This window comes from Lysinibacillus sp. NPDC056185 (assembly GCF_047737915.1).
In the GTDB taxonomy this organism is placed as follows: domain Bacteria; phylum Bacillota; class Bacilli; order Bacillales_A; family Planococcaceae; genus Lysinibacillus.
This window is the reverse complement of sequence record NZ_JBLLLQ010000022.1, coordinates 1-57,671: the sequence shown is the minus strand read 5'-3', so window position 1 is coordinate 57,671 and position 57,671 is coordinate 1. Positions and strand designations below refer to the sequence as shown.

Below are 57,671 nucleotides of genomic sequence, written 5' to 3'. Positions count from 1 at the left end.
TTGCTAGATCGCTTGTACAGAAAAAAACAGGCATTATTACTTTGATATCAGGGCCTTTACATAATCCTTTTTTTGTCGATACAACAACTGCAATCGTTAATTATGTTAATGCTCGGGGCTATAAAGTAAATGTTTATTTTGGTACGGAAGATAATTTAGATTCTATTTATAATTCTGTTTTGGAAACCAGGGCTGATGCGATAATTTTATCGTCTATGTTATATGAAGATGACTTATTTTTTAAGCTTGAAAAACGAGGCATACCTTTTATCATGTATAATCGCAAGCATCAAGAAAACAGGTATTTTGTAGAAATTGATAATGTGGAAGCTGGCTATATAGCGACGAATCATATTTTAACTTTAGGTCATCATGACATATGCTGGATTGGCGGTCCACATGAAATAAGTACTTTTTATGAAAGGTACAATGGCTTTAAAAATGCATTAAAGGACAGCGGAATAGGTATAAATACAGTGCCAGCATTTTTTACAAATACTAAAAAAGACGATATTGAACGAATATTTGAAGAAATACTTAGGCTTCCTACGAGACCTACTGCTATTTGTGCCGCAACAGATGCAATTGCTATTGAAATTTTAAACCTTTGCTTAGAGAGGGGCTTTCATGTTCCTAAAGATTTTAATGTTATTGGCATTGATAATGTTGAGCTCAGTAAGCACCATTCAATTGCTTTAACAACAGTAGGTTTAGCATCCGAAAAAAACCTCGGATTTATTGCTATTGAAAAATTATTTGAGGTAATGGAGAAAAAAAGTACTTGCATCCAACAAACAGAATCTGTTAAGCTTTTCCCGAGAAATACAACATGTAAAAAAATAAACTGATGACCTCAGTTTATTTTTTAAAACTTAAAATGGTTACGTATTCATTTTTGTATTTTCAGAAATGAATACGTAACCATTCCGAAAGAGGAGTGAGTCAGGTCTTGAAAAAAAGCTTATTTATTAATGGACAATGGCAAATGACAGATGAATTTATGGAGGTTCAATCCCCCTACTCAAAAGAGGTCATTGCTCAATTTGCGATGGCAACTGAAGATGATGTACAGCGCGCAATTGAAAGTGCTCATTTAGCAGAGTCTGAAATGGCAGCTTTAACGGCATTCCAAAGAGCAGAAATTTTAGAACAATTATCTGAACTATTTGCAGTAAATAGAGATGAGGCAGCTAATATTATCTCATTAGAATCAGCAAAGCCGTTGAAGTATGCGTATGCTGAGATTGATCGAACGATTGAAACTTACAAATTTGCAGCAGAAGAAGCGAAGCGACTATCTGGTGAAATGATTCCGATGGATGCATCTAAAAGTGGAGAGGGTAGATTTGGTTATACAATCCGCGAACCATTAGGCGTTATTGCGGCCATTACACCTTTTAATTTTCCACAAAATTTAGTAGCCCATAAAGTTGGACCAGCATTAGCAGCTGGAAATACGATTGTTTTGAAACCTGCAACACAAACAGCTTTATCTGCTCATTTTCTAGCAAAACTATTGGCACAAACAAACTTACCAGCAGGTGCATTTAACTTAGTAACTGGGCAAGGAAAACTAGTAGGGGATGTATTTTTAGCACATCAAAAAGTAAAAATGATTACATTTACGGGAAGTCCTGCTGTAGGCATTTCTCTTCGTAATCGCGCAGGATTAAAGAAAGTTACATTAGAACTTGGTTCGAATGCTGGTGTTATTGTTGATGAAGGGATTCAACTCGATAAAATCATGGACCGAATTGTTATGGGAGCTTTTTCAAATCAAGGTCAAGTGTGCATCTCCCTACAGCGTATATATGTAAAAGAAAATATAATAGATGTATTTTTAGAAAAACTAAAAGCAAAAATAGAACAGCTAACAATAGGGGACCCACTAGATGTAACAACAGATTTAGCGATGATGATTTCAGAAACTGAGCAACAGCGTGCTGTCACATGGATAGAAGAAGCGGTTGCAGAAGGTGCCGAAGTACTGACGGGTGGTCGTATTGAAAATAATATTTTACTTCCAACAGTATTATTTAATGTATCCTCTCATAGCCGTGTATCTTGTGAGGAAATATTTGCACCTGTTGTAATTGTCAATACTGTTTCTTCAATAGAAGAAGCCATTGATGCTGTCAATGATTCAAATTATGGCTTACAGGCAGGAATATTTACACCTTCAATCGAGATGGCCTTTAAAGCTTCAAAGAAATTACAAGTAGGGGGTGTCATTATAAATGACGTTCCGACATACCGTGTTGACCATATGCCATATGGCGGCATTAAAGAAAGCGGAACCGGTCGAGAAGGAATCAAATATGCAGTTGAGGAAATGACAGAAATGAAGCTAGTGATTTGGAATAACAATTAACTTCTTCAGCAACTGTTTTATGTAGTGAAAGCAAAGCGTCAGCTACAAATGTTTTATGTAGCGAAAGCAAAGCGTCAGCTACAATTACGCCGAGGCACAAATGATTCAGAAATGGAGATGGTTGTAAATGAACATAATCAAACAGCACCCGAAATTGTATGTTATGGATAATGGAACAATGCGAATGGATAAAAACTATATGATTGCCATGCATAACCCTGCAACGATCGATCATCCAAACCAGCCAAATAAATTTGTAGAATTTCCAGTTTATACAGTATTAATTGATCATCCAGAAGGAAAAATATTGTTTGATACAGCTTGTAACCCAAACTCAATGGGACCTGAAGGACGCTGGGGTGAATTTACGCAAAAAGCATTCCCAATTAATATGCCAGAAGAATGCTATTTACATCATCGTTTGGAAGAGTTAAATGTGCGTCCAGAAGATATTAAATATGTTGTTGCTTCACATTTACACTTAGATCATGCAGGCTGTTTAGAACTTTTTACGAATGCAACAATAATTGTGCAGGAAGATGAATTCAATGGAACTTTACAAACATATGCAAGAAATGTAAAAGAAGGTGCATATATTTGGGGTGACATTGATATGTGGATAAAGAACAACTTACAATGGCGCTTAATTAAGCGTGGTGAGGATAATGTGAAGCTTGCAGAAGGAATCCAAGTTTTGAATTTTGGTAGCGGTCATGCTTGGGGAATGCTAGGTTTGCATATTAATATGCCAGAAACGGGTGGAATTATTTTAGCTTCAGATACCATTTACACTGCTGAAAGCTTTGGGCCACCTGTCAAGCCACCTGGAATACTATATGATTCTGTTGGTTATAATTCTACGGTTGAACGAATTAGAAGATTAGCAAATGAAACAAATTCACAAGTTTGGTTTGGTCATGATTCTGCCCAATTTAAGTCTTTTAGAAAATCGACAGAAGGTTATTATGAATAGATAGGAGCATAACAATTATGCATAAATTAACTTTTACTCCTGCAAGTTATACAGGCTGGGGTTGTTTGAACCAGTTATTACCAGAAGTAGAAAAATTAAAGGTGAAAAATATTTTAATTATTACTGATCCATTTTTAAAAGAGTTAGGTTTAACAGATAATGTTGAAAAGCCTTTACAAGACAATGGGTACTCTACAACCATTTATACCGATATTGCTCCTGAGCCACCGCTCGCAATTGGTGAAAAACTAGTTGATTTTACAAGAAAGTATCATTTTGATTTAGTCATTGGTCTAGGGGGAGGAAGTGCATTAGACTTAGCAAAGCTTGCCGCTGTTTTAGCAACACATGATGGAAAAGTGGCAGATTACTTAAATTTAACGGGAACAAAAACTCTTGAAAATAAAGGGTTACCTAAGATATTAATTCCAACTACATCTGGAACAGGTTCAGAAGTGACAAATATATCCGTACTATCACTTGAAACAACTAAGGATGTTGTTACACATGATTACTTATTAGCAGATGTCTCCATTGTAGATCCTGCGTTAACGATTTCCTTACCACCAAAAGTGACCGCTGCTACAGGCGTAGATGCTTTAACACATGCAATAGAGGCTTATGTTTCTGTAAATGCCAATGAAGTAACTGATGCACTTGCACTACAAGCCATTAAATTAATTAGTGGCTCTATTCGAACTGCAGTGCATGACGGTCAGAATAAACAGGCTCGTTCGGATATGAGTTATGGCAGTTATTTGGCAGGCTTAGCCTTTTTTAATGCTGGTGTTGCAGGAGTACATGCTTTAGCTTATCCACTTGGTGGCCAGTTCCATATTGCTCATGGAGATTCCAACGCAGTGCTATTACCATATGTAATGGGCTATATTCGTCAAAGTTGCGAAAAACGTATGAAAGATATTTTAGATGCAATGGGTATTTCATCTGCGTATTTATCGCAAGAAGAGGCTTCCTATAAATGTGTAGATGCATTAAAGCAACTTGTTCACGATGTTAATATTCCGTCAACATTAAAAGGATTCAATATACCAGAATTAGCACTGGAACAACTAACTGATGATGCGACAAAGCAAACAAGAATCTTAGCACGTAGTCCGATGCCGCTTAAGCGAGAAGATATCTATACTATTTATCGAGCTGCATTTGATGGAGAAGTTCGAGAACCTCATCTACTATAATGAATAAAAGAGAAACGTTGATTGCGGGCGTTTCTCTTTTTTTAGACTGTTTTCTCAAAGATTGTTTGGATATTTCTTGAATCGAAAATTTAACTAAAGTCCCTGTTAGTGAAATGACTATATACTTTCAGGTAAATAATGTTTATACATTTCCAATGCATCAGTATGCTCTTTTAATACAGCAATGGTTTTATGGTTTGGTTTTGCAAAAATAATAGAATAATCCTCTTCGTTAAGTTCCTTGTTAATTGAAAAAGCTAATTTTTCTTCATCTAATGAAAATTGAGCATTAACACCCGTTTTGTTTCCGCGAGCATCTAATCGTATCCACTTATTGTGGGACTTTAAATAAATAGCATTCAAGGCGTGAATCGAATAGCCTTTTTCTGGAGTATCAAACAACATTAAACGCTGATAACAAAAACCTGTTGGAATTCCTTGCGAGCGTAATAGTGCTGCCAAAAGATTTGATTTTGCATAGCAAATACCTTGTTTATACTTCAATACATCTGATGCGTGACAAGTAACTTTTTTCCCTTGAATATCCCAAGAATGTGATATTTCATCACGAACAAATTCAAAAGCAATTTTTGTTTTTTCAATTTCTGTTTGAGTTGACTGAAAAAGCTCCTCAATTTTTTCTTTAATAATTGAATTAGAGTAATCAACCACATCTAATTCAATTAAATAATCACCTGAATTTTTAGATTCAAATACAAAACCCATAAACCACCAACCCTTTCTGTTGTATTTTTATTTGTGGTTAAGTATTAATATACAATGAAGATAGGTGGTTAGTATATATTTTTTCAACTAACGAAGCAGGTTAGTGAAAGAAACTAGCAAAAAGTTATATAAATGCTAAAATACCTGCGACAGGTAGTATTCATCGAATTTCATCAGGAAAACAATATATAAAGCAGTAAACAAAACTTGAGGAGGTATTGTAGTGAACCAACACAAAATGATTATTACTCAGTATAATCCCAAATACGCTGAACAAACAGTGGATATGTGGCGAGGTAGTAAGGAACAGGCTATTGGTCAGAAAGAAATTCACAGCTATGAAAGTCACGTTTATTTTTTAAACCATATATTATCTGAAAAGTTTCAAATAGATTTAGCGTTAATTGATGAAAAAGTAGTTGGAATGATTGCCTATAATGAAAAGGAAATAAGCCAACTATATATTCATATAGATTATCAAGGAATCGGTATAGGTCATACATTACTAGATAAAGTAAAAGCACAATCAAGTGGGAGGTTAACATTATATACATTTGAAGTAAATGAAAATGCACAACGATTTTATGAAAAACAAGGATTTGAAATCATAGGTAGAGGACACGTAAATGAAGAAAATTTAGCTGATATTCAATATGAATGGATATCCAAATATCTGCCTTCCTCAATTAATTGATTTATTCTATCCCTTGATTCTTTGCATTTCGGAAGTTTTTCTAATAAATTTCATCACCATAGAGAATTTCTGCAACTTGGAACAGAGAATGCAACGACTGTTAGGATAACCCTTGGTATTTGAATAATATATCTCCATCTATAACAAAATTTGACGCTGTTTCAAAAAAGATATATTATACGAGTAAGACAATTGACTTAAATGAAAGGGGTGAGTAAATATGAAAAAATTGCCTGAAGCAGAATTTGAGATTATGAGGATAGTTTGGGAAAGTAATCCTCCAATTACTACAGGTATAATAATGAGAGAAATAGGAAATGAGAAAGGTTGGAAGATCCAAACCGTAGTATCCCTTATGCAAAGATTAACTGAACGTGGATTTCTTCGCAGTGAGAAAAAAGGTAAGGAGAGATTTTATTACCCTATAGTAGAAAAAGATGCCTATCTAAGTTTTGAAACAGAGCATTTTATGAAGCTCTACCATAAAAATTCCTTTATGAATTTAGTGGGTACACTCTATAAATCCGATACTATTTCTAATGAAGATTTAGCTTCATTAATTAAATGGGTGGAAGAAAAGAGGGATTAATATGCACAGTATCATGGTAGGTTTATTCTTTAAATCAGTAGTTATGTCCTTTATTGGACTACTCTTTATAGCTGTAACGCCTTCCCTTTTAAAACGGTACAGTGCTAGATGGCTTTATTATGGCTGGCTCGCTATCCTTGCAGGTTTTATTTTACCATTTTCAATCAATAATATATCGACCCCAGTTTTCAATCTATCAGAATCGGTGCAAGTACCATCTAAAGAACCTGTTCCAACTAACAGTAGTCAGATAACGCTTGTGTCCTCATCTGTAGATACAGTGACAGCACTTTCTGTTTGGCAGATGGTGATGATAATTTGGATTTTAGGAATCGTTGTATTTTTGGCAGTTCATCTTGTAAGACATTATCGTTTTATGTACATGGTGAAAAGATGGGGGCAAACGATAACTGAACCGAAAACCCTTCATTTACTTGAAAAAGTTAAAAGTGAAATGAATATCACTAAGGAAATCGCATTGAAAGAATGTAGCTTTATCCATTCCCCCATGTTAGTGGGATTTACTAAAAATACTATCTGGCTACCTAATAATGCTTATCGAGAAGAAGAACTAAACATGATATTGAAGCATGAGTTAGTTCATTTAAAACGAAAGGATTTATGGTATAAAGCTTTTGTATTGCTGATTAGTAGTATTCATTGGTTCAATCCATTGTTCTATCTATTCGCTAAAGAACTGGACAACCTTTGTGAACACGCTTGTGATGAAGAAGTAGTAAAAAATACTGACATCCAACTTAGAAAAACGTATAGTCAGACGATACTACATGCTGAGAAATTAAAAAGAGGAAAAGGTGTTTTATCTACAAATTTTCTAGGAAGTACACAAATTCTAAAAAAGAGAATACTCTCCATTATGGATATGAGTAAGAAGAAATCCGGAATCGTTGTGATGGCACTATTAATTTTACTTTCAACAGGTGGAATGGCCGTCAGTTCAGCATTTGCTATTTCCAGTAAGCCGTTGAACTATTTAGACGAAACATTTATGAAAGAATCCATTTTAAATGGTGCATCAAGAGGCAACTTTGCATCAGACAAATTTATTATTTACCCAAAGAATATGGGGGATAGAAAAATTGTGCCACCTGAGCCTACTATAAACAAAGAGCTCTATCGTGATGTGTTTTCAGCGGGTGTCATTGGAACTGAAGCAAGATACCGATACCCGATTGAAATTGTGCATAAACAGAATGGACAAAAATATACAACGGTAATTCATATTGAATATGATTATGAGCTACTAGCACCTGTTGAATATGATGAGCTCAATACCCTTATCGAAGCCTATTTGTTGCCTTTTAATGAGTTAAAGTCTATACCATATGCAGATTTCATCACACCAAATTACCTAGAAAATAGATTGAAAGACTATATGCGAGATATTGATACACAGAATACAGACGCACGAGTGGAATTCACATTTCGTTTTGGTGGCTGGGTAACGAACAATGATCATCTGCCTTTCTCAAGTCAGAATCCTATAGGTACTACACCACGATATATGAAGTCTACACCATAGAAATCGTGTTGTATAGCTGAGTGATGTAGGCTTCTCCCTAATATTATTAAGAAACTTAGCATCTCTCGAACTATCACATATTAAGGGATGTGATACCACCTTCGAATCTAAGTAGAAATAGTTAAAAGGTTGTGTTCACCTTGTTCAACTCCCTTGAAAGAACTTAATCATCTTTTATCTTCTATGGTGAAGTGCTAATTTTTGCGCTACATGGGTGGCTAACGGGGTGCTGTAGTTAAATATTCGATTTACGAAATATCAAACATAAAAACAGAGTTGATTCTACACATTTTGTAGATTGACTCTGTTTTTATGTTTTAACAGCAACAATCATTTAAAAGCCTTTTTTAATATTTCTATGAAGTAGTTTTGGATACAGAATTATAATGAAAATGAAATTTGTTACAATTGATTAAATTGTTGAAAATAAATCGAACGAAATTGGCAGCTCGACTGTCTAATAAGTAGAAGGGAGTGAATGTGATGGATGAACAAGCATTGGTGAAGCGTGCGATAGCTGGGGATGAAGATGCTTTTTTACATCTAATAAAACAATATGAACAGACGATGTACCGTATGGCATTCGCCTACTTAAAAAATGAGCATGATGCCATTGAAGCGGTACAAGAAGCTACATATCGAAGCTTAAAAAAGATACATACCGTAAAAGAACCAGGTTATTTTAGTACGTGGCTTGTCCGAATTTTACTCAATATTTGCCATGATATGCGTGAAAGAAGCAGACGTCTTGATTTGCAGGAAGACATAGAAATCAGCGATAACGCTCCCAATCACGAGCGCTTTGAAATGACAGATATTATTACAAAGCTACCAAAAGAGCAGCAAGAGCTTATTTTTCTAAAATATTTTCAAGATTATAAAAATCGAGATATTGCTATGCTACAAAATATTCCAGAAGGAACTGTGAAGTCAAGGTTACATGCGGCATTGAAAAAACTTAAACTATATTTTACGGAGAAGGGAGAGCTATAGATGAAACAGGTAGAAAAGCATGATTATGATATTTTTGTCAAAGAACTAGCGAAAATTGACATACCACATGAGCAATTAGAAGAGTCGCGTAGGAACAGTGTCATACGCTTCCAAAAAGAAAAGCGTAATCGACAACGTACATGGAAAAGCATTGTTGTTACTTGTGCATTATTGTTACTTTTTGTAACGTCTATTCGTGTATCTCCAGCTTTTGCTAGTGCCATCGCAAAAATCCCAGGCTTTGCTCCATTAGTTGAGATGATTACGTATGATAAAGGGGTCAAAGATATACTCCATAATAACTATTATGAGGATCTAGGACTGTCACAAACGAAAAATGGTTTATCATTTACACTTCAAGGAGTTATTGCTGATGAAACAGGTATGATTTTGCCTTATACATTTTCAGCGCCGTTCGATGTTCATGATTTAGAGACTAAGAAAATGGAGCTCCGTCTAAATGGTGAGGTATTACCCGCTGGAATAAGTTATAGCTGGTATAGCGAAAAAGAAACATCTTTGATTGAAGATAAATTTGTGTTTTCATTTAAAAATCCTATAAATTATGACAATGCTAATTTTGAATTATATATCCAATTTGCAGATGAAAAACAAACAGAGTTTACGATCCCATTCTCACTTAAAAAGCCAATAGCGAAAACGAAGTCCTATGAATTGAATGAAAAAATGAGCTTTGAAGGACAGCAAATCACCATCAAGTCTGTCTCTATTTCACCGCTCCGTACAGGTGTTACAATCGCTCTTGATCCACATAATGATCAGCGGATTTTAGGATTTGATGATATTCGTCTATTGGATGAAAAAGGGGAGGAATGGACGACAATCAATAATGGCTTAACAGCTACAGGTAATCTAATAGATGGCGAAGAAACATTCTTTATGCAAAGTAATTATTTTAGGGAGCCTAAAAAGTTAACATTATCCATTGGAAAAGTAAAAGCATTGCCAAAAGGTCAGGATTTTATCGAGGTAGATTTTAATCAAAAGAAAGTGCTGTCCAAACCACCTCTCTCTGGCTTAAAAGTTCAAGTTAATAAGCACATGGTAACAATAAATGTTCCAACTTCTTATGAAAATAAAAATATCAGTTTACTTGGTACAGCAATAGATGCAAATGGTGAAACTGTTTATAGTAATTCAGGAAGTTATCATAGACCTGATGATTATGTAATTGAACAAACAGAAACATATGATATAAAGGGAGTTGCCAATCCAGTCCGCATCTATTTCTCACATTATGAAAATTTTTTAGATGGAACTCAAACGGTTGATATTCCATTGAAATAGTCAAACAAAAAAGAATCTGCTCATACAGATTCTTTTTGTTTACATTAAATTTTAAGCTTCAGCATCTGGTGTAAATGAACGTGTCGCTAATTCAGCGTCAAGCATAAAGATTGCGTTAGAATCATTTTCTATGCGTTCAATTTTACGGATTAACGTGTCGAATGTTGATTCTTCTTCCACTTGCTCGTCAATGAACCATTTTAAGAAAGCCATTGTTGCATGCTCGCGTTCGTCTAAAGCGATATCCGATAAATTATAAATACGGCGAGTCACTTCTTTCTCGTGTGAAAGGGCAGTTTTGAAGGCATGTAAAATAGACTCGAAATGATTATCTGGGCTATCGAAGCCTTGGATTGTTGCACGGTAGCCCATATCACTTAGGAAATTATAAAATTTCATCGCATGGAAGCGCTCTTCTTCAGCCTGTACTAAAAAGAAGTTGGCAAAACCATCGTAATCTTGATCTGTGCAATATGCCGCCATCGCCATATAAGCATGCGCAGAGTAAAATTCAAAATTCATTTGTTCGTTTAGTGCTGTGTGTAGTTTTTCAGATAACATAAAAGTTTTCCTCCCTTTGCAGTAAATACCTGCTGCTATTCTTATAGTATACAGCGAAAAAAGGCAATGTTGCAAAACTTAATTGATGTTTATTCTCAATTAGGGAATTTAATCAAATATTTTTTTTATGCGCCAAATTACTTCTAAAAGATTGATAAATAAATTAATGAAATCTAAATAAAGATTTAAAGCCATCCCAACGACCTCAGCATCTGAAACGTGATTATGTCGGATTTGGTTAAAGTCATAAACAGTATAGAGACTAAAAAGTAGTACAGTAATTCCTGCAATAATTAATCCGACCATATTGCTAACCGGTATAAACATAGAGATTAATGAAAATACAATAACGACGATTAATACGGTGAATAAATAGCTTCCCCAATTGGAAATGTCTTTATTCATCATCATACCAATCAGTGCTAACACAATAAAAATAGCTACAGTCGCTACGAAAACAAGTAAAACAAGCTGTTGTCCTAGCTCCGCAATGTAAAATTGTGTTGTCCAAAATAGTAAAATTCCCATTAAAAAGGGGATTGTATACATAATGGAATTAGCAAGCTTCAGGTTTCGTACAAAGATGACAATGATCAGAAGTACAAGCGCAATAATGGATATTGGCATGACAATTGCAGGAGGTAATAATGTTGCAATGTACATTCCGACAACTGTTAATACCCACATAAAAGCAAAGTGTTTTAAGATTTTATTTAAGTTTTGATTTTTAGCATACGCCATATAGAAAAGTCCTTTCTTTTGTAAAATAACTTTTATATAGTAACATACGAATCAACATTGAAAAAGATTCAATCATAAAAAATATGTATTATTATCATAATGTGGTGCTCACTGGGTACCAAGTATCCCGGTTTGGTGAGACAAACAATACCCGGCCTTCGCTAGGACCGGGTAATATTTTTGGGCATCATTTTACATTTTTTCTTTGGTTTTTCACACCAACTAAATAACCACCAAGGGCAATTGCAACTAAGACAATCCAGAAAATGGCCTTCCAAAGTGTTGAGTGTGGAAATTCATGTGGAATTATACCTAGTTTTTCGTGTGCTAATGTTAGAACAGCCAGCTTTACACCAACCCAACCAACGATTAAGAAGGCAGCTGTTTCAAGTGATGGAAATTGATCGAGTATTTTCACGAACCAACGAGCAGCAAAACGCATCATAATAACACCGATAATACCACCTAAAAACATCACGGCGAATTGCCCGGCATTAATGCCGCCAACATCGAAATTTCCGATATGAGGTAGTGTAACTGCAATGGCGACAGCAGCTAATATTGAATCTATGGCAAAGGCAATGTCAGCAAACTCAACCTTCAGTACGGTCATCCAGAAACCAGATTGTTTTTTATTCTCATGAATTTCCTCGGGATTTTGTTTGGCTTTTCGGGAATCATAAATATGCTTCGTCGACATAAATAATAAATAGGCAGCACCTAGAGCTTGAATTTGCCAAAAGTTAACGAGCGTTGTAATAAGAAATAGTGCCGCAAAGCGAAAAACAAATGCTCCCACTAAACCATATAGCAGTGCTTTTTGCTGTTGATTTTTTGGTAAATGCTTAACCATAACGGCCATAACAACGGCATTGTCTGCAGCTAATAAACCTTCCAGTACAATTAATACGATGAGGACCCATGCGTATTCTAGTAAAATTGCCTCCAAGTGTATTTCCTCCTTTATACTTTGAACAGAAATGAATAAACTGCCTTTAACGTATTCTTTGCTTTTTTAGGCAAAATAAAAAGACCCATGCCTAAAAAATAGGCAAAGGTCTTGCTAAGCTGATTAATTGGTTGTTGCACAGAATATCTGTACGCCAAGATATGCCTTCACACCCGATGGTAATAACCATGTAATGACGAATGTGAAATCAGATGCTTTGTTCACATCTGCTAGCTACTCCCCTTTGACATAATTGTCAAAAGCTATTCAATTCTTTATACATGAATTATAGCATGCTGATCACCAATTGCAAATCAAAATGTAAAGCTATGTTAAAAGTTCGGAAAGTTGTTGCTAGGAAAAGCTATTCTACAGTATTCTATTTAAATGATTTTTTGAGGATTGGATAAAAATAAGCATTCAGTATATAAATAACTATAAAGACAATAGCGCAGGATATTTCAAAGGGGATATATATAAACAAAAAGAGGGAGTTATTTGATACATTATCTCATCACCATAACATGTGGTTGATTTCTGTTCCGACTGGGCAATGGGGGTGTCCGGTTCTGAGCCGTTTCACTCGCTGCAAAGTTTCCGGGCTAGTGCGATATTGATCACTCAGTCGTGTGTTGTTGTTGCTTTCGCTGCGCTTTCGCACAGATAAACCGTGTTGTTGTCGCTGCGCTTTCGCACAAATCAATTGCCACAGGACGTGGCGCTCTTTAGACTGAGTTCCTCTATAATCGGTAGGTGTTTGAATAACCACTGAAAAGGAACTACATCCACATTCATCTTACCACCTTTGGGAGTTTTCTACTGAATGAAGATAATTGGAAAATGTTTTAACAAATATATTCCGCAATTTTTGGTGATGAGTCGATAAATTAAAATATCCTCTTAAATAGTTATGTACATTTAAGGGGATATTTTTAGTTTAATCATTAAATGTTCCCGTAAATGTTTTACGGCCAGAATTTACTTGGTTAACGTCTATTTCTAATTTACTAATAGAACTGGGCGTTAATGGGATCTTTCCATCCTTCTCTAGTCTTTTCCATACTTTCACATTTTTTCGGTATAGATGTTCAGAAAGACGATAAATATCAATATCTTTCGCTAATGCTTCTTTATACGTTGTTCTAATTTCTTTCTTCACTTCTTTTATAATCTTTTTTCTTATTTCATCTTCTGAAACATTAGTTTTTAACCCATTTAAAGTTGCATTTAATTTTACAACTACTTCAAATGTAACTTGATTATTTTTAACAAGTGGTTCAATATCTACCTTTATTTTTTCCAATGTTACCGTTAAAAAATCTGTTTCGTCACCATCTAACTTAAAGGTTATTTCACCTCTGTGCGTTCTATTATGCATCCATTGCATGCCTCTTGCAGCATCATTCTTAATTAAGCCTTTAAACCCACTTTTTGAAAGAACCCCGACCCCTATAAAGGTAGTATCCTGTCCTTGTTGCTCTGCCGTTTCCCAGTTTTTATTGATCGTTACATAAGGGATACCAATTTCGTGATTTGGTTCATTTAAGCCAATAACTAAATTACGGAAATTAACAGGCTCAACGAATGTTTCTTGATCATCTGTATCTAAAGGCGTACTAAGCTTTGATGATATAAGAGATTTATTCAAAATCGGCGTTAAAAGAAGGATGTCTTTTATAGAATCTTGAGTACAATAGGTCCATATTTGATACCTCGTTTCCCTATACCGCAACACAGTGTCTATAATGGAGAGGGCATTTTTATCTTTCAGTGCTTCCTCGGAGAAAATTATAAATGTCATATGCCCCCAAAACACTTTTTGGTCAATGGATCGAAATAATTTAAAAAGTGCTTCTTCCAACGTTTTTCCCTTCGCTTGTCCAACCTCTGCAGGTACTGTTTGAGGATTAGGATATTCGGATTTTGCAACATTGGTGAAGTTAATTAATTGCAAATATATTTCATACTGACCATCTTTATAATCAATACCAAGTCCATCTACATAATACATTCTTTGAGCTTCATTAATATCCCAACATCCTGAAAGAAGTAGTGAAGTAGCTAAGCCTGAAAGTAAAATGAATTTTTTCTTCATTGCTTCTTCCTGCTTGAGGTACGCGTGTTATCCTGGGGTGCAAGTGCTTTATTGCGCTCAGTGTAGCCCTTTGGTGATAAGCGGAAGATCGATTTTTTAATTGTTGCCCAGTTTAAATCTGTGGCAAGATTCATGTAAGAGTAACCATAAATCCGGATATTACATAAGTAAAGAAGTGTAAAGTATAGTGAGATGAAAAATCCAAATAAACCTAAAAATGCACTAGCAATAATGAACGTAATACGCAATATACTGATGGTTGTGACAAGGGATTGATTGACAAGGGTAAATGATGCAATTGTAGAAATCGCGATAACTACAATCATTTCTGGACTTGTCACACCTGCGCGAATGGCTGCATCACCAATAATTAAACCTCCAACAACGCTTATCGTACCTCCAATAACAGAAGGCAGACGTAAGCCAGCTTCTCGAAACAATTCAAACATTAGTAGCATTATTAGCATTTCGAGAGAGGAGGGGAGAGGTAGACCTGTTTTTGCCTGGACGACTGTTGCTAAAAGTTGGAATGGCAATTGATTTTGGTGATAAGTCGTCAGAGAGAGCCAAAAGGCAGGTAACAGCAAACCAATTAATATGCCAGTAATCCTTAAAAGCCGTTCTATAGAACTGAAAACGATGGGATATTCATTATCTTCAGCGGATTTTAATAATAAAAATAAATTTACAGGTGTGATGACGGCATATGCTACACCATCGACAAAAATGAGAAAACGACCTCTTACTAGAGCCTGAATAGCATAATCAGGTCGTCCGGTATAATCAAATTTTGGGAAAAGCTTCGAGTTTTTGTTAATTCGCTCCATCAGGATATCCCCACTAAAGACAATATCAGTATCTACAGCGGCCAGTTGCTTTTTAATTCCGTGTAAAATATCCATATCGACAATATCGTCAAAATAAAGAATTGCCACTGTTGTTTTCGAACGTTTACCAAGCTCTACTTTTTCTACACAAAATGAATTCGTAGGTAAACGTTTTCGCAATAGCGCAATGTTGACGCGGATGTCTTCAATAAAGTTATCCCTTGGCCCCTTAACGATAACCTCCATCCTCGTTTCTTCGGGATTTCGATTGGGCTTTTTAGCAATGTTACTAGCGTATAAAAGTTCTTCCTCTTCAAAATAAAGCAGTAGAAACCCAGTATATACAAAGGTAATGGCTTCTTCTTTATCTTTGATTTTTTGAAGAGTTGGGACATGAAGTTGTTGTGTAATATTTTCTTCAAAGGTTGTATCAGCTAAATTGTCATAAAGAAATTGAATACGCCGAATAATGACTTCGTTTAGCAGTTGCTGGTCTATCATCGCATCACAGGTAATGAATTGCACCTTTTTTTGATTAAATGTATATTCCTGAAATTGAATATCTGCTGATTTTTGAAATAGTTTTTTTAAAGTGTTTAGGTCTATCGCCTTCTCCTGCTGAGGCATTATGATTCACCACTTTCCATTTCTTGTTTTTTAGGTTTATCCTTTTTAGAAGACTTACCTGAAAAGAAAGCTACTAGTACGAAAAATATGGACAAAAGGAAAAAGAAAATAAAAGTAATTGATAATATATAGTTCCCTTTCACCTTCAAAAATATGTTTTCATTTAAAATAATTAGCGGTAGACAAAGTAGAAAGAAGGGGGGAGCAATCATTTTCCATATTTGCTTCGGATCCCCAGTCATCTTCAATAAATCTGCTATAATATATAAGATGAAGCTAACTCGTATAAATGTTCCTGTAAGCCATTGGTAAATAGAGAAAAAGTCAAGATGCTCAATATAGCGACCAATCGATACTAATCCCCATTCCTCGTAGGCAGGATATCTTTGTTTTGCAGCTTCGGTTGGACCAAATTCAGCAACTGCGGCCACTAGTGGTCCTAAAGTAAGCCCCATTAAAATGATAAGCATGATGCCAAAATGATACCAACGAATGCGCTCTTTAAATTGGTGCTGTAAAAATATAAGCATTAATAATTCAATAAATCCTGATGCCGGGTAAATCATCCCTTTTATAACAGGTTGGAATCCGTGCTCAAAAAATGGACGTAATAACTCGTAATCTTTAACCTGTATATTTGTAAATGCTACGAAAAAACCAAAGACTATTACACCGAATAATACAAAGACATTTAAAATAACAATGGTTTGTAAGCTTGTTGTAACGAGTAAAAGACAAAGAATCGTATAAATGAGTAATAATATAATGACCGGTGTTTCAGGTAAAAACGTAGTGTTTACCCATTGCAATGTTTCGACCATCGTAAAAGCAGCTAGAATGAGTAAAAAAATAACTATAATATAGATGACAATTGTAGAGCCCATTTTCCCAATTTCCCCATCTAACCAGTCTCTAATAGGTTCTTGATTCGTCTTTTTTTGTATATAAACTAAAAGAAATAGCCAGAAGAATATAATAAATGCGGCCATTAATACAGATGCCCAACCATCTCTCCCTACAACGCCGAGTAGTGGGGGTATAATTGTCACGTGATTTTTTAAGCCGATAACAGTCATAGATAAGAAGACAACATGTAAAATACTAATTGATCCTACACCTTTCATATAAAAACCCTCTAACGTTAATTGATACACTTTAGCTTAGACAAAAAGTGAGGGGATTATAAGTATGACAAACTACTCTGAAAAGAGATTTTTAACTTCTTTCAGCGGTTGATAGCGACAGCTACAATTATGCCGAGGCATAATTGATATCGTTCATGAAAAAATATTTTATAGAAAAAAACGAGGTAATTGACGGTTCAAATACCTCGTTTTTTAAAATTATATTTTAAAGGGCAGTAAGTCTCCCCCATAAAGAAGTGAGGTGAGAGACTTACTGCCCGTAAAAGCCCGATTGGTGAAGATTAATAATCCGTGGATATAGAACCCCCCACGGATTTAGGTTTCACTTTATTGCAAATGATTAATGAATATAATTAGAGCTTACAAGATCTTTTTTAAGGACATCGGTTGGGATTTCGAATTCTACAACGCCCATATAGCCAGGTGCCACTTCATATTTATCGAAGGAAATCACAAGTTTCCCTTTATCAGAAATATAAAATTGCTGGTCTGCTTTAATAGCTGTAAAGTTGTCCGTAACTTCTTCATCTGGAAGCCCTGCACCTTTTACCCAGTATACTTTATCTGAGTCGGATGCAGCTTGTTTGCGCATCTGTTCAATAATGTTTTCGCTGATCGATTTAATATAACGATCGTCTTTAAATAGCATTGGTAGTGTAATTAAAATTTCATTTTGTTTATCAATTGTATCGTAGTGCATCGTTGTAGAAGATGATGCAACTGTATTGACAGTATAGCGACCAATCGACAAGATTTGGTCATTATCTGTTTTTACGTCGTAGCCACTATCTACACCTAGATGGCCGCCACCGTTAGCCTTTAAATCACCAACTTCGGCAATAAAGTCATTATAAAGAGCTTTGCCTTCTGAACGGTATTTCTCATTTAAAGCATTAGCAAGATCTTTATTTTCTAAGTTTTCGATAGAAGGTACCTTAATGTCTGCATCATACGTTTCTTCTTTTACTTCATATTCAGTCCAAGTTAAGACTTTTACGACACTACCAACAACAGGAATATCTGAAAGTGTTCGTGCCATTGCCGGACTGACATTTAAACCAGCTGTAAAAAGCATTGCAGCTGCCGCAGATCCAAGTAACCATTGTGGTGCTCGTTTTTTTCTTTTCTTTTTACCTTGTTTTAATGCGTTTTCAACCACAAAATCAAGCTCCTTTGGGATAGATACCTCATTATATTGTTTTTCTAATTCTTTTAATTTTTCATCCATGTGCTGTTTCTCCCTTCACATCTTCTAACTGTATTTTCAATAGTTTTAACGCTTTATAAAGACGTGATTTAGCAGTACTCAGCTTAATGTTAAGGATATTTGCAACATCAGCGAGTTTTAAATCTTCAAAATAATGTAAAATAACAACTTCACGATACATTACGGGTAAGTCATCTAACGCATGTTCTAAATCAACGTTTTCGTAGACATCCTCTTGTGCAGGTGTTAAAAATTGCAATGTATCATCGTCTGTCACTTGTAAGCGTTTATGCTTACGTAAAAAATCTATAGATGTACGTACGACGATTTTGTAAAACCAGCTTTTCATATACTCGACATTTTCTAATCGATCTAGAGAAAGCATTGCTTTTTGAATACTGTCTTGTACAACATCAAGTGCGTCCTGTTCATTTTTCGTATAGCTATACGCGAGCAAATAAAAACGCTCTTTCTGTTCACGAATTAACTGGACAAACACCTCTTCATGTTGAAATGCATTTCTTGTTTTCATGTCCAAAGAAGCTCCTTTATAACATTTTCAAATTGTATACAACTACTAGACGTGTGAAAGGGGAAAAAAAGTTTATCGCATAAAAAACTTATCTTATTTTTGTTAACTTCAAAGATAAGTCATTGGTACTTGGTAATTTACCCCGCATAACTGTCAGTAAAAAATCGATTTGTAATAATCATCAGTGCGGATTAAGAAATCCTCCACTGGTAAAGTTGCACTATGCTGTACATTTTACTGTGGTGAAAAATCATAGCAAATTATAATCCTTTTACAATTGCTTAGAAAGGGGAAAGAGTAAATTGGTCACAATTACAAATAAAATTGGCTGGGGGAGGAAGAGAATCTGAGTAGCTGGAATTGCAATCGAAGAAAATATCCTAAAAATATGATCGAAATGAGAAAGTGTCTCTGGAATTTTTTCTACATGAACCATCTCGTACATATAGTAGAGTGAAAATACAAGCAATTACTCCTTTAGCTGCTTTTTGGCAGGATTTCTTTTATGTATGTTGATTGTATATCTTTCTTTAAGTTTTGCTCTTGGCCCTGGAATAGGTGGGATTTTTTCTCAGAAAGGAACATTAGGTATGAAAAAGTCAAAAGACGCTAAAGATTTAAAAGATAGTTTAATACCATTGGGAATCATTTTTGGTAGTGCTTTCGGTGAGATTTTTGGCATGTACTTCAAACCAAACTTTCTAGTATTTACAATTAGCTTAGGGGCTGGAATAGGTTATTTATTTGGAGTTATTGCTTATGGAATTTATAGTAAGAAAGAATAATTATAGACAGAGAAGTATGAGTAACTGAACTTTAATAGAAGCATGCTGTATTTTTAACATGCTTCTATTTGGTTGATAAATTGATAACTTCTTATACAATTTCATTAATGAAAAATGCCACAGCTAGTTTGATCTTCATTATAACTGCATGGGAAAATTGATAGAATAAGGAATCAATCATGAAAAATAGTCATATGTATTTTTCAAAAGTAATAGAATTGTCACAACGATAAATAAATTACGTACATACCCGCTACCACGTTTAATGGCAAATTTAGAACCAACAATAGCTCCAGCAATTTGCGCAAGTCCCATTGGTAAACCATAGGCATAATTTATTTGCCCTAAGTATATAAACATAAGAAGGGCGGCGATATTACTTCCGAAATTTAAAAACTTGGCATTTCCCGCAGATTTTAAAAAGTCAAAGCCAACAATTAAAAAGGCAAACAGTAGAAAAGAGCCTGTCCCTGGCCCTAAAAAGCCATCATAAAAGCCGATTAAGGTAATGATCACCACGAAAAATGCGTAGCGTTTAGGTGTCAATTTTTTATAGGTAGAAATGCTACCCCAGTCTTTTTTGAAAATAGTATAAATTGCCACAGCTGCTAGCATGACAAGCATAAGTGGCTTTAATACGCTGGGATCCATAAGATGGACAATCCATGCACCAATCATGGAACCTATAAAAACAAAAGGGAACAATTTATAAACGGCTTTAATATCCAATTTTCCAGAGCGATAAAATGTTATGGTGCTCGTTAATGACCCCATAGTGCCCGCTAATTTATTGGTAGCCACGGCTGCAGATGGTGGAAGACCAACAAACATAAGAGCGGGTAATGAAATAAGTCCGCCTCCTCCTACAACAGAATCAATAAATGCAGCTAGAAAGCCCAAAATAATAAGAATGAGTAAAGTGTTTACATCTAAATCAAAAGGCACGGTGGTCATCTCTTTTCTATAATAATATTCTGATAGTAGCGAAATGAATCGTGACTGTAAATAGCTCAAATAGTATTTCTCTATTAATTTTGAGAATTAAATATTTTAAATATTTTAAAATTCTACAAAAATCAAAAATATTCTACTTTGTGTATATATTTTAATGTATTATGTAGGTGATGATGTTTTTTGCGTAAAGGGGACGTGATAGCATTTGAGTTTAGGGAATCATGTAAGAGTATTTATTTGTGTTGTGTTTATGGGGCTACTTGTCGGATATATATATAATGCCAAAAAAGATATAACTGATAATGAATATATCGATACTGTAAAAGAAGGGTATTTGGGGGATTTTTCAGAAGTATCTGTGCGTAATGCATTTAATTATGCATTTTTCGAACCATATTGGCGATATTATCAGGCAAAAACAGGCGAGCATGTTGTCGAATTATCAGGTGATATTACATTTGAAGATGAAAAAGGACATGCCATTTTACAGTTCGTAGTGGATGAAAAAACAAAGCAATTTTCTATTTATGCAATGAAATTTAATGATGTCGTATTGAGTCCCAAACAAAACCGGTTGCTTATTGGCATGGTTTATGACACATGGCATGCAAATCGGCTTGCCTATGAGTAAGGTCTTTTGCTTTGTAAAAAGAACTTCCTATATTACAGTAAGGAGGAATGCTTAGACAGAGAGGGTGTTTTCAATGAGATTAAGTATTTTAGATCAAATGCCTATACCAAAAGATCATACTGCTGAGGAGGCTTTTCAGCGTACAGAACAAATAGCGCTCTTAGGTGAAGAACTTGGCTATCATCGTATGTGGTTAGCGGAGCACCATAATAGCCATTCACTGGCAAGTTCAGCTCCCGAGGTTACAGCTGCTTTCCTAGCAGCGAAAACAAAACGTCTTCGTATCGGTACTGGAGGCGTGATGATGATGCACTATTCTCCATATAAGCTGGCAGAGGTTTTTAAAACATTAAGTGGCTTAGCGCCGAACCGTATTGATTTTGGCGTCGGTAGAGCCCCTGGTGGTGACCATGCCTCTATTTATGCACTAGCAGAGGGAAGAAGACAACGTTTTACAGAGCAATACGATAAGCTCGAAATAACTTTAAAACTGATGAATAATCAAAAAACAGGCGAAGATGTCTATGATCAAGTGATAGCGGCCCCAGTTAATATCCAATTACCTGAGGCTTGGTTACTTGGGTCTAGTGGTCAAAGTGCTATGCAGGCAGGACGATTAGGTGTGGGCTATTCATATGCGCAATTTTTCACTGGCAACATGTCAAAGGATATATTTGATACGTATAGAGATTACTTTATACCTTCCTATTACATGGAGAAGCCACAAATTATCGTTACTTATGCGGCGACAGTTGCAGATACACTAGAGGAAGCGGAATATTTGGCAAAGCCGATTGATATTACACGCCTTCATCTCATGAAGGGACAAATCATTCAAGCGATGTCGCCTGAGGAAGCAAAAGATTTTCCACTTACGGAGTTGGATAAAATGACAATCGCTAATAATCGAAAAGCCAATCTTGTCGGAACTCCTAAGGAAATTGCTAAATTTTTAGTAGCAGAGCAAGAGCATTATGGATTTGACGAGGTAATGCTAAACTGCAATCAATACGCACTAGAAAGTCGCATGAATACTTATAAGCTAATTGCAAAGGAATTAATATGAATCACACAGTGTTAGTGGCATTAAGTAAAACCTACTAAACAACAAGAGAAGCTCCTAATTTGCTAGCGAAAAAACTATATGAATCTTGTAAAAGGCAGTACTGCAAATAATCAAGAAAAATCGAGTTGAATTCATGTGGTAGTAAAAATATAAGAAGTTTTTATGAAAAATAACATAAAAGAAGCGATGTTTAGTTCGGAAACATCGCTTTTTTCATATAAACTTATTTGCCTTCGAAGACTTTGTGTAGGTCTTTAAAGAAATTCATGATTTTATAAATAACAAAATACGTTTTGATGTTATAAAGAGGTTTAGTAGTGCGTCCATGCTATAATGTTAGTAATAAAAAAGAGGTGATCTCTGATGAATCGAAAAGCAATACGAAGAATTCCGTTAGAAAGGTTTTTTGATTTAAAGGTTGATTTTGCCTTCAAGCAATTGTTCGGTAATAAAAAGAATAAAAAAATTACTATTGTCTTTTTGAATGCGATTTTAAAACTTACCGGACGAGATACTATTAAAGAAGTAACGTTCATTCAGCAAGAATTGGGCGGTGAATTTCAGGATGATAAACAATCTCGGCTCGATATTCTTGTGAAAACACAAAATGGTGACTTTATCAATGTGGAAATTCAACTATCCAATCAGCAAGATATGACAAAAAGAACGCTATATTATTGGGCAAAAATGTATGAGTCACAACTAGTTAGAGGTATGGGCTATAGTGAATTACGTCCAACCATTACGATTAATATATGCAATTTTACAATGTTTAAAGACAACAAAAATTATCATAGTACTTATCATCTGTATGAAGACAGAACATTATCAAGGCTAATGCCAGAAGAAGATGTGCTGGAAATTCACTTTATAGAAATGAACAAGTTTATTGCTCTTTGGCATGAAGAAAAATTGGATGCTCTTGATGACATATTAATTCGATGGTTGTTATTACTTGGTATGGTCGATGGTCGCAAAAAGAAAGTATATGCAGAGATTTATCGTGAATTGGAGGGGTTAGCGATGAAGGATGAAAACTTACGTGCAGCATTTGATACATGGGAAGAAATTAGCCAATCCCCTGAAACAATTCTTGCTTACCAGTCACGCTTAAAGTATATCCTAGATGAAGAAGCCCGCTACATTGATGGAATCAATAAGGGAAGAGAACAAGGATTAGAACAAGGATTAGAACAAGGTCGTAAACAAGAACGAATAGAGTTAGTGAAAAAATTACTTAAACGTCATGAACCGATTGAAGAAATAATGGATTTAATAGGCTTATCGAGAGAAGAAATTGAAAGAATAAAAAGTTTGAATTCACCTCAAGAATAAGCACAGAAAACCATTAAAAGGAAATTAGTAAGTTTAAATGACTCTTTTCAATGGTATGCTTTAATTATATAAGGATATGAAAAATCACACATATAAAGGATCACTTTTTCTTATAGTTGTTGGCAAGGGAAAGCAACCAACATCATGACTTAACGGAACATTTATTGTTAAGGAAAAAGTAACATAAAACCTATAAAAAATGTCCAATGCAAATGTATGCATTGGACATTTTTTCTTTTTACACTCTAGCAGAGCCACTAACAAACTTCGTATCTTTATAATACATATTTTGAACAAGAACGTTAGGACCTAAGCATTTTACTGCTGGACAGTGACAGTTTAATGATTTCGCTAAATCTGTTGCCATCCATTTATCGAAAACCGCTGGTAACTCATCGTTCACAATATTGCCAAGCGCAGGTGTGTCGCCAAAATCTGTTACAATGACATCACCTGTAAAGATATTGACATTTAAGCGAGAGCGACCATCTGGGTCATTACGCATCGTCACGTTTTTTTCTTCTCTTAGTCGTTTTAGAAGCTTTTGATCTTCTTCATTCATGCTGCATGGATAGAAAGGTAACGTGCCAAATAGCATCCAAGTGTTATCATCTCGAACATCGAGTAGATGATGAATCGCCTCACGAGTTTCCTCAAGTGATAAAGACGTAAGGGCACTAGCAAAATCTGAAGGGTACATCGGATGTACCTCGTGGCGTGCGCATTTCATTTCGTTGATGATTTGGTTATGGATATGCTCTAAGTACGGTAGAGTTTTCTTGTTTAACATTGTTTCCGCCGATACCATTACGCCATGTTCTGCTAGCATTTTTGAGTTATCAATCATGCGTTGGAACAAAGCTGCACGTTGTTCATAAGTCGGTTTTCGCTCCATCATGGCAAAGCCTGTTTCAACGAATTCATCGATAGTACCCCAGTTATGTGAAATATGTAGTACATCTAAATACGGTGCAATCAGTAAATAACGTTCGGGTTCCAATGTTAAGTTGGAGTTGATTTGTGTTCGCACGCCACGTTCATGCGCATATTTCAATAAAGGCAATACATAGTTTTGAACGGATTTTTTAGACATCATCGGTTCTCCACCAGTGATTGAGATTGTTTTAAGGTGTGGAATTTCATCGAGACGCTTTATGATTAGCTCAATTGGTAAAGCATCTGGATCTTTAGTTTGTAATGTATAGCCAACTGCGCAGTGTGAACAGCGCATATTACAAAGAGTCGTTGTTGTGAATTCAATATTAGATAGGGTCATATGCCCATGTTGTTCAACATCTAAATACGCTTCCCATGGATCAAAGGCAGGCGTAATTTTTTGTAGAGTCGTCATAATTCGTACATCTTCCTTTCTAGCATTCTATTGTCTCATATTCGCTATTATTTTCAAATATGAAATTATTGAAAGGGCTATTTTTAGGCAAGATGATCATTTTTGTTACTCAATGAAGGAAATATTTTTAATAACTTACCTTCATCTAAGATTTCTTAAAATTCCGTAAAATAGAGTGATAGATAGATTTGCTGTTATTTTTCTCAAAAAACGATATGATAGAAGGAGTGAAATGGTAATACAGCACCAAAGAAAGTAGGAAATGACATGACTAAGTATGAAACATTATTGTTTGACGTGGATGACACATTATTAGATTTTGACTTAGCTGAAAATGCAGCACTTGCCCGTTTATTTAAACAGGAAAATATTGCAGCAACTCCAATTATGATTGCTCGTTATAAAGAGATTAATGAATCTATGTGGCGTGCTTTTGAACGTGGTGAGGTGTCTAAAGAAGCACTACATAACACTCGATTTTCAATTGCTTTAAAGGAATTCGGCGTAGAAGTAGATGGAGAGTATTTTGAGGCGATTTTTCAAAAATATTTGAAAGAGGCACATCATTATGTAGACGGTGCCTACGAAGTAATTGAACAACTTGCAGATAACTATGAGTTATATGTCGTTTCAAATGGTAAAACAATTACCCAAAATAAACGACTTGAGGATGCAAATTTAGCACAATTTTTCAAAGGCATTTTTGTCTCGGAGCAAACAGGCTATCAAAAGCCAATGCCAGCTTTTTTCGATTATGTTTTTGAACGTATCGATCATATAAATAAAGATAAAACCTTGATTATTGGTGATTCCTTAACATCTGATGTTAAAGGTGGACTACAAGCTGGAATTGATACATGCTGGTTTAATATACGTGATATAGAAAATACAAGCGATATTCAACCACAATATGAAATTAAAAAGCTTCATGATTTACACTTGTTGTTAGATAACAAAGTGGCGATATTTTAGGTAAATATTTATACTACGCTTCAACTGTTCGTAAGCTCGAACAATTGAAGTGTAGTTTTTTGGATAGAACAATTCTCTGAAAACACTATATTTTAAATAGTTAAATCCAATGTGATTGTAGATGAAAAGAAGGGAGAAATAAGATGAAGGGAAAAATTTCAAAGGGTGTATTGGTTGGATTGTTAGGCGTATCATTGGCCATTCCAATGCAGGCATATGCCTATCAAGAGCCAACCAGTTATGTACATATGAAAACGCCAAATATGACGGTGTACTCTGCATATGGTGCTACAATTAATGCATCAGAAAAAGGAGATATTTTTAGTATTAAAGCAAATATTGTCAATAACCGTCAGCCATTAGAAGTGGAAATTTTTAAAAATGGTCAGGATGGGGTCTTAAAACAAGTTGCTAAAAAAGGCGTATTGGAGCCGGTTGCTTATCGAGATTTAAATGACCGAGTCATTGCCACTATTCATAATAATGCAGAATTAAAATTTGATAATTCACCGCCTAATTATTTTCGTGATATAGGGAGATCATCGTATAGTTCGTATATTACTACTTTATCGAATAGGGGTATAGTTCAAGGCAAAACAGCTGATAATTTTGGTGTTAATGATTCGTTAACACGTGCTCAAGTTAGTGCATTATTAACTCGTGCATTCAGCTTCCAACAAGTACAAACAAAACAATTCAAAGACATTGATGCCAAAAAATCTTGGTATGGAGGTTATGTTGGTGCCTTGCATTCGTTAGGAATCATAAACGGAAAAACGCCAACTATATTTGATCCAAATGGAAAAATCACACGCCAGCAGGCAATTTTAATGCTTGGTCGAACATTAGATGCTGTTGATTTTGTCCAAGAAGAAGAGTTTGTGATTTTACCATATCAGGATAGCTACTATCTTCAGGGGGAAGCATTGCGTCACACTGAGACTTTGTATGCAATCGGTGCTCTAGATATCAATACAAATCTATTACCAAATCAATTTATTACCCGTGGAGAGTTTGCAAAAATGTTAGCAGTGACTTTAAGCGCAGCTGGAAGATTGTAATTATATAATCAATTTCGCCTTGGCGTAATCGTTGCTGACGCTTCGCTTTCGCACAGAAATACTTACTGAATAAAGATAAATTTTGCCGAGCGTAACAACGTCTCGGCTTTTTTTGTTGAGATATATTTTCAATGGAACGGATAGAAGAACTAGAGCAACGGAGCGAACGTCAGAGGAAGCTAGACATTGTGCTCATGTATAAAAATCTATAGAACGGGCAAAACCTTTTATGAGACTAGTTTCTATGGAAGGGGAAAATACGATGAATACTGTTTTAACTGTAAAAAAACGCGATAAAGGGCGTCAATCATCATTAACTCAACTTAGACAAAACGGTGCTATTCCGGGCGTTGTATATGGCTATCAAATGGAATCAACAGCAGTATCACTGGATGCCAGACAATTTGCAAAAATGTTAGCTCAATTCGGCAATAAAAATGTTTTTCAATTAGATGTAGACGGTAAACAGATCAACGCAGTGTTAACAGAAGTACAACGTTGTGCGTTAAAGGGTAATGTTAAGCATGTAGATTTCAAGTCCATTAATATGGCAGAGGAACTAGAGGTTGATATTCCTGTAACGGTTACTGGTAAAGCTATTGGAGTTGCAGATGGTGGATTCCTATTACAGCCTAATCGTGAAGTTCGCATAAAAGTAAGTCCAACAGAAATCCCTGAAACAATAGAGGTTGATGTGACTGATGTAGCCATCGGGACATCACTTTATGTAGGAGATATTCGCGAAAAGTTTACCTTTGAAATTTTACAAGAAGATGATTATACATTAGTGACGATTACGCCGCCTGCTGCTGAAAATGTGCAGGAGGACATAGTAGATGGAACCCCTGAAGTAATCGAGGCTACTGGGAAAAATACAGAGGAATCGTAAAAAGAAAAAAGCTACATCATTCCATCAGATTTGCCTAATGGATGATGTAGTTTTTATTATGTGTTTTAACAGATTTTTTAGATTTTATTTATATAAATAGGTTTACTGCATTCAATACTCTAGTTTTGTATAATGGAGGAGAAAGGGTGTGATAGTATGATAGAACAATTTTTGACTTCGTATTTTGTCAAAAATGGGGAACACCTTGAAGTATCTCCAAAGTATATTACAGATACAATTAAGCAGTATACGGTAGCAAAACAAACTGCACGAACGTATCGCAATGTATCGTTTTTAAAGGTAGGGCAACTAACAAAAACCAAGCCATCACAAGAGCTTCTAAATTATAAATTCACAAAAAATGCAAAGCGAAATCTAACAGAAGATTTTTCTACAATTCAAAGCTGGATAGAGGAAGGGTGGATTATAGAAGAAATTGTTTTTGCACAAGATGGACGCACCGCAAAAGCAATCCATTACCGAATTGGACCAAGTTTAAAGTGCTATTTTGAAGCACAGAACGAGCAGCAGACGCAAAGGCTAGAAAATTATGCATTGCAGTTGCAAAAAAGTGCTAACATACTACCGATAAAAGAACTTCAACATGCTGTGCAACAATTAAATGAATTTGTATCAATGCCGATTGAAAAATTAGCACATACGACAAAATTAATGTCCCATTGGTCGATTGAAAAACGATTGCGTTTTTTACATTTTTCAATCGGCTTTTTCCAATTGGCAAATGAAGGAGTACTGTTCGATTTTAAAGAAATAGGTGCAACGCTTTTTGATAAAATTGGTGGCTCAAAAGTTTTCGACCGTGAGCAAAAGGAATTTATCGAAGAGCTAGAGCGTGTCTTCTCTGTACAAACAGGCGATTGCGGATTAATTAGTTTAGGTAAAATTACTCCAGTCTTTTTTGCAGGTGAGTTAACGGGGACATTTAGCCATTATCAACAAGGCGTTATTCATGCATTAACCGATGACGCCATTCTAAAAGATACTTATAAAACAGAGGCGAACATTATTTGGCTTGTTGAAAATAGAGCTATTCTAACACGAATGGCAAAGGAAACGAGCTTTTTGCAGATTACTAATTCATTTATTTTATGTTTAGATGGTCAAATAAGATCTGCGCATAAAATGTTGATTCGTCAGATAGTCGCCACTCAAACTGTGATTGTTTGGACAGATTTTGATAGTGCAGGCTTAACAATAGCTATGCATGCAGTACAAATGATTAATACACCGTATAAAATCATTGCTAGGGATAATCAGACTTTTTCTGATATTGAAGTCTATAAAAATTGGCTACTTGGTGAGCTTGAAGTAGCTGAACACGAACAAGAGCAGCAATTAGGAGATGTAGAACAATGGATGAAATGGATACAGTAAAGCGTGCACCTATCTCTATTTTTAATGTTGAATCGAACACAGCTGAGCTTAAAACATCAATGCGTGATATTGCCTCATTGGCTGGAGTATTAAACGAGCTTGGGAGCCAGCAAATTTATGAGTCACCGCTTGAAATCTTGCGCTTTCTGAATACGATTCAGCTTTTATATGAAGAATCTTTAGGCTTAGCAGACGTAATTGAAGATACAGAAATGCTGTATTATCGCTATCGCAATACATATATCGACGATGCACCACCAACTATTAAGCAGCTTGATCACATAATTTTCATTTTGGCACGAAATAGCTGGCTTACAAAGCAAACGCGTCAAATAAAATTATTAGACCGTGGTAAACGGATGATGGATGCACTTATTCGTCTTGCGAACGATTCATTAGCCTATTATTTACAGGATGATATTGGACGATCACTCTTCCAAGCACGTCGAGATGCGGAGCTTAGTGCAGCTTATGATGATAATGGAATCTCAGGTGGCAATAAAATTGCATCTATGATTCACAATGTTGAAGATGCAATTCAAAAACTGGAACATCGTCAATTAGAATTTTTTGCTGATCGAAATGCTTTACCACAGCTTGAAATTATCCATCAGCTAATGCAGGAACTTGAAATAAAAATGCAAGAACGACTTAGTCAATTCCAAACAGTAGAAGAGAGCTTAGTGATGAGTGATCTAGTACAACGTGGGACAACGGTTTTATCAAAGGGAACAGCGCTTAGTCTAGGAATGCTTACGAAATATATTCGCTTTGTAACGATGCAGGATACGCCTCTTTCAGATTCGATTTCACCAGAAAAGATACGTACTTTTATATTAAATATGTACAACCCACCAATCGATTCAAATATCCCAAATGCGTACGATTTATTTAGTTTTATGGAGCAAGCACAGTATAAGGATGAGGAACTGGACGGTATTTGGATGCCAATTAAATTTGCAGCTCCAATAGGTGGACAAGATATTGATGAAGCTATTCACTATTTAGAAAACTATGAGCCAAAAGTAAATGATCCAATAGAGACTGAGGAGGAAATCGACATCGACTTTGAAGAAACGTTTGTTAAAGGTGAATCCGTTCAACAATTGTTTGAAGATGCAGCTTGGCAAATGACGAAGGCGGTTATTAATACGGATGTAATCGAACACTATTTAGACGTACATGGCGAAAGTGAGCTAGAGGAAGTAATAATTGAATCCAGCTCTGATGAATGGGGAGACGCAATTCGATCACTTTTAGCTGTATCAGCTTTAACGAGTAAACAAAAGGTGAATATGAAAGAAGTATCGGATACAAAACAATTCGATAAACGATGGGAGTGGGTAGAAGATGACGACAGACGATTTACATTACAACAATATAAACGCACAACTCGCGACAATGAGTAATTTACGCGCCTACTTATCGGCGGAGGAAGAGCTAGCATTCATGCAGTTATTATTTTCATCCTCTGCAAGTGTCCTAGGCAGCAATTATGGTTTACGGCGTAAGGATTTAGAAAAGCTATTAAACATAAAAAATGATGACAATGCTTTCTATTCTTTTATCGAGCGTGTAAATGCAGCAGTACATCGCTACTTTCGTGTAATTTATGATGAAAAAAGAACGCGCGTGATCGTGATGATGCGAGTTTCTGCTAAGGATGCAAAGTCGACATTAAGCAAAGAGGCACTGGCCATTTTACTGTATATGTTTTATCAGCAGGAAGTGCTAAATCATGAATATACATTAGTACAGCAAATATTAACAGATTTCGGACATGAGCTGTTAAATGCAAGTGCTAAATTATTAAAAAACATCGACCAACTGAAAAAAATCGGTGCAGTAGAAGAAAATGACATTTCAAAAAATGAAAAAGCTTACTCGTTAACAGCGATTGGTGTACATATGTTTTCAGATTCATTTTTACGAAGAACAGCTGAATTTGCCCAATCTACTCAACTAAATAAAGAAGAAGTATTGAAATTTTTCAAACGCTATAATCTATATATTCGGGAGGATGCACTATGATTCCCTATCGTCTGCAGTTCAGTGGTATACGTGACTATAAGCCAACGCGCATTTTATTTGGTCAAGCTAATGATCATATCCTAATCACGGGTCCAAATGGCACAGGAAAATCGACTATATCCTTTTGTATGGGAGCGGTATTATATTCGTCAAAAATTGATTTAGAGGGCTTGCGCTCAAATAATTTGCCAAGTCATCAAAGATGGAAAGCAATGGTAGAGCTAACCTTTAAAAATGAAGGGCCTTCTCAAATTGACGCAGCACCTTTTGTTTCGTTTCGTTTAATGATTGAGCAGGAAGCAAATCGGGGCGCATTGCAGCGTGAATATCATGTCCTAACAGGAGAAACAGAGGATACTTTGACTGTCAGTGATATTTATCGTTCAGGTGATGTAAACCAACGTAATTTTACAACATATAAAGAAGATTTACAGTTTAAATACAAAATTGACTCAGATTTATTTTATTTGATTTGGTATCAACAAGAAGTAAATCAGTTTGCAGTTATGGCACCAGAAGAGCGTTTTCGTCGATTTAGTGAAATGCATAATATTACTGAAATCCAGCAGTCGTGGGAAACGGCTATTGAAGGTGTTAAAGAGCTAGAACAAGAACTTGTAGCTGCAAAAACAGTCGTTAAGCAGGCTGAATTTAATCTGAAATTAGCAAAAGAAGAATTTGATCGTTTGAAAAATAACAAGGCTCGTCTATATGAAGCAGGAAAAGCGCATATCCTTAATACCATGTCACTTGTACAATTATACAACAATCAAAAGCAAGAACTTGTAGAGAAACAGAAAAAGCAATCAGACATTCAAATAGATATAGAAGAAAAGATTGGAATAATAAAGAAACAAATCGAAAAAGCAAAACTCTTATTACAAGATTTGAGTAAAAAGCAGCTGCAAATGGATGAGGAAAAGCGATCAAAATCAACATTGCTTGAACAGTTTTCCAAGAAACGAGAGACCTTAATTGTGACTGAGCATGAATTAAAGAATCAACTCGTTCATACAGAAGAACAGCGTAAACAGCTTCGATTTACAGAGGATGTAACAAAAGCAAAATTCAATGGTGCACAGCAAGAACTAGTTATTATTGAACAGCAATATAAACAATTACAGCAGCAATTAACAAATTTGGTTATGCAAAAGGATGAGCTGAATGAAAATCGATTAACCCTTAAATGGGAGCTAGAGAAAATTGAAAAAGAGGAACAGGAAGCAATCGCACTTCTAGCAGAGCATACGAGTGCCCACCAAGTACAACAAAAAATTACACATCTTGAAGAGCGGATTCAAAATTATTATAAGAAAAAAGTTTCCTTAGAGCAGAAACTGGAAAATACAACAATTGAAATTACACAACGTGAAAACAATCAAATATATTCAACTCGTCAATTAGCGGGCTTACAACAATTCAAGCAACGAGACATCTCAGCTTATACATTCCGAGATTTAGTTACGTTAGCTGAAGGTGCCACAATAGAGCATGAAAATCGTTTAAATTCAATTAAATACACCATTTTTTATGATGCAAAAGAGAAAGTAGCGTTTAATGATTTGTATCATGTGTCGTTACGTTCCATTGTACCAGAACGTTTTACAACTAGTTTACCAGCGCAAAAACTAGTTATTCGACAAGGGATATCGGAAAAAGAACAAAATTTTGCGGTAAAAGCATTATGGTGGGCGCAGCAATTTTTCGAGATCCAAGTGCCAAAAAAAATCCAAGGTGAATTATTAGTGGACGAGCACGGCTATCGAGGTACGCAAGAAAAAAATACGGTTATTTTAAATGATAAAATGTTGACAGAGCAGTTACACACAATGCGTCAATTAAGAACACAGCTTGAAACACAGTTATCAGAAGCGACAACACAATTTAAAGAAGACCAAATTAACTTGCAAATGTTAAATAGCATTATAAAGGATGTACAGAAGGCAGAAGCAAGTGTTATAGATGCTGAATTTAAGCATCATAAGCTACAATACAAAACAAAGCTAGACGAACAGTTTGCAACGCTTCAGAAACTAGAAATACAGAAGACAACAGCACTACAAAACGAGCAAGAGAAAAAAATAGCTATCCAATTTGAATTAGAAAAGCTAAAAACCGAGCTAGATATTTATGAGCAACTTGGAGTTTTAAAGAAAGTTCAAGAACAGCTTGCAGAAACGAAATCAAAGTTAAAAGACATGAATAGTACTATTGATGAGACGAATAGCAAACTTAATCAATTAAAGGATGAGAGCTATAAACTTCATGATGTTTGTAGACAGAAGGAAAGTGATATTCGATCGCTAGAGCGTGATTTAACGGATGCGGAAAATGAAGTGCAAGGTACGAAGAAGCTGCTTGTCAAATATCAGGAAGAATTTGAAGTGGCAGAAGCCTCCATTTTACAAGAACAGCTTCGTTTGGAAGAGCTAGCAACAATTATTCCAGATATTTTTGCTGAAGTACAAGAAGAGGCTCTAGTATTAAATAACACTGTGACAAAGTTGAAAAATGATAATACTACGGCCCGTATCAACTTTGAAAATGCACGAGTAGAAGATGTAAATCCAGAGGCAGAGCGTAATTATATTGCAGTAAAAGATGACTTTAACCTAAAAAAAGAGACAGTAGATCAGACACAGGAATACTTAGAAATCCACAGAAATCGAGCATTAGAAAATGAGAATCGTCTTGAAACAACCATTAATATGAATGTCCTTAAAATTAATAATTTATTTTCAAAATATATGGATGAATTCCAATTTGAAGGAAAAATTGAATATGAACGTTTTGAAGATAAAAAAGGTCGTACAATTTTTAAATTGTATATTAAAGCACGAAAAATTGGACATAGTGGTCGTTTGGAAGATGTTGGTACAAAGGCCAGACATGGTAAGCTTGGAAAAGGTGTGTCAGGCGGAGAAGAGTCATTAAGCTCATTATTATTTGCACTTGCCTTGTTACAAAATTTAAATACTTCACCAAGCTTCATCGTCCTAGATGAATTTGATAGTGCTTTAGATGAAGAACGGAAAGAAAAAGTGTTTGATTTATATGTAAACGAATTACAACGAAAGCTTATTATTTTATCTCCTAAGGCTCACGATGACCATTATTATAATAAATTTTCAACAGTTGTTGTCGTCGAGCACGATTCAGCAGTACCGATTAGTCGTACAAAAACGATTCGATTGCTCCCGCATTAGATAAGAACCTGAGAATATATGTAATAAGAGCCATTTTGATAGTATCCCCTTAAGTAGAAAATGTTACTGTAATCTGTAGTTATCATTCTACTTAAAGGGGATTTTTCATTGCTTAGAAAAAGTAATTCATATACAAATGATTTTAAATTAGAAGGTAGCTCCTTGCAGTTTACTCTATAAGTTTCTGTATGGATTGGCGATAACGGAAATACGTGACTAGGTACATGCTGCCAGTTGCTAAAAAAAGCCATGGTGGGATAATACGCATGATGGCAAATGGTGTTTCAAATAAAAAAGAAAATAGAAAAGCAAAACCCTTTGCATCCCATAAACCTGGCGTAAAATAAGCATCTTTTATATTGAAAAAGTAATAATAATTGTCATTGGAATAAAAAATCATTAACCATATAAAAGAGAGTAGTGCCCAATTGCTGGCATGCTTCATCAATCGTTTGTATTTAGCAATTTGCGAATCATTATCAGAAAATAATTCATCGTTGCCATCTTTTCTTTTTAACCAATAATAAGTGCCATCATATGATTTTTCCTTTAATGCTTGCCATCCAAAATCCTCATATAACTGTTTATAGTTAGTTCGTTTTTCACTCCGAAGATCTTGCTGATAATCAATACGGATAACTTGTTCGAGATCAGCTGTCTTTTTAAATGTATAAAATCCGCCAGAACTCACATTTGTACAAACCCAACCGTTGGACAACATATTATTTAACCATTGCTCTTCCTTTTCAATATCAAAAAAGATTTTAAACTTTATCATGTCCATCAACTCCCTCATATAAAGATAAAATTCGCTGCAATCGTTGTTGCTCGACCGCCAATATTTCTAGTCCCTCAGCTGTTGTTTGATAAACTTTGCGCCTTGTATCCTGGGTCTCTACAGGCGAAATCCAATGATATTTCAACAGATTTTCAATTGCTCCATACATAGTGCCAGCAGCAATCCTTACACTACCAGCGCTCATTTCCTCGATTTTTTGCATCATTGCATAGCCATGTAACGGTTCACGTAAGGCGAGTAGAATGTAATGCATGGTTTCAGATAATGGTAGTAATTTATGTTTTTTCACAAGTTCACCTCATATACAGTTCAACTATATAGTTTGATTATATATAGTTCAACTGTATATTTCAACTGAATAAAAAAAGACAATGCATTATTTGCATTGTCTTGTAAGCTTAAATCACAGCGCTTTTCACGCCAGTCCATTTTGTAAATAATTTCTCGTTAAATGTTAGTGCGAATTGTATAATTGGCCCAAGACCAAAAGCCATTAGAGCTGTTCCAACCCCAATTGGCCCGCCAAGTAAAAAACCAAGTATAGCAACTGATACTTCCAAAGTTGTTCGTGCACGTGTGACACTCCAGCCCAGCTTATTAACAAATAGAAGCATCAATGTATCTCGAGGACCGATTCCTAAATTTGCCACCATATACATACCGCAGCCCCAGCCAAGTAATATTAAGCCAGATACATAAGCGAATAGCTGCATCCAAAAACCATCTATATCTGGTATCCAATAGTTAAAAATATCAATAAAAATACCTGCTAAAAACATATCTATAAATGTGCCTGGCAGTGGAAATCTCTTCGTGATAACCATATCAAATGCTAAAATGGCTAGTCCGACGAGAATTGACCAAGTACCAATGGTTAATCCTAATGTATTAGCTAGCCCAATATGTAACACATCCCACGAACCAACACCAAAAACCTGACCTTTAATTGTTAACGTTATACCTAAAGATAAAACTAAAATACCTGTTAAAAAGAACAGACACCGTGTGAAAAAAGCTTGCTTCATCATTATAACCTCATTCTAAAAATTCGTGTTGTCTAACAAAATATTATAGCAATAAATTTATAAATAAGCCGAAGATTGTCATTTCACACTTTTCAAAAAATAAGGTTAGACTCGCTAAAAAAGGACAAAATAAAAGGAAATCAGAAAGGATGAGATGACATGACCTCTGTACGAGATGAAATATTAGAAGTTTTAAATCGGGAAAAAATAGGAACGATGGCAACAGTTGCGAATGGCAAACCGTTCTCACGCTATATGACATTCCAACATGAAGATTTTGTTTTGTACACAGTAACGAATAAACATTCTGAAAAAATGGAGGAGCTTCGTAAAAATCCATATACACATATATTGTATGGATACGAAAATAGAGGCTTTGGTGATACGTATGTAGAAATTGAAGGAAAGCTAACAGAAATTCTAGAGGATGGAATAAAAAATAAGTTAGCTGAATTTTTCACAAGCATTTTCGTTGGTAATCATGATGAAATGATTACACTAAAAATCGAACCAATTCGTATGCGTTTGATGAATAAAAAAGGGGAGCCACCTAAGGAACTCGAATTTACAAACGACCATTAAGCTGTGGTCGTTTTTTGATTATTTATTGAAAATGGAGAAAATATTCTTTGTTAAATGATAATCTTAACTTAAATTTAGGCGAGTGTTCATGCATGATAATTCAAAAAGAAAACAGGGGTGCAGAGAATGACAACAGCTTGCACAAAATATATTAACAACGCAAGGAAAAATTGAGGCGGATTTTATTTTACCTAATGCACAAATTGCAGATGTTTTATCTGTGCGAAAGCGAAACATCAGCGGCAAATGTTTTATCTGCGCGAAAGCGAAGCGTCAGCGGCAAATGTTTTATCTCTGTGCGAAAGCGAAGCGTCAGCAACAAAGCGCTCAGTCGGAACGGAAATCAACCCCTCGTTTTGCCGAAAGGGCATACAACTATTTATTAGGACACCTTAATGTTCACCAAGATTTCCTCAACTATTTTGTTTTCAACATAATGAAACGACCTAAAAGCATAGCCGCTTTCAGGTCGTTTTTTAAATGGGATAAATACGTGCTTTTAATTTCTTATTTAATATGGATGCCTGCGTCAGTGCTTGTTCATCATGAATTATCTCACCAGGTTTGTTTGCTTCACCGATAATATATGAGGAGAACGGCATCTTTAAGAAGTCAAAAATATATTGGAATTGTTGAATCATTGGTAGACCCTTTATATATGGGTCGTCACCACCGACAGCAAGAACAATGGCTTCTGTAGTTTGTAGTTTCTCTTTTAGCTGTGGAAACCGCTCATCTCGAATAGCTTGACTCAGTCGATCCACCATGTTCTTCATGATTCCCGACATGCTGTACCAATATATCGGTGTTGCAAAAATAACGAGATCGCTTGTTAAAAATGCATGGATAATTTGATCATAATCATCATCTACAAACTGAAAGCCATCGTTATCATGACGTAAATCGTTGATGGGCTCAATCGTTAATTTTTTTAGATTTATTTTTACATGATTTATGCCATCTAATACATAATCAGCTAGTTGTTCACTATTACTACCGGCTCTAGAGCTTCCGATAAAAGTGGTAATATTCATTAGAATCCTCCTCTATTCTTCAGACTATAACAAGTGTAAACTTATATTTATTATCGATAAAGCAGAATCTTTCGATGAAATATATCGAAAAAAACGATTTAGAGGTGGGAAAGATGGATCTTAAACAACTGCAAACGTTTTTAACAGCTTCAGAAACGTTAAGTTTTACCCAGACTGCACAGCTACTAGGCTATGCTCAGTCGAGTATTACAGCACAAATTAAATCGCTTGAAGAAGAGCTTGGTGTAGTTCTTTTTGAGAGGCTTGGAAAACGCATTACCCTTACAGAGGAGGGCAAGCGATTACAACAGTATGCTCAAAAAATGTTAGATTTAAATATGGATATGAAAAAAGCTGTATTAAATGAAAAAGCACAAGCAGTGTTAAAAATAGGTGCACAGGAAAGTCAATGTGTGTACCGTCTTCCGAGTATTTTACAACAATTTCAGAAAGCCCATCCACAAGTAAAAATCATTTTTAAGCCTGTTCATACAACTGAAATCGCCAAAGATTTATTGCAGTCAGGCAATCTAGATATCGCGTTTATTACAGATGCGTATAAGGAAACACCCATGTTACATCGTGAGCGACTTATTCGAGAGCAATTAGTATTTGTCAGTGCTTCTACTAGTAACAACGCGGAGAAAAAGGTATTTTCTGTACAGCAACTTTCAAATGAAACGATGCTTTTGACGGAAAGCGGCTGCTCCTACCGTAATCAATTGGAAGTACAGCTTCAGCAGGAAGGTGCGCTACCAATACAAATGATTGAATTTGCAAGTATTGAAGCTATTAAGCAATGTGTGATGTCTGGTTTAGGTATTACATTCTTACCCAAAATGGTGGTGGAGAAGGAATTAGAAAACAATCGTTTAAAAGAACTGACTACATCCATGAATTTAGCTGATATTTTTACGGATATCGCTTGGCATAAGGATAAACACATATCTCCGTATCTCGCTGATTTTATAGAGATTGCCATGAAGATGTATAAGCAGTTTTAAAGGTATATTTTGTTGTACCAGACTTCGATTTAGAATCCATTTTGATTGATTTTTAAAAATAATTAAAAAAGTGCGAATGATTTTTTATCCATTTCGCACTTTTTAGTTCTTTTCACTAAGAAAGAGTATTATTGTGATTTATAAAAGTACCTCAAGGGTGTTCCTTTATTTTCAGTTGGCCTATGGAAAACTCATTGTTTCTTTAAAGTGCCAGAAAAATTAGTTCCTTCATCATGCTCTGTACGACAATCTACCTCGGTAATTTTAAGCGCATTATTAAGGCGCTCAAATTCTAATACACAACGATTGCCATTTGAGGATTTGTTCATCACAGCCTTAGTGCTAGAAGTAATCGTTGCTGTCCCGTCGACACTCCCTGTAGCTGTCCCATCATTGGCAGTAATAAATATAGTAAAGCTTTTGCTTGTTGCGTTTGAAATATAGGCATCACGACGATTAAAATCAGTTGAGCCTGTACCCCATTTATAGTAATACGAATAGTTACCATCCCAAGCACTTTTAGAAGGTGTTATCAGCTGCATTGTTTGATCTAGCTGACTTTGACCATTTTTCGCTCGAGTATTTAAAGAAGCCTTATTCGTATTTTCATGAATGGCCTGTGCGTCCTCTGAAATTTCATAAAAATTTCTTTCATCCATACGGTGTAGCATTGTCACGACTTGAGCTCGTGTCATATTGTTAGATACGCCAAAAAATTTCTGTAAATTGCGGTTTTCATACTGGAAGTTTTGACCAGTGGAAATATAATAATCGATTAGAAACTTTATGGATTGATCTAATCCACTTTTACCATTAGCTAAATGTGTAATTGCCTGTGCCACAACACCTCGCTTCACACTAGCTGCGCGAATATTATTATCGAAATATCCGTTTAATGGAACACCGTAGCTCGCAAGACGATTATAATATTCGTCAGACCCGTTTGCAGCAGGGGTTTGTTTTTTTAACTCATCATAAGGTGATTCAAGCTCATAAAAATTAGCAAGTAGTTTTGCGAATTGTTGCTCTGTGATTGTTGCATTGGGCTTAAATGTACCATCTGGATAGCCATTAACGATATCATATTCCTCTGCCCACATGATGGCTTCATAGGCATAGTGATCTTCTGGCACATCTTTAAAGCCAGCAGCTTGTACAGTGTATCCAGTTGCCACAACAAGTAGGGGAAGCAATAAAGTGCACACTAATTTTTTCATTAGTCACAGTCATCCTTTCTTTCTAGTCATGTTAATAGTTTGAAGGATATGGATATAAACTGCAAATTTTTCTAGTTTATAAACTAAAGAAAACTATTCTTTTATGAAAGAAGGAATAAAAAGAGATGTTGAATAGTTTTAATAAATACCTTCAAAAATGGATGCCTATTTTAACACCGCTTAGCTTAGTGATTGGTGTGTTGTTTGAGAACGTAGGGCATCAGCTCTTATTTTTAGTGCCGTGGTTGTTTGCTTTTATGACATTTGCAGGTAGTTTAAGCATGAATTTTGAAGGAATAAAAAATCTTAAAAAATACCCAACAGCTATATTAATTGTTATTGCATTTTTACACCTACTCATGCCAATCTGGGCTTATTTTGTATCAAACATCATCTTTCAAGATCATCTACTAACAATTGGTTTTGTTATAGCAGTCGCTATACCAACAGGGGTAACTAGCTTTATTTGGGTTAGTATTTGTAGGGGGCATCTTACATTGTGTCTTGCAATTATTTTAATCGATACACTCATTTCGCCCGTTGTCATTCCTGCATTACTTCATATTGTTGTAGGGCAAACAATCGAAATTGATACTGTTGGTCTCATTCTAGATTTACTTTGGATGATTGTTGTGCCTTCTCTAATAGGTGTAGCGTTAAATGAGTTTACTAAAGGTGAAATTGAGCTGACACTTGATAAGAAATTAGCCCCTTTTTCAAAACTTAGCTTATTTAGTATTGTAATGATTAATAGTAGTGCAATTGCACCGTATATTAAAAATATTAATTTGGAGCTTGTTAGTGTTATTTTGGTCGTATTTCTACTTGCTGTATCAGGATATGCTTTTTGTTTAGTGTTAGGGCATATACTTTGGAAGGATAAAAGTATTGTTACGATGTTCGTTTTTACAGGAGGGATGCGTAATATTGCTGTAGGGGTTGTAGTAGCGACTACATACTTTCCTGCAAAGACGGTTATGCCTGTAGTGTTTGGTATGCTATTTCAGCAAGTTTTAGCCTCGTTCTTTAGCCGAGTAATGGAAAAGTATCAGCTGAAATATGCGGAAGGTTAAATATAAGTTAAATGCAAAAATGTTCGAAATTGTTCAGGAAGAAGCGAGTATGTAAGAATTCAGTGCTGCTATCATCGACTGTTAGTAAAGCGTTGCATCATTTTGTAACAATTAATGATGGTGAAGCTGTTTCAAAAAGAAGAAAAGACACACTAAAAATTTTGATGCAAAATCATCAAGTGAAAATAAAAAGCAGGGGGTTTCCATTATGCTACCTTCAGAATATGATGAAGATAAGCAATATCCATGTTATTTATATGTAGGAAGGGAGGAGATTTTGCATATTAAAAATTATACAAAAATATAAATTTGAGAGTAAACACCAGCACTTTTTATACTAGAAATGCTGGTGTTTTGTGCTATTGGAAATATTTTGAGTAATAATTTTTCTAGAAAAAGGGCACTTTTCCTAATTAAAGTTTACAAAAGAGTTGAAATTTTTCGAGTTTAAGTTTATAGTTTCCTTAGGGAAAGAAAATGTCGTTCAAGAAAGAAGGTCGAACGAATGAAAGAGTTAGATGATTTGACGCTGACGATTCTTCCTTTAATTATTTTGCTGATTCTTATACTTTTGTGGAAACTGACCGAGTCTATAGGTGCAGGAATGATGGTAATTATTTTCTGGATAGGCTGGCGCCGCCTTGTCAGAAAATTAATTTAAATTAAGGCTGTGTTGATATTAACTAGATTTTGACAAGAGCCTTTTGAGCGGGCATAACAAAAAAGAGGATTCCACGTTGCGAGGAACCTGTCGTTATGGCCCGCGTAAAAAATACCTTTCTGTCGAGCACGATTTTATCAACAAAAAACATGCCTTAAATATAAAGTGAAAGAAGAGGTATTTAAGCATGAAACGTTTTCTTGGTGTACTTGTTTTATCATTATCACTCTTGTTAATCGGTTGTTCTGCCGAAACAGGGGGAGAAAAGGAAGGAGTAGTTGTCGCAACAACTGGGCAAATTGCGGATGCCATTAAAGAAATTAGTGGCGATCATTTAAAGGTAACAGCCTTAATGGGGCCGGGAGTAGACCCCCATTTATACAAAGCTACACAAAGTGATCTAACGAAATTGGATAAAGCAGAGGTTATTTTTTATAACGGTTTACATTTAGAGGGACAAATGCTTGATATTTTTGAGCAGATGTCCAAAAACAAAACAGTGCTCGCCGTTGGAGAAAAGTTAGATAAAAAAGATCTACTTGCTAGTGATGATGAAGCTATGATACATGATCCGCATATTTGGTTTGATATTGAGCTTTGGAAAGGGGTTGTTCAAGCAATCGGAGACAAGCTTCAGGAAGAATACCCGCAATTTAAAGAGGATTTTGCAGCAAACGAAGAAGCTTACTTGAAAAAGCTAGATGAGTTACAAACATATGCGAAGGACAGAGTAAATGAAATCCCAGAAAAACAGCGTATTTTAGTAACTGCTCATGATGCATTCAATTATTTTGGTAGAAGCCAAGGTTTTGAAGTGCGTGGCTTACAGGGGCTAAGTACAGATTCCGAATATGGTGTGAAAGATGTACAGGAAATGGTGAATTTTTTAGCGGCAAATAATATTAAAGCTATTTTTATAGAATCGAGCGTCTCTGATAAAGCAATGCAAGCTGTGATTGAAGGAGCGAAAGAAAAAGGCCATGACATAGTGATTGGCGGGGAGCTATTCTCGGATGCTATGGGTGCTGAGGGTACAAAAGAAGGTACATATATCGGTATGTATCAACATAACATCGACACAATCGTCGATGCATTGAAGTAGGTGAGAATTATGAATGCATTAACAGTTGAAAATTTATCAGTTGCATATGATAAGAAAATAGTATTAGAAAACGCATGTGTAACGGTTCCTACGGGCCATCTCTCAGCAATTATAGGTCCAAATGGAGCGGGGAAATCTACATTTTTAAAGGCCATCTTAAATCAACTACCAAATAAGGTAGGAAGAGTTGAAATTCTTGGGAAAATTTTTGAACCAAAAAGCTTAGTAGTTGGGTATGTTCCTCAGCGCAATGCTGTAGATTGGGATTTTCCAACTAATGCTCTTGATATTGTACTAATGGGACGTTACGGACATACTGGATTATTTAAAAGACCGTCTAAAAAGGATAAAGTTATAGCACAACAAGCTCTTGCAAGTGTAGGCATGCAAGACTTTGCAGAACGTTCTATCGGTCAGTTATCAGGAGGGCAGCAGCAACGGGTATTCTTAGCAAGAGCCCTAGCCCAAAATGCGGATATTTATTTCTTAGATGAACCTTTTGCTGGGGTGGATGCTGCTACAGAAAAAACAATAATCGATATTTTAAAAGACTTGAAAGCGAAAGGAAAAAGTATTTTTGTCGTCCATCATGACTTACAAACAGTAAAAGAATATTTTGATTATACAATTCTTTTAAATAAAACAATTTTAGCATCAGGCCCAACAGAAGATGTTTTTACACCAGAGCAATTACAAAAAACATACGGTGGTAAACTATTCATGATGCAAAACGCCTAAGGAGGGTGAATATGTTAAGTGGTAACTTACTGTGGGTATTAGTCGGTACGATGTTACTTGGGATCGCGGCTGGCATAACTGGCACCTTCTCCTTCTTACAAAAGCAAAGTTTAGTAGGCGACGCAGCGGCACATGCTGCATTACCAGGGATCGCTCTTGCCTTTCTATTAACGGGACAAAAGGAATTACCTATATTAATGCTTGGGGCAGGTATCACATCGGCTTTATCCGTTTATTGCATACAATGGATTGTCTCTTTTTCGAAATTGAAAGCAGATGCAGCAATTGGATTGGTCTTGACTGTGTTTTTCGGGATAGGTGTTGTATTTTTAACAGTTGTCAATCGAAGTCCATTAGGCAATCAAAGTGGTCTAAATAATTTTATTTTTGGGAAAGCAGCGACGATGACAAAAGCTGATTTAATGTGGTTACTTTTAAGTGCAACCATAATTATTGTGGTCAGTCTGCTTCTTTATAAAGAATGGAAGCTCCTAATCTTTGACCCTGTTTATGCTAAAGGAATTGGCATACCAATTGAAGCTTTAAAAGCCACACTAACGATTTTAATTGTTATGACCATTGTAACAGGCATTCAGGCAGTGGGTGTTATTTTGATGTCTGCATTACTAATCATCCCAGCTGCAAGTGCTAAATTATGGACAAGTAAATTGAGCTCAATGCTCGTGCTTAGTGCAGCAATCGGAGGTATTTCTGGTATTATTGGCACCTTTATAAGCGCAATTCGAACAGGATTATCAACAGGTCCAATTATTGTCTTAGTAGCAGCCGCAATATTCTTTATTTCCTATTTTATTAGTCCGAATGGGCAAGTTAATAAATATCGTAGGAAAATGCAGTTCCGAAGGCAAGGTGAGTTAGGATGATTGAGTTTTGGGTTGTTTTTACAGGCATTTTAGTAGGGGTTACATGTGGGGTTGCAGGAGTCTTTCTAATTTTACGTAAAATGTCGATGATTGCAGATGCAATTAGTCATACAGTATTGTTCGGTATTGTCATGGCTTATATTATTACCCAAACATTAAATGGCTTTTGGATGTTAATTGGGGCAGCATTCGCAGGAATTCTGACGGCCTACCTTGTGCAATTACTAAATTCCTCTGGCATTCAGGAGGACGCTGCCATTGGCGTTGTCTTCACGTCCTTGTTTGCTGCAGGTGTTCTACTCATCACATTATTTGCTGGTAATGTACATTTAGATGTTGAGCATGTATTGATGGGTGAAATTGCATTTGTACCTTGGGATAGATGGACATTACTGTCAATCACAATGCCAAAGGCCGTATGGATGCTATTGTTTGTACTGATAGTTAACATTGGGTTCCTTCTATTATTCTTTAAGGAAATGAAGTTAACAACCTTTGACCCAGTTTATGCTGCTTCCATCGGTTTACCAGTAATTTTTCTACATTATGGCTTTATGACAACCATTTCCTTTACAACCGTTGCTGCATTTGATAGTGTCGGCGCGATTTTAGTTGTCGCTATGTTAATAGGACCAGCTGCCACCTCCTATTTAATAAGCAAAACGATTAAACAAATGTTTATGTATAGTATGCTATTTGGGGCTGCAGCATCGGTAATAGGCTATTATTTAGCGAAGCTTTGGGATACGTCCATTGCAGGGATGATGGCAACAACCGTGGGTTTAATATTTATCATTGTATTAGTAGGTCAAAAAATCGCCGAGCGCCGAAGAAAATCGCTCGTTAGTCAATTAGAAGCTATGTAAAGATGAAACATCGTTTGATCATGTATCAAATGATGTCAGCTTGTCGACAAAAGAATAAATATAAATTAGTGTGTATCAATAAATAGTTGATTTTCACTCCAAGTGACGCTTTCCACGGGCTTGGCTTCAATCTCCACATCAACAGTAAGAGTCGACAAGCTGAAACCAAAATAATATGATGGCTATGCTTTACACTATATAAAAAACTAGCCTTACCACATAAACTTCAGGAGGAAAATGTGACAGTATCGACGCTCCTCACAAAATGCTAAATGGTAGGTTTGCTGATTAAAATTATCATAAAGTTTTATACAAAAAAAGTAACGTTTATCTACAGTCTGACATCGTTTGATAATAGAATCAAACGATGTTTTTTGTCATTTGCCTGTTGATTATTTCAAACTTTTGCCTGATTTTTACTTTCTACAAAAATAGTATACTGTTTAAAGCAATTCGAAAAGGCAAGAAAACATAATGAAAGGTCTAAACGGAATACATATTTATAGAGTAGAAAATATTTTTTAACATTCATAAAAATACAATTATTGTAAAACGCCTCTGTGCGAATATTTATAATTTTATTACTATGTAATGATTAATATGAAACAACAAGGAGATACGCATGTGGCATAATCGGAATGTATGGATAATTTTATTAGGTGAATTTGTTGTAGGTCTTGGCTTGTGGGCTGGGATTATAGGGAATCTTGCTTTTATGCAAGAGGTCGTTCCGTCTGACTTTCACAAATCATTAATTATTTCTAGCGGTATATTGGCGGGTTTAGTCGTAGGTCCGTTGGCAGGGCGTATTATTGACAGGTCAATGAAGAAAACAGTTGTACAGTGGGCTAGTGTAGGGCGAATTATAAGTGTTTTATTTATGTTTATGGCACTTTATACAAATTCGGTTATTTGGATGATTCTTTTTTTAATTACGTTACAAATAGCAGCAGCCTTTTATATGCCTGCTCTACAATCTATTATTCCAATGATCGTTAAGGATAAGGATTTAATTACATTAAATGCTTGGCAAATGAATGCTCGAACGATTTCAAGGATTATAGGTACTGCTGCAGCGGGATTCATGCTAAGTTTCTTTGAGCTGAAATGGTTGTACATCATTTCATTTATTGTCTATATAATGATGTTTGTTATTACGAACTTCCTACAATTAGATGAAACGGCAAATCAATCGTCGGCAACTAAAGAAAATGGCGACTTTAAAGAAGTGTTACCGATGGTGAGGGAGCACCCTGTTGTTTTAATGACACTTGTCTTAATGTTAATTCCAACATTATTTTTAGGTTCCTTTAATTTAGTTATTATGAAAATTTCTGAGATTCATCATTCAACGACAATATCAGGATTATTATATACAGTTGAGGGCATAGGTTTTATGCTAGGTGCAGCTGGTTTGAAATTTATTACAGAACGGCTGAACACTAGAACATTACTTTTTATATTAGCATTTATCATCGGTTCGATGGAGCTAATGCTAATATTCTCGGATATTAAAATTTTGGCATTAGTGGCTTTTGGAGTTTTTGGTTTTTCAGTAGGCTGTTTTTTCCCAACGACAATGGTGATTTTTCAAAAGCAAGTGCCAAAAGATTTTCATGGGCGATTTTTCTCATTTCGTAATATGATTGATTCTGTCATCTTTCAGGTCGTCTTATTATCAACAGGCATGATGCTGGATTTAGTTGGTTTAAGTGGATTGGGGCTTGTTTTTGGAATTATTAGCTTAAGTTTAACCATCACTTTTTTACTATATTCAAAGAAAAAGAATGTTGTTATGCATGCTCATTAAATATAACCAGAAAAAGAACTGTCAAATCTGTAAGCGGTTTTTGACAGTTCTTATTTCTTAGTTAAGTCTACATTTTTAGTATGTATATTGTGGTTTATAAAAAACTGATACATTGTGTAGATGAACGAATATAGAAGAACAGACACAACCGTATCATTATTTACTATCATTTCGTTATTTGTCCCCGGTACAGAAGAAAGATTTTTCTTCGTGCAGATGTAGGGGAAAGTAGAAAGAAGGTGTTGAAAGATGCTTGGAAAAGCACAAGAAGTGACAGACAGTTATATTGATTCACCTGAAAAGCTAAAGGGCTTATATAAGCGAGTGCTAATCGTAGTTAGTCTCTCACAAATTTTTGGTGGGGCAGGTCTAGCTGCAGGTATTACGGTAGGGGCACTTTTAGCTCAACAAATGCTAGGAACGGATGCTTATGCAGGAGTACCATCCGCTTTATTTACTTTAGGATCGGCAGGTGCGGCTTTAGTTGTAGGGAAATTATCACAACGTTATGGGCGTCGCACAGGTTTATCAACAGGTTTTATTGTTGGAGGACTCGGTGCAATTGGTGTAGTAATTGCCGCCATGATGAATAGTGTTATTTTATTATTCGCTTCTCTAGTAATCTACGGTGCAGGGACTGCAACAAATCTACAGGCTCGCTATGCAGGGACAGATTTAGCCAATAATAAACAACGAGCAACGGCTATCAGTACAACAATGATGATGACAACGTTCGGTGCTGTGGCAGGGCCAAATTTAGTAGATTTTATGGGGAAATTTGCTGTATCCATTGGTGTTCCGGCTCTTGCAGGCCCATTTATCTTATCAGCAACAGCATTTATTTTAGCAGGTCTTGTCCTTTTTGTTATGTTGCGTCCTGATCCGTTAGAAATAGCAAAAATGATAGAAGCGAACAGACGAGAGAATGAATATGGAAATAAGATGGAATCCCTTAGTGAAAAAGCTATCAATAAAAGAGGTCTTACAGTTGGTGCAACGGTTATGGTTCTTACTCAGATCGTAATGGTTGCTATCATGACGATGACACCAGTACATATGAAACATCATGGTCATGGTTTATCGGAAGTAGGAATTGTTATAGGATTTCATGTAGGTTCCATGTATCTTCCGTCGCTCGTAACAGGTATTCTTGTTGATAAAATTGGACGAACAGCCATGAGTATAGCTTCGGGAGTGACGTTGTTATGTGCAGGTTTAATAGCAGCATTCGCACCGAGCGATTCTATGGTTCTATTAATCGTAGCTCTTTCTTTACTTGGATTGGGCTGGAACTTTGGTTTAATCAGTGGTACTGCTCAAATTGTTGATTCGACTGAACCTTCTACACGTGCAAAAACGCAAGGGAAAATAGATGTTTTAGTTGCACTAGCAGGAGCTTCAGGTGGTGCTCTCTCAGGCATGGTAGTAGCTAATGCAAGCTATGCGACATTATCTTTAGCTGGAGGTCTATTATCTTTAATTCTTATTCCAGTTGTCATTTGGTCAAGAAAAGCTTGAGATAAATTATTGATACTAAAATTTTTAATGGTTATTAAAATAGTTTCTAAGTAACCAATGTAATCTTTTTTTTAACATGCAGTAAAATCAAGAATTTAGTGTGAACTTAAATAAAATTTTATTAAAAAATAACTTAATTTAAGGTTCTTTTGTTGGCATTCGGTACTCCGAAATGTAAATCAAAAGAACCTTTTCCTCTTAATAAAAGCAAATAACTATGTAATTAGCTATTTGTTTTATAATCTGCTTCTGTTTGATTACATGCCTTAATTACCTCATTAAAGGCTGCTATAATTTTCTCAATTGTATATCTCGCTTCGAGTAATTCATTAGTTGATTGTTCTAATTTATTTTGTAGTAAGGCTCTTACCTTTTTGATTAAAACTAAATAACTTTATTAATTCGAATCAAAAGATGGAATGAGTTATAAAACAGTAGCGAAAGAATTAAAAGTTGATTCAATGGTAAGACGTTGGGTTTCAGATAAGAAACTACTAAAGTGCCGCAGTAGAGAATTCTAATATGCGATAAAAATTCCTCAAATAGCCGTTTTTAATGGACTTCTGGTTAATTCAAATCTTTTAAATACCAGGCATTCATAGTAGAATGTTCAGAACCTGAGAGTGGCTCATGTAAAAGTGTAAATCCAAATTTTTTATATACCATACATGCAGTTTTTAATTGATGCATTGTTTCTAAGTAGCACTGTGCATAATGTTTAGATGCAAATGACAAAGCTGTTTCCATTAGCATCTTTCCAAATCCTAAACCTTGTGTTTTTGTACTTAAGTATAGCTTTTGCAATTCACAAACTTTATCATGTTCGTTAAGAGGTGCTATACCAATTCCACCAACTACCTCTCCTTCCATTTCTACTACCCAATAGTTTGCATGTTTTAAATTATTATAATATTGGTGAAGGTCGTTAAGTTGAGGGTCAAAATAAGCTGTCCCAGGAATCGCTAATCCAAGTGATTTTAGTGAATCTTGTATTATTTCCTTTACCTTTGCATTGTCTTCTTTTCTAATTTTTCGAATAATCATATTATATAATCTCCTTTAATTTGGTAATAATAAAGATAAGATTGCGAAAGATTTTTTGAAAATGGCATCCCTAAAACATGGACAAAGTCCACATTTTAAGGATATAGTTATATTAATGTTAAAAGTGGACAAAGTCAACTAAAGGAGAATATATGGATAAAGAGATTATTTACGATATCAGACAATTCAATAGATTTTACACAAAGGTACTTGGTTTATTTAATAACCAAATTCTTGATACAGATTATTCACTGACTGAAGCACGAATACTATTTGAAATAAGCGAGAGAACTGAGTGTATTGCGAATATTCTCGTGCAAGAACTTAATATTGATAGAAGCTATATGAGCAGAATTTTACGTAAGTTAGAGAAGGAAGAATTAATAGAGAAAAAAAGCTCAACGATTGACAGTAGAAAAAACCTTCTATTATTGACAAAAAAAGGAGAAGAATTGCTAGAGAAAATTAATATTCAGTCAGATCAACAAATAATTCAATTGTTTAGTGGACTAACGGATAGTGAAATTAATGTAATTCGTAACTCGATGATGGTAATAAAAGAAAAATTTCATAAAAATAGATTTTAAAAGTGTTTAAATATTCAACGGATTTTGGAAGAGATGTTTAACTATTCGTATTCGTTTTTTAAAATTGAAACAAGTACTGCTCAAAAAGTCGATTCAACTGGGCCTTCCTCTCGCGCAAAAACAAAAGGTAAAATAGATGTTTTAGTTGCACTAGCAGGGGCTTCAGGCAGTGCTATATCAGGCATGGTAGTGGCTAATGTAAGTTATGCTACATTATCATTAGCTGGGTGTCAAAGTAACCAATTAGTTGCAAGAGCTTAAGATACAGCCTCCATTTTTGGCTGCTGTATCTTAAGCTATCGTGCAGATTAGTTAATACTTTAACGTCAAGCATTTGTTTATGTTTTAAACTTTACATATGGGAATCTTTATGATATGGTATTTATTACTAATATTGACAAGAAAGAGGTGAAAGCAATGATAACAGTTTTTAGAATTTTGTATGGTAAAAATGCAAAAATTGGAAATGGTTTGGCGTACAAAGGGAGTAGTCTGTCCTTTTTTAAGCCAAATAACCATACAAAAACAGTTATCGGAGCTTTTTCTCTACGGCAAATAAACTCTAATTCAATGACATAATGTCCTTGTTTATTTGTGCGTGATTTATTTAAGCATAACACCGATAATTGTGTCGGTGTTTTTTTTGTGCCTAATTTTTATAAAAAGGTTAGATGATAACTCCCTTCTATTACTCAAACAAACCAGAGTTTTATGGAAGGATGAGAAAACATGCAACAAAAAAACAAGTATATAAGAATTCAAGAGTTCTTGATGCAGAATAAATTTCCTAATTTTAGAATGAATCAAATCTCAAATGCTATATTCCAAGGGAGAATAAATAATTTCAATGACATAACGGTTCTTCCTAAATCCCTAAGAAAAATGTTAATTAAGGAGTTTGGAGAATCGATTTTAAATATTGCTGCTTTAAAGGCACAACATTCTGAACAAGTTATAAAAGTCTTATTTGGAATTTCAGGAGACGAAAAAATAGAAACGGTAAATATGAAATATAAAGCTGGTTGGGAGTCATTTTGTATATCCTCGCAGTGCGGTTGCAATTTTGGTTGTAAATTTTGTGCAACAGGAGATATAGGTTTAAAACGCAACTTAACGTCAGATGAAATTACTGATCAAATTTTGTACTTTCACTTAAAAGGACATTCAATTGATAGTATTTCTTTTATGGGAATGGGAGAAGCATTAGCTAATGTGCAAGTTTTTGATGCTTTAAATGTACTTACAAATCCGGAGTTATTTGCTTTAAGTCCTCGCAGGTTATCTATTTCGACTATAGGCATTATTCCGGGCATAAAAAAAATGACTGAAAACTATCCGCAGGTCAACCTGACGTTTTCATTACATTCTCCTTTTAATGAACAACGTAGCAAGTTAATGCCAATTAATGAACGCTACCCATTATTGGATGTAATGGACACATTAGATGAGCATATACGTGTGACCTCAAGAAAAGTTTATATTGCTTATATTATGTTGCCTGGAGTTAATGATTCTATTGACCATGCGAAAAAAGTAGTAAGCCTTTTAAGAGGTAGATATAAGAGAGGGAACTTGTTTCATGTAAACATCATAAGATATAACCCTACTGTTAGTTCACCTATGAGGTTTGAAGAAGTAAATGAGAATCAAGTTGTAAACTTCTATAAGGAATTAAAGTCAGCAGGAATTAACGTTACCATTAGAAGCCAATTTGGTATTGATATAGATGCTGCTTGCGGGCAGTTGTATGGAAACTATCAAAAAACAATAACCAATAAATAAGGGTGAGAGTAATGTTTAGAACGTGGGAAGTACCCTAATAATTTATTACTAACAATAAATTAAATTATTAGGAGGATATTTATGATAAAAGGAATCTTAGGGAGAAAAATAGGCATGTCTCAAGTGTTTAGTGATAGTGGAAATCCCATAGTTGTGACGGTTGTCGAAGTAGAAGAGAATGTGGTGTTACAGAAGAAAACCTTGGAAAATGACGGGTACGATGCAATCCAAATTGGATTTTCTGATAAAAAGAATCCAATCAAAGCGGAAATTGGAAGAAGTCAAAAGGCAAATACCGTTCCTAAAAGATATGTTAAAGAAATTCGTGGAGCATCATTAGATGTTGGAAAACGTATTAGTGCAGATATATTCCAAGAAGGCGACATAGTAGATGTTACTGGTATATCTAAAGGAAAAGGATTTCAAGGTGTCATTAAAAGACATAGATTAAGTGGCGGTCCTGCATCTCACGGTTCAAGATTCCATCGAGCTCCTGGTTCCATCGGTGTAATCGCCAAAAATGATGGCATGAAAGTATTCAAAGGAAAGAAAATGCCCGGACGTATGGGTGGAAAACAGACCACTATTCAAAATCTTACAATCATAAAGGTTGATAGTGAACGCAACCTATTGTTAATTAAAGGAAATATCCCTGGAGCTAAAAAGTCGTTTGTAAAAATAGAAACTGCAATTAAAAAATTGACTGAAAATGGTGATGATTAGTGATAAACAAACAAAATAATTCCAGCCAAAGTATAAGTAGAGAGGATGTAGTTATTACGGATTTTTTGATGTTGACTGACAATGAAAAAATCCAACTACCATTCATCGTGGCAAGAGTTAACGATTATGAAATAAATTTAAACTATTTAAATATTGAGCTGATTAACGACATGAAGTTGGGTATCATACCTTCTGAAATGTCTTCATCAGACCTTCTTGAGTGTTATTATTGTGCTCTTGAATCAGTCATTGAACATGAGCTTATTGTACAAAAAATGAATGAGGATAGAAGCATTTCCGGATGGAAACCTGATAAAGAACAAATTACTGATTGTATGCAAGAATTATTTGACGAGTTTGGAATTGATGAATCAGAAGATTACTCTAAACTGGAGATTGAACAATTAGTATTGCAAGAATTGCGTATGCAACGATTTATTGATAATCAGTTGGGAGACAACAGTGTATCCAAGGAAGAAATTGAACATGAATACCAAAAATCACCTGAAAACGGAGATATGCAAAAGGAATACATTCGTGTCATCCTTGAATATGAAAAGCGTGAAGAGAAATATAAAGCCTTTGTTCTCGAATTGAAAAAAGCAGCGTCAATTGAAGCTTTTTTATAATTTCACTTTTCTATAATGAGTATACATCCTAAACCTTAATTACATTCTAATGAAGTAGAGACGGGAAGGATATACCAAAGCTCTGATCATTTTGTTAGATTAGGTTTGTATAAGAATATTTTGTATAAATCTTATTTTAAACTAACAAATACTAACTCAATAGATTGGAATAAGGATTGATAACTACTTTACCTCTTTAGAAGATTTCAAATCAAGCGTTATACAATAAGAGAAAGATTGAAAGGCTTAGGAGATATCCCTAAGCCTTTTTAAAGATTTAAATAAAAAAAGTGTTATGAGTATAGCATTGATTTTTTATGTATTCAAAAAGATTCCTTTGTTGGCGTTGATACACCGAATACTGGCAGCCCTGTTCGTAACTAAATAGGCAACAGACCGCCCTAAAATTGTTATAGCAGAAAATTTTTGTCTATTTGTAATATGGTAACTAATTAACAACATTTGGGGCTGTGGCAGGGCCAAATTTAGTAAATATTATGGGTGAATTTGCTGTTTGGTGTTCCGGCGCTTGCAGGCCCATTTATCTTATCTACATTTAAAATTCGATAAAAGCTTAGTAAAGTCTTCTTTGATGATGGCTCTTTAATTTGCTTCGGCTTCACTTCACAGTTGACATCAATCAGAATTTTAAGTGCAGGTTCTAAAGCAAATCTAAATTCAATGAGGACCTAGCACTCTTTTTTACATTAGGAACATTGCTAATAAAAATACGTCCGAAGACAGGCTTAAACCCGCTTTTCTGCCTCCCTACAGCCCATAACTTAACCTGATCGAAGGCTTATGGAAATAGTTGGGAAAGTCTTCTGTTAATAATATTTTTTCCCAAACGTTCAAAAGGTCACTTTGAAAGTAAGAGAATTTATTCTTGATGTTGAAACTACCACCCATCCTTTCGATCGAGTGCGTTGGCATACTAGCTCGGAAAGTTCTAGGAGGAGAACACTAATTTCATCAAGAAAGTAGAAATCAAATGGGAAAGTCATCTGATGTCCAAAAACTTTTTGCAAATTATGGGTAGTTGGGTGGACTGGAGAATCAATTTTCTAGAGAAAAATTAAGATAAGTATTGATAAATGGGTTTAGACACAGTATTCAAAGGTTAATTTATCTGTATAATTATGCCCTTAAAATGGATTCTTTCCAACAGACTATCTCAATAGTCTTGACAACTACAGACTATCGCAGTAGTATTAGGGTGTGGCAAACTATTGCAATAGTCCACTTAAGAAAAGGAGCATGCGCGTATGCAAGTTAAATTGTTTGATTCGGAATTACAAGTCATGAATATTTTATGGGAAGAAGGCGATTTGACAGCTAAACAGCTCTCACAAATGTTAAACGAACGAATAGGTTGGAATAAAAATACCACCTATACCGTCATAAAGAAATGTATAAAAAAAGAGGCCATCGAAAGAATTGAACCTAACTTTATCTGTCATCCAATCATCAGAAAAGAACAGATACAAGAACAAGAAACGACGGAATTGATTGATAAAATATTTAATGGTTCTAAATCTTTACTATTCGCATCCTTACTAGACAAGAAAAAAATGTCCGCGAGTGAGATTGATAAATTAAAACAAATTGTTAAAGATCTTGAGTGAGGAATTATGATATGAGTATTCTCAACATGAGTGTAGACGCATCTCTCATCCTCATCATTGTGCTATTGATGAGGATGTTAGTAAGAAATAAAGTGCCAAAGCAAACATTTTTAATTCTTTGGGGAATCGTTGCATTTAAACTACTCATCCCCTATTCTTTTTATTCAAAGTTGAGCATACAGCCTATGCTGAAAAACGTATTTGTTACGCTCACTCACTCAAATGATTCGGAAAGTATGCACCATACAATCGAAATCGCACAAACATCAAACACGTTTTCTCATCAGCTTTTGATGACAAGCGATTCCGTCCAGTACCTTTGGGCCTGTGGGGGTATCGGGGTTTTTCTATTCTTTATAGTGGCCTATGTTAGATTTTATAAAGAATTTAAAACTGCCATCCCAGTGAAGAATAATGAGTATCTCGATCGATGGCTAAACGATCATAAATTAAAAAGAACGATTCAAATTGCAGTATCGGATAGAATTAAAACCCCGTTAACATATGGAATCTTTAAACCAGTCATCTTATTGCCGAAATCAACAAATTGGGAAGACGCTGCAAGTATTCAGTTTATTCTCACGCATGAATTAATTCATATTAAACGCTTTGACGTTTTGTGGAAAGTAATTTTAACGATTATGGTAGCTTTGCATTGGTTTAATCCTTTAGTTTGGTTTATGTATTTTTTAGTAAACAGAGACATTGAATTGTCTTGCGACGAAAGGGTTATTAGACAGTTTGGAGATAAGGCAAAGTCAACATATGCACTATCTCTCATCAATATGGCAGATGAAACCTATACGGTTACGCCGCTTTGTAATCATTTTAGTAAAAATGGGATTGAAGAAAGGATAGTGTCCATTATGACCTTAAAGAAAAAGTCGGTTTTAGGAACAGCATTAGCGTGTACATTAGTCATTGGAGGGATGACCGTCTTTGCGGCAACTGGTCAAGAGCCACCAACGCTGAAAGAAGGCAAAGAACGAAATGGAGTTATTGTTACTGATGCAACAAATAGTACGACGGAACCACATGTAATCGCAACAAATAAAGGCAAAGAACAAAATACAGTTATTGTTACTGATGCAACAAATAGTACGACGGAACCACGTGTAATCGCAACAAATAAAAGCAAAGAACAAAATACAGTTATTGTTACTGATGCAACAAATAGTACGACGGAACCACATGTAATCGCAACAAATAAAGGCAAAGAACAAAATGCAGTTATTGTTACTGATGCAACAAATAGTACGACGGAACCACGTGTAATCGCAACAAATAAAGAATAAATAAGTTATTCCAAAGACTAGTCCTGAAATCCGGGACTAGTTTTTCATTTACTCCATCATTTTTTCATAATAAAACTAAATGCCTTCCACTTTGTTGGTGTGGTTTTAAAATAAAGTTTGATAAGAAATCCTAGTAGCTTTAAAGTTAATAGGATTTCTTATTTCACTAACGTGCTGGTTAGTTGAACAAGCAAAAGTAATAATTATAAGTTACAAAACAGAGCGAAAGAATTAGAAATTGGTCATTTAATGGTAAGACGTTGGGTTTCAGGCAAGAGATTACTAAAGTGCCACAGCAGAAGAATTTTATTACTCTTTGAAATATGGTTACTAGCCAACAACACTTGGTGCTGTGGCAGGGCCAAATTTAGTAGATATTATGGGAAAATTTGCTGTATCCATTGGTGTTCCGGCTCTTGCAGGTCCATTTATCTTATCAGCAACAGCATTTATTTTAGCAGGTCTTGTCCTTTTTGTTATTTTGCGTCCTGATCCGTTAGAAATAGCAAAAATGATAGAAGCGAACAGACGAGAGAATGAATACGGGAATAAATCGGGATCCTTTAGTGAAAAAGCTATTAATAAAAGAGGTCTTACAGTCGGTGATGGTTCTTACTCAGATCGTAATGGTTGCTATCATGACGATGACACCAGTACATATGAAACATCATGGTCATGGTTTATCGGAAGTAGGAATTGTTAAAGGATTTCATGTAGGTTCCATGTATCTTCCGTCGCTCGTAACAGGCGTTCTTGTTGATAAAATTGGACGAACAGCCATGAGTATAGCTTCGGGAGTGACGTTGTTATGCGCAGGTTTATTAGCAGCATTCGCACCGAGCGATTCTATGGTTCTATTAATCGTAGCTCTTTCTTTACTTGGATTGGGCTGGAACTTTGGTTTAATCAGTGGTACT

The 57,671-nt window shown here is 35.3% G+C and carries 54 protein-coding genes and 3 pseudogenes (1 of these 57 running past the window's edge); 39 read left to right on the top strand and 18 right to left on the bottom strand.

Features of this window, described 5'->3' with window-relative positions; all coding sequences use genetic code 11:
* From ACMZ42_RS19050 to ACMZ42_RS19035, 4 genes are all read left to right on the top strand, one after another.
* A protein-coding gene (locus ACMZ42_RS19050) for a LacI family DNA-binding transcriptional regulator (protein ID WP_415732396.1) crosses the window boundary here: on the top strand, positions 1-848 show its 3' portion. It extends 148 nt beyond the left edge of the window; the window shows 848 of its 996 coding nt (coding positions 149-996); the start codon falls outside the window, past its left edge; its stop codon occupies positions 846-848.
* A gap of 101 nt (positions 849-949) precedes the next feature.
* Complete coding sequence (locus tag ACMZ42_RS19045; RefSeq protein ID WP_415732395.1) at positions 950-2,371, top strand: aldehyde dehydrogenase family protein; 1,422 nt, start codon at positions 950-952, stop codon at positions 2,369-2,371.
* A gap of 127 nt (positions 2,372-2,498) precedes the next feature.
* Positions 2,499-3,344, top strand: a complete 846-nt coding sequence (gene ahlS / locus ACMZ42_RS19040) for an AhlS family quorum-quenching N-acyl homoserine lactonase (protein ID WP_415732394.1) — start codon at positions 2,499-2,501, stop codon at positions 3,342-3,344.
* Between the two features lie 17 nt (positions 3,345-3,361).
* A complete protein-coding gene (locus ACMZ42_RS19035) occupies positions 3,362-4,543 on the top strand; it encodes an iron-containing alcohol dehydrogenase (RefSeq protein WP_415732393.1) in 1,182 nt (393 codons plus the stop codon).
* Between the two features lie 117 nt (positions 4,544-4,660).
* Here the strand turns inward: ACMZ42_RS19035 and ACMZ42_RS19030 are convergent, their stop codons facing one another.
* Complete coding sequence (locus tag ACMZ42_RS19030; protein WP_415732392.1) at positions 4,661-5,269, bottom strand: transglutaminase-like domain-containing protein; 609 nt, start codon at positions 5,267-5,269, stop codon at positions 4,661-4,663.
* 223 nt (positions 5,270-5,492) lie between these two features.
* On the opposite strand from ACMZ42_RS19030, the gene ACMZ42_RS19025 reads away from it, so the two are divergent.
* The 5 genes from ACMZ42_RS19025 to ACMZ42_RS19005 all read left to right on the top strand — a co-directional run bounded on the left by ACMZ42_RS19025 (position 5,493) and on the right by ACMZ42_RS19005 (position 10,396).
* The gene (locus ACMZ42_RS19025) at positions 5,493-5,963 is read left to right on the top strand and encodes a GNAT family N-acetyltransferase (protein WP_415732391.1); all 471 of its coding nucleotides are present in this window, start codon (positions 5,493-5,495) and stop codon (positions 5,961-5,963) included.
* A gap of 220 nt (positions 5,964-6,183) precedes the next feature.
* Positions 6,184-6,552: a BlaI/MecI/CopY family transcriptional regulator gene (locus ACMZ42_RS19020; protein WP_370080404.1), complete on the top strand. Its 369-nt coding sequence runs from the start codon at positions 6,184-6,186 to the stop codon at positions 6,550-6,552.
* Between the two features lies 1 nt (position 6,553).
* Complete coding sequence (locus ACMZ42_RS19015) at positions 6,554-8,095, top strand: M56 family metallopeptidase (protein ID WP_415732390.1); 1,542 nt, start codon at positions 6,554-6,556, stop codon at positions 8,093-8,095.
* A gap of 483 nt (positions 8,096-8,578) precedes the next feature.
* On the top strand, positions 8,579-9,088 hold the full coding sequence (locus ACMZ42_RS19010) for a sigma-70 family RNA polymerase sigma factor (RefSeq protein ID WP_415732389.1): 510 nt from the start codon (positions 8,579-8,581) through the stop codon (positions 9,086-9,088).
* Positions 9,089-10,396 carry a DUF4179 domain-containing protein gene (locus tag ACMZ42_RS19005; RefSeq protein ID WP_415732388.1) on the top strand — a complete coding sequence of 436 codons (1,308 nt, stop codon included), beginning with the start codon at positions 9,089-9,091 and terminating at the stop codon, positions 10,394-10,396.
* Between the two features lie 51 nt (positions 10,397-10,447).
* Here the strand turns inward: ACMZ42_RS19005 and ACMZ42_RS19000 are convergent, their stop codons facing one another.
* The 8 genes from ACMZ42_RS19000 to ACMZ42_RS18965 form a co-directional block, all read right to left on the bottom strand.
* Positions 10,448-10,957, bottom strand: coding sequence for a ferritin (locus tag ACMZ42_RS19000; protein ID WP_370044429.1), 510 nt, complete (start codon positions 10,955-10,957; stop codon positions 10,448-10,450).
* 108 nt (positions 10,958-11,065) lie between these two features.
* Entirely contained in the window at positions 11,066-11,698 is a 633-nt protein-coding gene (locus tag ACMZ42_RS18995) for a Bax inhibitor-1 family protein (protein WP_370080396.1), read from the bottom strand.
* A 187-nt stretch (positions 11,699-11,885) separates the two neighbouring features.
* Positions 11,886-12,647 (bottom strand): TerC family protein, encoded by a 762-nt coding sequence (locus ACMZ42_RS18990; RefSeq protein WP_370080394.1) that lies wholly within the window; start codon positions 12,645-12,647, stop codon positions 11,886-11,888.
* 937 nt (positions 12,648-13,584) lie between these two features.
* On the bottom strand, positions 13,585-14,742 hold the full coding sequence (locus ACMZ42_RS18985) for a Ger(x)C family spore germination protein (protein WP_415732387.1): 1,158 nt from the start codon (positions 14,740-14,742) through the stop codon (positions 13,585-13,587).
* Positions 14,739-16,196: a spore germination protein gene (locus tag ACMZ42_RS18980; protein WP_370080390.1), complete on the bottom strand. Its 1,458-nt coding sequence runs from the start codon at positions 16,194-16,196 to the stop codon at positions 14,739-14,741. Before ACMZ42_RS18980 ends, ACMZ42_RS18985 begins: the two co-directional genes overlap by 4 nt.
* Complete coding sequence (locus ACMZ42_RS18975) at positions 16,196-17,320, bottom strand: endospore germination permease (RefSeq protein WP_415732386.1); 1,125 nt, start codon at positions 17,318-17,320, stop codon at positions 16,196-16,198. The genes ACMZ42_RS18980 and ACMZ42_RS18975 overlap by 1 nt, the downstream gene beginning before the upstream one ends.
* A 361-nt stretch (positions 17,321-17,681) precedes the next feature.
* The gene (locus tag ACMZ42_RS18970) at positions 17,682-18,569 is read right to left on the bottom strand and encodes a DUF3298 and DUF4163 domain-containing protein (protein WP_370080386.1); all 888 of its coding nucleotides are present in this window, start codon (positions 18,567-18,569) and stop codon (positions 17,682-17,684) included.
* A complete protein-coding gene (locus ACMZ42_RS18965; protein ID WP_100543794.1) occupies positions 18,562-19,080 on the bottom strand; it encodes a sigma-70 family RNA polymerase sigma factor in 519 nt (172 codons plus the stop codon). The genes ACMZ42_RS18970 and ACMZ42_RS18965 overlap by 8 nt, the downstream gene beginning before the upstream one ends.
* Positions 19,081-19,589: 509 nt before the next feature.
* Here ACMZ42_RS18965 and ACMZ42_RS18960 point away from each other — a divergent pair.
* Positions 19,590-19,865, top strand: a complete 276-nt coding sequence (locus ACMZ42_RS18960; protein ID WP_370080384.1) for a hypothetical protein — start codon at positions 19,590-19,592, stop codon at positions 19,863-19,865.
* A gap of 177 nt (positions 19,866-20,042) precedes the next feature.
* On the opposite strand, the gene ACMZ42_RS18955 is transcribed toward ACMZ42_RS18960, so the two are convergent.
* Positions 20,043-20,810, bottom strand: a complete 768-nt coding sequence (locus tag ACMZ42_RS18955) for a sulfite exporter TauE/SafE family protein (RefSeq protein WP_415732385.1) — start codon at positions 20,808-20,810, stop codon at positions 20,043-20,045.
* 214 nt (positions 20,811-21,024) lie between these two features.
* On the opposite strand from ACMZ42_RS18955, the gene ACMZ42_RS18950 reads away from it, so the two are divergent.
* From ACMZ42_RS18950 to ACMZ42_RS18940, 3 genes are all read left to right on the top strand, one after another.
* Complete coding sequence (locus ACMZ42_RS18950) at positions 21,025-21,450, top strand: hypothetical protein (protein WP_415732384.1); 426 nt, start codon at positions 21,025-21,027, stop codon at positions 21,448-21,450.
* Positions 21,451-21,523: 73 nt separating this feature from the next.
* The gene (locus tag ACMZ42_RS18945) at positions 21,524-22,516 is read left to right on the top strand and encodes an LLM class flavin-dependent oxidoreductase (protein WP_415732383.1); all 993 of its coding nucleotides are present in this window, start codon (positions 21,524-21,526) and stop codon (positions 22,514-22,516) included.
* 363 nt (positions 22,517-22,879) lie between these two features.
* Positions 22,880-23,851 carry an Rpn family recombination-promoting nuclease/putative transposase gene (locus ACMZ42_RS18940; protein ID WP_415732382.1) on the top strand — a complete coding sequence of 324 codons (972 nt, stop codon included), beginning with the start codon at positions 22,880-22,882 and terminating at the stop codon, positions 23,849-23,851.
* A 238-nt stretch (positions 23,852-24,089) separates the two neighbouring features.
* Here the strand turns inward: ACMZ42_RS18940 and yfkAB are convergent, their stop codons facing one another.
* Positions 24,090-25,202, bottom strand: a complete 1,113-nt coding sequence (gene yfkAB, locus ACMZ42_RS18935; RefSeq protein WP_415732381.1) for a radical SAM/CxCxxxxC motif protein YfkAB — start codon at positions 25,200-25,202, stop codon at positions 24,090-24,092.
* 267 nt (positions 25,203-25,469) lie between these two features.
* Between yfkAB and ACMZ42_RS18930 the strand changes: the two genes are divergently transcribed.
* The 7 genes from ACMZ42_RS18930 to ACMZ42_RS18900 all read left to right on the top strand — a co-directional run bounded on the left by ACMZ42_RS18930 (position 25,470) and on the right by ACMZ42_RS18900 (position 34,756).
* Positions 25,470-26,174, top strand: a complete 705-nt coding sequence (locus ACMZ42_RS18930; protein WP_415732380.1) for a YjjG family noncanonical pyrimidine nucleotidase — start codon at positions 25,470-25,472, stop codon at positions 26,172-26,174.
* A gap of 143 nt (positions 26,175-26,317) precedes the next feature.
* Positions 26,318-27,235, top strand: a complete 918-nt coding sequence (locus ACMZ42_RS18925; RefSeq protein ID WP_415732379.1) for an S-layer homology domain-containing protein — start codon at positions 26,318-26,320, stop codon at positions 27,233-27,235.
* Between the two features lie 262 nt (positions 27,236-27,497).
* Positions 27,498-28,124: a 50S ribosomal protein L25/general stress protein Ctc gene (locus ACMZ42_RS18920; RefSeq protein WP_402871209.1), complete on the top strand. Its 627-nt coding sequence runs from the start codon at positions 27,498-27,500 to the stop codon at positions 28,122-28,124.
* A gap of 156 nt (positions 28,125-28,280) precedes the next feature.
* On the top strand, positions 28,281-29,519 hold the full coding sequence (locus ACMZ42_RS18915) for a DUF2399 domain-containing protein (protein ID WP_415732378.1): 1,239 nt from the start codon (positions 28,281-28,283) through the stop codon (positions 29,517-29,519).
* A complete protein-coding gene (locus tag ACMZ42_RS18910; RefSeq protein ID WP_415732377.1) occupies positions 29,498-30,928 on the top strand; it encodes a hypothetical protein in 1,431 nt (476 codons plus the stop codon). Before ACMZ42_RS18915 ends, ACMZ42_RS18910 begins: the two co-directional genes overlap by 22 nt.
* Entirely contained in the window at positions 30,870-31,550 is a 681-nt protein-coding gene (locus tag ACMZ42_RS18905; protein ID WP_370080363.1) for a hypothetical protein, read from the top strand. The genes ACMZ42_RS18910 and ACMZ42_RS18905 overlap by 59 nt, the downstream gene beginning before the upstream one ends.
* Complete coding sequence (locus tag ACMZ42_RS18900) at positions 31,547-34,756, top strand: AAA family ATPase (protein ID WP_415732376.1); 3,210 nt, start codon at positions 31,547-31,549, stop codon at positions 34,754-34,756. The genes ACMZ42_RS18905 and ACMZ42_RS18900 overlap by 4 nt, the downstream gene beginning before the upstream one ends.
* 169 nt (positions 34,757-34,925) lie before the next feature.
* Here the strand turns inward: ACMZ42_RS18900 and ACMZ42_RS18895 are convergent, their stop codons facing one another.
* From ACMZ42_RS18895 to ACMZ42_RS18885, 3 genes are all read right to left on the bottom strand, one after another.
* Entirely contained in the window at positions 34,926-35,534 is a 609-nt protein-coding gene (locus ACMZ42_RS18895; protein ID WP_415732375.1) for a DUF2812 domain-containing protein, read from the bottom strand.
* On the bottom strand, positions 35,521-35,808 hold the full coding sequence (locus ACMZ42_RS18890) for a PadR family transcriptional regulator (protein ID WP_370080489.1): 288 nt from the start codon (positions 35,806-35,808) through the stop codon (positions 35,521-35,523). Before ACMZ42_RS18890 ends, ACMZ42_RS18895 begins: the two co-directional genes overlap by 14 nt.
* 145 nt (positions 35,809-35,953) lie before the next feature.
* Positions 35,954-36,580 carry a YczE/YyaS/YitT family protein gene (locus ACMZ42_RS18885; RefSeq protein ID WP_370080357.1) on the bottom strand — a complete coding sequence of 209 codons (627 nt, stop codon included), beginning with the start codon at positions 36,578-36,580 and terminating at the stop codon, positions 35,954-35,956.
* A 159-nt stretch (positions 36,581-36,739) separates the two neighbouring features.
* Here ACMZ42_RS18885 and ACMZ42_RS18880 point away from each other — a divergent pair, with 159 nt between their 5' ends.
* On the top strand, positions 36,740-37,162 hold the full coding sequence (locus ACMZ42_RS18880; protein ID WP_370080355.1) for a pyridoxamine 5'-phosphate oxidase family protein: 423 nt from the start codon (positions 36,740-36,742) through the stop codon (positions 37,160-37,162).
* A gap of 476 nt (positions 37,163-37,638) precedes the next feature.
* Here ACMZ42_RS18880 and ACMZ42_RS18875 read toward each other — a convergent pair whose 3' ends face one another.
* Positions 37,639-38,196 carry a flavodoxin family protein gene (locus tag ACMZ42_RS18875; RefSeq protein WP_415732374.1) on the bottom strand — a complete coding sequence of 186 codons (558 nt, stop codon included), beginning with the start codon at positions 38,194-38,196 and terminating at the stop codon, positions 37,639-37,641.
* 113 nt (positions 38,197-38,309) lie between these two features.
* Between ACMZ42_RS18875 and ACMZ42_RS18870 the strand changes: the two genes are divergently transcribed.
* Entirely contained in the window at positions 38,310-39,200 is an 891-nt protein-coding gene (locus ACMZ42_RS18870) for a LysR family transcriptional regulator (protein ID WP_415732421.1), read from the top strand.
* Between the two features lie 191 nt (positions 39,201-39,391).
* On the opposite strand, the gene ACMZ42_RS18865 is transcribed toward ACMZ42_RS18870, so the two are convergent.
* Positions 39,392-40,417: an S-layer homology domain-containing protein gene (locus ACMZ42_RS18865; protein WP_415732373.1), complete on the bottom strand. Its 1,026-nt coding sequence runs from the start codon at positions 40,415-40,417 to the stop codon at positions 39,392-39,394.
* A 125-nt stretch (positions 40,418-40,542) separates the two neighbouring features.
* On the opposite strand from ACMZ42_RS18865, the gene ACMZ42_RS18860 reads away from it, so the two are divergent.
* The 9 genes and pseudogenes from ACMZ42_RS18860 to ACMZ42_RS18820 all read left to right on the top strand — a co-directional run bounded on the left by ACMZ42_RS18860 (position 40,543) and on the right by ACMZ42_RS18820 (position 49,069).
* Positions 40,543-41,490 carry a bile acid:sodium symporter family protein gene (locus ACMZ42_RS18860; protein WP_370080349.1) on the top strand — a complete coding sequence of 316 codons (948 nt, stop codon included), beginning with the start codon at positions 40,543-40,545 and terminating at the stop codon, positions 41,488-41,490.
* Between the two features lie 505 nt (positions 41,491-41,995).
* A complete protein-coding gene (locus ACMZ42_RS18855) occupies positions 41,996-42,151 on the top strand; it encodes a hypothetical protein (protein WP_415732372.1) in 156 nt (51 codons plus the stop codon).
* A 187-nt stretch (positions 42,152-42,338) separates the two neighbouring features.
* Positions 42,339-43,253 (top strand): metal ABC transporter solute-binding protein, Zn/Mn family, encoded by a 915-nt coding sequence (locus ACMZ42_RS18850; protein WP_415732371.1) that lies wholly within the window; start codon positions 42,339-42,341, stop codon positions 43,251-43,253.
* 9 nt (positions 43,254-43,262) lie between these two features.
* Positions 43,263-43,991, top strand: coding sequence for a metal ABC transporter ATP-binding protein (locus ACMZ42_RS18845; protein ID WP_415732370.1), 729 nt, complete (start codon positions 43,263-43,265; stop codon positions 43,989-43,991).
* 11 nt (positions 43,992-44,002) lie between these two features.
* Entirely contained in the window at positions 44,003-44,875 is an 873-nt protein-coding gene (locus ACMZ42_RS18840; RefSeq protein WP_415732369.1) for a metal ABC transporter permease, read from the top strand.
* Positions 44,872-45,741: a metal ABC transporter permease gene (locus ACMZ42_RS18835; protein WP_415732368.1), complete on the top strand. Its 870-nt coding sequence runs from the start codon at positions 44,872-44,874 to the stop codon at positions 45,739-45,741. The genes ACMZ42_RS18840 and ACMZ42_RS18835 overlap by 4 nt, the downstream gene beginning before the upstream one ends.
* A 622-nt stretch (positions 45,742-46,363) precedes the next feature.
* Positions 46,364-47,551, top strand: coding sequence for an MFS transporter (locus ACMZ42_RS18830; RefSeq protein ID WP_415732367.1), 1,188 nt, complete (start codon positions 46,364-46,366; stop codon positions 47,549-47,551).
* Between the two features lie 120 nt (positions 47,552-47,671).
* Positions 47,672-47,802 (top strand): annotated as a pseudogene (locus ACMZ42_RS18825) (IS200/IS605 family transposase); the annotation flags it as partial.
* Positions 47,801-49,069 (top strand): MFS transporter, encoded by a 1,269-nt coding sequence (locus tag ACMZ42_RS18820; RefSeq protein ID WP_415732366.1) that lies wholly within the window; start codon positions 47,801-47,803, stop codon positions 49,067-49,069. The pseudogene ACMZ42_RS18825 and the gene ACMZ42_RS18820, both read left to right, overlap by 2 nt.
* 567 nt (positions 49,070-49,636) lie before the next feature.
* Here ACMZ42_RS18820 and ACMZ42_RS18815 read toward each other — a convergent pair.
* Complete coding sequence (locus ACMZ42_RS18815; protein WP_370080327.1) at positions 49,637-50,113, bottom strand: GNAT family N-acetyltransferase; 477 nt, start codon at positions 50,111-50,113, stop codon at positions 49,637-49,639.
* A 152-nt stretch (positions 50,114-50,265) separates the two neighbouring features.
* Here ACMZ42_RS18815 and ACMZ42_RS18810 point away from each other — a divergent pair, with 152 nt between their 5' ends.
* The 5 genes and pseudogenes from ACMZ42_RS18810 to ACMZ42_RS18790 all read left to right on the top strand — a co-directional run bounded on the left by ACMZ42_RS18810 (position 50,266) and on the right by ACMZ42_RS18790 (position 53,834).
* Positions 50,266-50,700, top strand: a complete 435-nt coding sequence (locus ACMZ42_RS18810; protein WP_370080325.1) for a MarR family winged helix-turn-helix transcriptional regulator — start codon at positions 50,266-50,268, stop codon at positions 50,698-50,700.
* A 69-nt stretch (positions 50,701-50,769) separates the two neighbouring features.
* Positions 50,770-50,961, top strand: a pseudogene (locus ACMZ42_RS18805) (hypothetical protein); the annotation flags it as partial.
* A 468-nt stretch (positions 50,962-51,429) separates the two neighbouring features.
* Complete coding sequence (locus ACMZ42_RS18800; protein WP_370080323.1) at positions 51,430-52,482, top strand: Cfr family 23S rRNA (adenine(2503)-C(8))-methyltransferase; 1,053 nt, start codon at positions 51,430-51,432, stop codon at positions 52,480-52,482.
* Between the two features lie 81 nt (positions 52,483-52,563).
* Entirely contained in the window at positions 52,564-53,205 is a 642-nt protein-coding gene (rplC, locus tag ACMZ42_RS18795) for a 50S ribosomal protein L3 (RefSeq protein WP_370080321.1), read from the top strand.
* Positions 53,205-53,834, top strand: coding sequence for a hypothetical protein (locus tag ACMZ42_RS18790; RefSeq protein WP_370080319.1), 630 nt, complete (start codon positions 53,205-53,207; stop codon positions 53,832-53,834). Before rplC ends, ACMZ42_RS18790 begins: the two co-directional genes overlap by 1 nt.
* Positions 53,835-54,685: 851 nt before the next feature.
* On the opposite strand, the gene ACMZ42_RS18785 is transcribed toward ACMZ42_RS18790, so the two are convergent.
* Complete coding sequence (locus ACMZ42_RS18785) at positions 54,686-54,862, bottom strand: hypothetical protein (RefSeq protein ID WP_370083474.1); 177 nt, start codon at positions 54,860-54,862, stop codon at positions 54,686-54,688.
* Positions 54,863-55,099: 237 nt separating this feature from the next.
* Between ACMZ42_RS18785 and ACMZ42_RS18780 the strand changes: the two genes are divergently transcribed.
* The 3 genes and pseudogenes from ACMZ42_RS18780 to ACMZ42_RS18770 all read left to right on the top strand — a co-directional run.
* The gene (locus tag ACMZ42_RS18780) at positions 55,100-55,459 is read left to right on the top strand and encodes a BlaI/MecI/CopY family transcriptional regulator (RefSeq protein ID WP_376071065.1); all 360 of its coding nucleotides are present in this window, start codon (positions 55,100-55,102) and stop codon (positions 55,457-55,459) included.
* Between the two features lie 11 nt (positions 55,460-55,470).
* Entirely contained in the window at positions 55,471-56,754 is a 1,284-nt protein-coding gene (locus ACMZ42_RS18775) for a M56 family metallopeptidase (RefSeq protein WP_415732365.1), read from the top strand.
* Positions 56,755-57,091: 337 nt separating this feature from the next.
* Positions 57,092-57,671, top strand: a pseudogene (locus ACMZ42_RS18770) (MFS transporter); the annotation flags it as partial.

Bases quoted from the DNA above. Each gene is read 5' to 3' on its own strand.
- ahlS (WP_415732394.1), top strand. From the start codon at position 2,499: ATGAACATAATCAAACAGCACCCGAAATTGTATGTTATGGATAATGGA.
- ACMZ42_RS19035 (WP_415732393.1), top strand. From the start codon at position 3,362: ATGCATAAATTAACTTTTACTCCTGCAAGTTATACAGGCTGGGGTTGT.
- ACMZ42_RS19030 (WP_415732392.1), bottom strand. From the start codon at position 5,269: ATGGGTTTTGTATTTGAATCTAAAAATTCAGGTGATTATTTAATTGAA.
- ACMZ42_RS19020 (WP_370080404.1), top strand. From the start codon at position 6,184: ATGAAAAAATTGCCTGAAGCAGAATTTGAGATTATGAGGATAGTTTGG.
- ACMZ42_RS19015 (WP_415732390.1), top strand. From the start codon at position 6,554: ATGCACAGTATCATGGTAGGTTTATTCTTTAAATCAGTAGTTATGTCC.
- ACMZ42_RS19010 (WP_415732389.1), top strand. From the start codon at position 8,579: ATGGATGAACAAGCATTGGTGAAGCGTGCGATAGCTGGGGATGAAGAT.
- ACMZ42_RS19005 (WP_415732388.1), top strand. From the start codon at position 9,089: ATGAAACAGGTAGAAAAGCATGATTATGATATTTTTGTCAAAGAACTA.
- ACMZ42_RS19000 (WP_370044429.1), bottom strand. From the start codon at position 10,957: ATGTTATCTGAAAAACTACACACAGCACTAAACGAACAAATGAATTTT.
- ACMZ42_RS18995 (WP_370080396.1), bottom strand. From the start codon at position 11,698: ATGGCGTATGCTAAAAATCAAAACTTAAATAAAATCTTAAAACACTTT.
- ACMZ42_RS18985 (WP_415732387.1), bottom strand. From the start codon at position 14,742: ATGAAGAAAAAATTCATTTTACTTTCAGGCTTAGCTACTTCACTACTT.
- ACMZ42_RS18980 (WP_370080390.1), bottom strand. From the start codon at position 16,196: ATGCCTCAGCAGGAGAAGGCGATAGACCTAAACACTTTAAAAAAACTA.
- ACMZ42_RS18975 (WP_415732386.1), bottom strand. From the start codon at position 17,320: ATGAAAGGTGTAGGATCAATTAGTATTTTACATGTTGTCTTCTTATCT.
- ACMZ42_RS18970 (WP_370080386.1), bottom strand. From the start codon at position 18,569: ATGGATGAAAAATTAAAAGAATTAGAAAAACAATATAATGAGGTATCT.
- ACMZ42_RS18965 (WP_100543794.1), bottom strand. From the start codon at position 19,080: ATGAAAACAAGAAATGCATTTCAACATGAAGAGGTGTTTGTCCAGTTA.
- ACMZ42_RS18960 (WP_370080384.1), top strand. From the start codon at position 19,590: ATGTTGATTGTATATCTTTCTTTAAGTTTTGCTCTTGGCCCTGGAATA.
- ACMZ42_RS18945 (WP_415732383.1), top strand. From the start codon at position 21,524: ATGAGATTAAGTATTTTAGATCAAATGCCTATACCAAAAGATCATACT.
- ACMZ42_RS18940 (WP_415732382.1), top strand. From the start codon at position 22,880: ATGAATCGAAAAGCAATACGAAGAATTCCGTTAGAAAGGTTTTTTGAT.
- yfkAB (WP_415732381.1), bottom strand. From the start codon at position 25,202: ATGACGACTCTACAAAAAATTACGCCTGCCTTTGATCCATGGGAAGCG.
- ACMZ42_RS18930 (WP_415732380.1), top strand. From the start codon at position 25,470: ATGACTAAGTATGAAACATTATTGTTTGACGTGGATGACACATTATTA.
- ACMZ42_RS18925 (WP_415732379.1), top strand. From the start codon at position 26,318: ATGAAGGGAAAAATTTCAAAGGGTGTATTGGTTGGATTGTTAGGCGTA.
- ACMZ42_RS18920 (WP_402871209.1), top strand. From the start codon at position 27,498: ATGAATACTGTTTTAACTGTAAAAAAACGCGATAAAGGGCGTCAATCA.
- ACMZ42_RS18915 (WP_415732378.1), top strand. From the start codon at position 28,281: ATGATAGAACAATTTTTGACTTCGTATTTTGTCAAAAATGGGGAACAC.
- ACMZ42_RS18910 (WP_415732377.1), top strand. From the start codon at position 29,498: ATGGATGAAATGGATACAGTAAAGCGTGCACCTATCTCTATTTTTAAT.
- ACMZ42_RS18905 (WP_370080363.1), top strand. From the start codon at position 30,870: ATGACGACAGACGATTTACATTACAACAATATAAACGCACAACTCGCG.
- ACMZ42_RS18900 (WP_415732376.1), top strand. From the start codon at position 31,547: ATGATTCCCTATCGTCTGCAGTTCAGTGGTATACGTGACTATAAGCCA.
- ACMZ42_RS18895 (WP_415732375.1), bottom strand. From the start codon at position 35,534: ATGATAAAGTTTAAAATCTTTTTTGATATTGAAAAGGAAGAGCAATGG.
- ACMZ42_RS18890 (WP_370080489.1), bottom strand. From the start codon at position 35,808: ATGCATTACATTCTACTCGCCTTACGTGAACCGTTACATGGCTATGCA.
- ACMZ42_RS18885 (WP_370080357.1), bottom strand. From the start codon at position 36,580: ATGAAGCAAGCTTTTTTCACACGGTGTCTGTTCTTTTTAACAGGTATT.
- ACMZ42_RS18880 (WP_370080355.1), top strand. From the start codon at position 36,740: ATGACCTCTGTACGAGATGAAATATTAGAAGTTTTAAATCGGGAAAAA.
- ACMZ42_RS18875 (WP_415732374.1), bottom strand. From the start codon at position 38,196: ATGAATATTACCACTTTTATCGGAAGCTCTAGAGCCGGTAGTAATAGT.
- ACMZ42_RS18870 (WP_415732421.1), top strand. From the start codon at position 38,310: ATGGATCTTAAACAACTGCAAACGTTTTTAACAGCTTCAGAAACGTTA.
- ACMZ42_RS18865 (WP_415732373.1), bottom strand. From the start codon at position 40,417: ATGAAAAAATTAGTGTGCACTTTATTGCTTCCCCTACTTGTTGTGGCA.
- ACMZ42_RS18860 (WP_370080349.1), top strand. From the start codon at position 40,543: ATGTTGAATAGTTTTAATAAATACCTTCAAAAATGGATGCCTATTTTA.
- ACMZ42_RS18855 (WP_415732372.1), top strand. From the start codon at position 41,996: ATGAAAGAGTTAGATGATTTGACGCTGACGATTCTTCCTTTAATTATT.
- ACMZ42_RS18850 (WP_415732371.1), top strand. From the start codon at position 42,339: ATGAAACGTTTTCTTGGTGTACTTGTTTTATCATTATCACTCTTGTTA.
- ACMZ42_RS18845 (WP_415732370.1), top strand. From the start codon at position 43,263: ATGAATGCATTAACAGTTGAAAATTTATCAGTTGCATATGATAAGAAA.
- ACMZ42_RS18840 (WP_415732369.1), top strand. From the start codon at position 44,003: ATGTTAAGTGGTAACTTACTGTGGGTATTAGTCGGTACGATGTTACTT.
- ACMZ42_RS18835 (WP_415732368.1), top strand. From the start codon at position 44,872: ATGATTGAGTTTTGGGTTGTTTTTACAGGCATTTTAGTAGGGGTTACA.
- ACMZ42_RS18830 (WP_415732367.1), top strand. From the start codon at position 46,364: ATGTGGCATAATCGGAATGTATGGATAATTTTATTAGGTGAATTTGTT.
- ACMZ42_RS18820 (WP_415732366.1), top strand. From the start codon at position 47,801: ATGCTTGGAAAAGCACAAGAAGTGACAGACAGTTATATTGATTCACCT.
- ACMZ42_RS18815 (WP_370080327.1), bottom strand. From the start codon at position 50,113: ATGATTATTCGAAAAATTAGAAAAGAAGACAATGCAAAGGTAAAGGAA.
- ACMZ42_RS18810 (WP_370080325.1), top strand. From the start codon at position 50,266: ATGGATAAAGAGATTATTTACGATATCAGACAATTCAATAGATTTTAC.
- ACMZ42_RS18800 (WP_370080323.1), top strand. From the start codon at position 51,430: ATGCAACAAAAAAACAAGTATATAAGAATTCAAGAGTTCTTGATGCAG.
- rplC (WP_370080321.1), top strand. From the start codon at position 52,564: ATGATAAAAGGAATCTTAGGGAGAAAAATAGGCATGTCTCAAGTGTTT.
- ACMZ42_RS18780 (WP_376071065.1), top strand. From the start codon at position 55,100: ATGCAAGTTAAATTGTTTGATTCGGAATTACAAGTCATGAATATTTTA.
- ACMZ42_RS18775 (WP_415732365.1), top strand. From the start codon at position 55,471: ATGAGTATTCTCAACATGAGTGTAGACGCATCTCTCATCCTCATCATT.